Source organism: Pseudoalteromonas sp. APC 3250 (assembly GCF_030407915.1).
In the GTDB taxonomy this organism is placed as follows: Bacteria; Pseudomonadota; Gammaproteobacteria; order Enterobacterales; family Alteromonadaceae; genus Pseudoalteromonas; species Pseudoalteromonas tetraodonis.
Genome location: NZ_JASDCM010000024.1, coordinates 1 through 43,820, shown reverse-complemented (window position 1 = coordinate 43,820; position 43,820 = coordinate 1). Strand labels below are relative to the sequence as shown.

At 39.3% G+C, this 43,820-nt stretch carries 38 protein-coding genes and 3 pseudogenes; 30 read left to right on the top strand and 11 right to left on the bottom strand.

Features of this window, described 5'->3' with window-relative positions; genetic code table 11:
* The first annotated feature begins 252 nt into the window (after window positions 1-252).
* Entirely contained in the window at window positions 253-2,019 is a 1,767-nt protein-coding gene (locus QL986_RS17590) for an ATP-binding protein (protein ID WP_013464224.1), read from the top strand.
* 73 nt (window positions 2,020-2,092) lie between these two features.
* A complete protein-coding gene (rdgC, locus tag QL986_RS17585) occupies window positions 2,093-3,004 on the top strand; it encodes a recombination-associated protein RdgC (protein WP_008111993.1) in 912 nt (303 codons plus the stop codon).
* A gap of 232 nt (window positions 3,005-3,236) precedes the next feature.
* On the opposite strand, the gene QL986_RS17580 is transcribed toward rdgC, so the two are convergent.
* Window positions 3,237-4,076 (bottom strand): HDOD domain-containing protein, encoded by an 840-nt coding sequence (locus QL986_RS17580; protein WP_013464223.1) that lies wholly within the window; start codon window positions 4,074-4,076, stop codon window positions 3,237-3,239.
* Between the two features lie 282 nt (window positions 4,077-4,358).
* On the opposite strand from QL986_RS17580, the gene QL986_RS17575 reads away from it, so the two are divergent.
* Window positions 4,359-6,059 (top strand): Zn-dependent hydrolase, encoded by a 1,701-nt coding sequence (locus tag QL986_RS17575; protein ID WP_290191764.1) that lies wholly within the window; start codon window positions 4,359-4,361, stop codon window positions 6,057-6,059.
* A 70-nt stretch (window positions 6,060-6,129) separates the two neighbouring features.
* On the opposite strand, the gene QL986_RS17570 is transcribed toward QL986_RS17575, so the two are convergent.
* Window positions 6,130-6,660, bottom strand: coding sequence for a hypothetical protein (locus tag QL986_RS17570; protein WP_215521986.1), 531 nt, complete (start codon window positions 6,658-6,660; stop codon window positions 6,130-6,132).
* A gap of 31 nt (window positions 6,661-6,691) precedes the next feature.
* On the bottom strand, window positions 6,692-7,090 hold the full coding sequence (locus tag QL986_RS17565; RefSeq protein WP_064664261.1) for an HIT family protein: 399 nt from the start codon (window positions 7,088-7,090) through the stop codon (window positions 6,692-6,694).
* A gap of 107 nt (window positions 7,091-7,197) precedes the next feature.
* Here QL986_RS17565 and QL986_RS17560 point away from each other — a divergent pair, with 107 nt between their 5' ends.
* On the top strand, window positions 7,198-9,423 hold the full coding sequence (locus tag QL986_RS17560) for a DPP IV N-terminal domain-containing protein (protein ID WP_290191763.1): 2,226 nt from the start codon (window positions 7,198-7,200) through the stop codon (window positions 9,421-9,423).
* A gap of 273 nt (window positions 9,424-9,696) precedes the next feature.
* Window positions 9,697-11,334 (top strand): methyl-accepting chemotaxis protein, encoded by a 1,638-nt coding sequence (locus tag QL986_RS17555; protein ID WP_138686740.1) that lies wholly within the window; start codon window positions 9,697-9,699, stop codon window positions 11,332-11,334.
* Between the two features lie 80 nt (window positions 11,335-11,414).
* On the opposite strand, the gene QL986_RS17550 is transcribed toward QL986_RS17555, so the two are convergent.
* From QL986_RS17550 to QL986_RS17540, 3 genes and pseudogenes are all read right to left on the bottom strand, one after another.
* Window positions 11,415-12,950, bottom strand: a complete 1,536-nt coding sequence (locus QL986_RS17550; protein ID WP_024601549.1) for a leucyl aminopeptidase family protein — start codon at window positions 12,948-12,950, stop codon at window positions 11,415-11,417.
* Between the two features lie 110 nt (window positions 12,951-13,060).
* Window positions 13,061-14,092: pseudogene (gene dinB / locus QL986_RS17545) on the bottom strand (DNA polymerase IV).
* Window positions 14,093-14,773: 681 nt separating this feature from the next.
* A complete protein-coding gene (locus QL986_RS17540; protein ID WP_028834937.1) occupies window positions 14,774-15,127 on the bottom strand; it encodes a DUF3147 family protein in 354 nt (117 codons plus the stop codon).
* Window positions 15,128-15,211: 84 nt separating this feature from the next.
* On the opposite strand from QL986_RS17540, the gene QL986_RS17535 reads away from it, so the two are divergent.
* The 8 genes from QL986_RS17535 to QL986_RS17500 are packed head-to-tail and all read left to right on the top strand — an operon-like array spanning window position 15,212 to window position 23,956.
* Window positions 15,212-15,595, top strand: coding sequence for a BlaI/MecI/CopY family transcriptional regulator (locus QL986_RS17535; RefSeq protein ID WP_028834938.1), 384 nt, complete (start codon window positions 15,212-15,214; stop codon window positions 15,593-15,595).
* Between the two features lie 17 nt (window positions 15,596-15,612).
* Complete coding sequence (locus tag QL986_RS17530) at window positions 15,613-16,587, top strand: M56 family metallopeptidase (RefSeq protein ID WP_231485805.1); 975 nt, start codon at window positions 15,613-15,615, stop codon at window positions 16,585-16,587.
* Window positions 16,588-16,600: 13 nt separating this feature from the next.
* Window positions 16,601-17,926, top strand: coding sequence for a TolC family protein (locus tag QL986_RS17525; protein WP_028834940.1), 1,326 nt, complete (start codon window positions 16,601-16,603; stop codon window positions 17,924-17,926).
* A 16-nt stretch (window positions 17,927-17,942) separates the two neighbouring features.
* Window positions 17,943-19,175, top strand: coding sequence for an HlyD family efflux transporter periplasmic adaptor subunit (locus QL986_RS17520; protein WP_028834941.1), 1,233 nt, complete (start codon window positions 17,943-17,945; stop codon window positions 19,173-19,175).
* A 10-nt stretch (window positions 19,176-19,185) separates the two neighbouring features.
* Window positions 19,186-22,329: a CusA/CzcA family heavy metal efflux RND transporter gene (locus QL986_RS17515; protein ID WP_028834942.1), complete on the top strand. Its 3,144-nt coding sequence runs from the start codon at window positions 19,186-19,188 to the stop codon at window positions 22,327-22,329.
* Window positions 22,319-23,014: a HupE/UreJ family protein gene (locus QL986_RS17510; protein WP_028834943.1), complete on the top strand. Its 696-nt coding sequence runs from the start codon at window positions 22,319-22,321 to the stop codon at window positions 23,012-23,014. The genes QL986_RS17515 and QL986_RS17510 overlap by 11 nt, the downstream gene beginning before the upstream one ends.
* Window positions 23,015-23,057: 43 nt before the next feature.
* Window positions 23,058-23,582 carry a hypothetical protein gene (locus QL986_RS17505; protein ID WP_028834944.1) on the top strand — a complete coding sequence of 175 codons (525 nt, stop codon included), beginning with the start codon at window positions 23,058-23,060 and terminating at the stop codon, window positions 23,580-23,582.
* Between the two features lie 41 nt (window positions 23,583-23,623).
* On the top strand, window positions 23,624-23,956 hold the full coding sequence (locus QL986_RS17500; RefSeq protein WP_028834945.1) for a DUF6488 family protein: 333 nt from the start codon (window positions 23,624-23,626) through the stop codon (window positions 23,954-23,956).
* A 381-nt stretch (window positions 23,957-24,337) separates the two neighbouring features.
* Here QL986_RS17500 and QL986_RS17495 read toward each other — a convergent pair whose 3' ends face one another.
* Entirely contained in the window at window positions 24,338-25,735 is a 1,398-nt protein-coding gene (locus tag QL986_RS17495) for a heavy metal sensor histidine kinase (protein ID WP_024601570.1), read from the bottom strand.
* Window positions 25,725-26,411, bottom strand: coding sequence for a heavy metal response regulator transcription factor (locus QL986_RS17490; protein WP_004588805.1), 687 nt, complete (start codon window positions 26,409-26,411; stop codon window positions 25,725-25,727). The genes QL986_RS17495 and QL986_RS17490 overlap by 11 nt, the downstream gene beginning before the upstream one ends.
* A gap of 166 nt (window positions 26,412-26,577) precedes the next feature.
* Between QL986_RS17490 and QL986_RS17485 the strand changes: the two genes are divergently transcribed.
* The 14 genes and pseudogenes from QL986_RS17485 (at window position 26,578) to QL986_RS17420 (ending at window position 38,434) form a co-directional block, all read left to right on the top strand.
* Window positions 26,578-28,401: a copper resistance system multicopper oxidase gene (locus tag QL986_RS17485; RefSeq protein ID WP_024601571.1), complete on the top strand. Its 1,824-nt coding sequence runs from the start codon at window positions 26,578-26,580 to the stop codon at window positions 28,399-28,401.
* The gene (locus QL986_RS17480; protein ID WP_008109922.1) at window positions 28,398-29,261 is read left to right on the top strand and encodes a copper resistance protein B; all 864 of its coding nucleotides are present in this window, start codon (window positions 28,398-28,400) and stop codon (window positions 29,259-29,261) included. The genes QL986_RS17485 and QL986_RS17480 overlap by 4 nt, the downstream gene beginning before the upstream one ends.
* Before the next feature lie 22 nt (window positions 29,262-29,283).
* Entirely contained in the window at window positions 29,284-29,691 is a 408-nt protein-coding gene (locus QL986_RS17475) for a copper resistance CopC family protein (protein ID WP_008109924.1), read from the top strand.
* 11 nt (window positions 29,692-29,702) lie between these two features.
* Entirely contained in the window at window positions 29,703-30,611 is a 909-nt protein-coding gene (locus QL986_RS17470; protein WP_008109926.1) for a CopD family protein, read from the top strand.
* A 23-nt stretch (window positions 30,612-30,634) separates the two neighbouring features.
* On the top strand, window positions 30,635-31,123 hold the full coding sequence (locus QL986_RS17465; RefSeq protein ID WP_008109928.1) for a nuclear transport factor 2 family protein: 489 nt from the start codon (window positions 30,635-30,637) through the stop codon (window positions 31,121-31,123).
* 10 nt (window positions 31,124-31,133) lie between these two features.
* Complete coding sequence (locus tag QL986_RS17460) at window positions 31,134-31,652, top strand: DUF411 domain-containing protein (RefSeq protein ID WP_024032684.1); 519 nt, start codon at window positions 31,134-31,136, stop codon at window positions 31,650-31,652.
* Window positions 31,653-31,792: 140 nt separating this feature from the next.
* Window positions 31,793-32,302, top strand: coding sequence for a DUF305 domain-containing protein (locus QL986_RS17455; protein WP_024032683.1), 510 nt, complete (start codon window positions 31,793-31,795; stop codon window positions 32,300-32,302).
* 33 nt (window positions 32,303-32,335) lie between these two features.
* The gene (locus QL986_RS17450) at window positions 32,336-33,067 is read left to right on the top strand and encodes a glutaredoxin (RefSeq protein WP_024032682.1); all 732 of its coding nucleotides are present in this window, start codon (window positions 32,336-32,338) and stop codon (window positions 33,065-33,067) included.
* A gap of 500 nt (window positions 33,068-33,567) precedes the next feature.
* Complete coding sequence (locus QL986_RS17445) at window positions 33,568-34,305, top strand: glycosyltransferase family 2 protein (protein WP_024603948.1); 738 nt, start codon at window positions 33,568-33,570, stop codon at window positions 34,303-34,305.
* The gene (locus QL986_RS17440; protein WP_033011230.1) at window positions 34,271-34,954 is read left to right on the top strand and encodes a VTT domain-containing protein; all 684 of its coding nucleotides are present in this window, start codon (window positions 34,271-34,273) and stop codon (window positions 34,952-34,954) included. Before QL986_RS17445 ends, QL986_RS17440 begins: the two co-directional genes overlap by 35 nt.
* Window positions 34,955-34,966: 12 nt before the next feature.
* Window positions 34,967-36,688, top strand: coding sequence for a glycosyltransferase family 39 protein (locus QL986_RS17435; protein ID WP_024603946.1), 1,722 nt, complete (start codon window positions 34,967-34,969; stop codon window positions 36,686-36,688).
* Window positions 36,688-36,846: pseudogene (locus QL986_RS17430) on the top strand (UDP-glucose 6-dehydrogenase); the annotation flags it as partial. The gene QL986_RS17435 and the pseudogene QL986_RS17430, both read left to right, overlap by 1 nt.
* Window positions 36,847-36,861: 15 nt before the next feature.
* Window positions 36,862-37,059: pseudogene (locus tag QL986_RS17425) on the top strand (protein CapI); the annotation flags it as partial.
* A gap of 358 nt (window positions 37,060-37,417) precedes the next feature.
* Complete coding sequence (locus QL986_RS17420; RefSeq protein ID WP_138764487.1) at window positions 37,418-38,434, top strand: hypothetical protein; 1,017 nt, start codon at window positions 37,418-37,420, stop codon at window positions 38,432-38,434.
* 513 nt (window positions 38,435-38,947) lie between these two features.
* Here the strand turns inward: QL986_RS17420 and QL986_RS17415 are convergent.
* Both QL986_RS17415 and QL986_RS17410 read right to left on the bottom strand, forming a co-directional pair.
* A complete protein-coding gene (locus QL986_RS17415) occupies window positions 38,948-39,448 on the bottom strand; it encodes a type I restriction-modification system subunit M N-terminal domain-containing protein (RefSeq protein ID WP_231485777.1) in 501 nt (166 codons plus the stop codon).
* A 182-nt stretch (window positions 39,449-39,630) separates the two neighbouring features.
* On the bottom strand, window positions 39,631-39,867 hold the full coding sequence (locus QL986_RS17410; RefSeq protein ID WP_028834328.1) for a helix-turn-helix transcriptional regulator: 237 nt from the start codon (window positions 39,865-39,867) through the stop codon (window positions 39,631-39,633).
* Window positions 39,868-39,967: 100 nt separating this feature from the next.
* On the opposite strand from QL986_RS17410, the gene QL986_RS17405 reads away from it, so the two are divergent.
* The 3 genes from QL986_RS17405 (at window position 39,968) to dinB (QL986_RS17395) (ending at window position 43,047) form a co-directional block, all read left to right on the top strand.
* Window positions 39,968-40,492, top strand: a complete 525-nt coding sequence (locus tag QL986_RS17405) for a hypothetical protein (protein ID WP_028834329.1) — start codon at window positions 39,968-39,970, stop codon at window positions 40,490-40,492.
* Window positions 40,489-41,922 carry a DEAD/DEAH box helicase family protein gene (locus QL986_RS17400; protein ID WP_028834330.1) on the top strand — a complete coding sequence of 478 codons (1,434 nt, stop codon included), beginning with the start codon at window positions 40,489-40,491 and terminating at the stop codon, window positions 41,920-41,922. The genes QL986_RS17405 and QL986_RS17400 overlap by 4 nt, the downstream gene beginning before the upstream one ends.
* A 66-nt stretch (window positions 41,923-41,988) precedes the next feature.
* Window positions 41,989-43,047, top strand: coding sequence for a DNA polymerase IV (gene dinB / locus QL986_RS17395; protein WP_028834331.1), 1,059 nt, complete (start codon window positions 41,989-41,991; stop codon window positions 43,045-43,047).
* Window positions 43,048-43,373: 326 nt separating this feature from the next.
* On the opposite strand, the gene QL986_RS17390 is transcribed toward dinB (QL986_RS17395), so the two are convergent.
* Window positions 43,374-43,553 (bottom strand): hypothetical protein, encoded by a 180-nt coding sequence (locus QL986_RS17390; RefSeq protein ID WP_290191762.1) that lies wholly within the window; start codon window positions 43,551-43,553, stop codon window positions 43,374-43,376.
* Window positions 43,554-43,820 lie beyond the last annotated feature (267 nt).

The following is a 43,820-nucleotide window of genomic DNA, read 5'->3' as shown; positions in this document are numbered from 1 at the left end:
TATTCATGCTGTTGTGTGGTAACAAGCCTAATTGCACGTTCACGAAATTCTGATGTATAGCGATTTGATTTTTTCATAGTTCCAGTTTCTCAAGTTATTGAGTCTCTGGCAAACACGGGGCGATTCATATTGCTTATTTAACAACGCTAAATAGCAATATTATAAAATATATGTTTATTTTTAATCATTTATTAACTAATGTTTATAAGCGTACATTAACAGTTGAATAATTTAAGGAAATATAAGCCTCCCATGCCGCAAAAAAGTCTTTCAACAAAGTTACTCACTCGGGTTTTATCAGTTTATTTTATACTGACCTTTGTGGTGACCTGCGGGCAAATTTTCGCAGAGTACGTCAATACTAAAGATTACATACGCGATGAACTTGGCACATTACAAAAGACCTTTGGTAGAAGTTTAACCAGAGCAATTTGGGAGCTAAATATAAAGCAAACCACCACAACCGCAGAGGGGTTACTCGATATACCTATGGTTGAGGGGGTTATTATTCGTGACGATAATGGCGCTATTATTTCTCAATTAGGCCGCGCACTAAATATTCACAATCTTTACAGTCAGCAACTTGTGCAAGAAGATGTCATGGTAGAGGACACCAAAGCCGGTTTATTTGGCTATACATTTCCACTTATTTTTGAGTTTTCAGGACGAGCAACGCAAGTAGGCGATGTTACTTTATTTTCTAGTCGCGATGTAATTTTTAGTCGCATTATGCTCTCTATCTACTTTTTGATTGGTAATGCCATGATTAAAACAACTTTTTTAATCATCTTATTTTTAATTGCATTTAGAAAGTTACTCACCGAGCCCCTTACTCAATTAACCGAGCAAATTGAATACCTTGAGTTAGAAGAGCTTGATGGTCAACAGGTTAAAATAGTCACCGATGAAAATAACGAGCTTAAAGTAATGGAACGCTCTTTTAACAATCTGATTTCGAAGGTTGTTGAGTATAAAAAAGAGTTAAAACAAACTCAGCATGACCTAATTGAAAGCAATCAAAAGCTGGATCAACAAAACTTACAACTTGAACAGGATGTTGCGCGTAAAACATCAAATTTAAGCCAAGCAATGATCGATCTACAGCAACAAAAATATGAACTAGAGCGACAAAAAGCAGTTTTAACAGAGGAAGTCGATTTACGAAAGCAAACCGAACAAGAACTGTTAAGCAAACAAACTCAGCTGCAAAGCTCGCTCGATGAATTAAGCTTTGCGCAAGAGCAACTGGTTGGCTCAGAAAAAATGGCGGTATTAGGCGGCTTAGTGGCGGGGATCACTCATGAAATTAATACCCCTATTGGTATTGGCGTTACTGCCACCTCTTTTTTACAAGAGCGATTAACCGAAATAGAAACTGCGTATAAAAATAAATCATTATCGTCTGCGGCGTTAGAAGGCTTTATTAATGATGCAGCGCAAAGCGCTCAACTACTCTCTCACAACTTAGAACGTGCCTCAGATTTAATAACCAGCTTTAAACAAATTGCGGTAGATCAGGCCAGTGAAGCTCTAAGAACAATTAACTTTAAAGACTACATCAACGAAGTTATACGCTCTTTGCACCCACAAATTAAAAAAACATCTCACAGCATTCGTCTACATTGCCCAGATGATTTAATTATTAACTTACCTGCGGGAGTCATTAGCCAAATATTTACGAACCTAATTATGAACTCATTAGTGCATGGTTTTGAAAATATAAACAGCGGCCAAATCACCATAGATGTAAATACTGATGAAAACGACCTCATCATTAATTATCAAGATAACGGTTTAGGTTTAAAACCGGCTCAACTAAAGCGTTTATTTGACCCATTTTTTACCACCAAGCGTGATGAGGGTGGCAGCGGCTTAGGTGCCCATATTATTTTTAATTTAGTAAAACAAACGCTCAATGGTAAAATTGAAGTAAGTAGTGAGCCTGGGCAAGGATTACACTACCGTATTTCGTTCCCTAAAAACATGTCATCTCCCCTGCCACTTTTTAAACTCGATTAAGCTAAATCAGCCGTTTCTAGAAGCGGCTTTTATTGCTATGATTGCACAAATTTTTTAAATGGATCATTCCCCTATGTGGTTTAGTAACCTTATATGCTATCGCTTTAAACAAGACGTTTCATACACACAAGAAGACTTTGATAAGGCATTAGAGCAAGATCTATTTCGTCCTTGTACTGGCCAAGAGTTGGCAACATTTGGTTGGACAAAAGCATTTGGTAAACATGGTGAAACTCTTTCTCATTTCTCACAAAAAAGTATTTTAGTGTGCGCTAAACGTGAAGAAAAAGTATTACCAGCCTCGGTAATAAATGAGCTGGTAGCAGAAAAAGTTGATCAGATTGAAGCCGAAGAAAATCGCCCAGTAAAGAAAAAAGAAAAAGATGAACTAAAAGAAAACATCTTACACACCTTATTGCCACAAGCATTTAAAAAATCGAGCTTGCAGTTTGCTTTTATAGACCAAGAAAATGGGTGGGTGGTAGTTAATAGTGCAAGCTTTAATAAAGCAGAGGAACTACTTGCTCTATTACGTAAATCATTAGGGACATTACCCGTTGTTCCTGCGTTTGCTAATTATGATTTAGACGTATTTTTAACTGACTGGCTTACTAACTTTAGTACTCCAGAGGGCTTTGCAATTGGATCAGACGCTGAACTTGAAGAAGCTGATGACAGTGGTGCTCAGGTAAAACTCAAAGGCCATGACCTATCGTGTGACGAAGTGAAGTCGCACCTTGAAAGTGGTAAGCGCGTTACTAAGCTTGCCCTTGATTGGCAAGAGCGCGTTAAATTTATGCTACAAAACGATGGCTCAATTAAACGTTTAAGCTATTCAGAAACACTTAAAGAAGAAAATGCCGATATTCCTAAAGAAGATATGGCGGTTAAACTAGATGCTGATTTTATTCTTGCATCTGAAGAAATTAAGCAATTGCTAGAAGAGCTTACACAGGGCTTAGGTGATGCTGACGATTTAGCGTAAAAACTTTATTAAATAGTATTAAAAATAAAAGCACGATATTAATCGTGCTTTTTATTGTTCAAAAACAAGTTATACCAATTGCATTAAATTAGTGATCTATTATAGCGACAAAGAAATAAGTCGATAACAAGGCAAAAATTATGATACATAGTTGTTCTATATAAATAATTTTTAACGCAGGTAGCGGATTATTTAATACGCTAGAATAATCATGTTTTTAATAAAATTGGTATTAACTAAACATTTCTTTTACGTCTTCAACCATATGCAAATACTCTTCACTCTCTAACATTTCTAATGAAGGAAATATGCCTTTATCAATATACGTTTGCAGCGCTGCTGACTTATCAGATACTTGTAAGGTTCCCTCAAGGATTGCACCAACACGAATAAAGTCGATATAACTCACCTCAGCAGTACGATGATTCACATCTGCCCAGTGCTGCGCGACCTCAACAAACACATCAGGAAATTCCCATGCTTTCATGATTGAACCACCAATTTTACCACTTAAACGTTGAATCGCATGGGCTAAAAAGCTGGGGCTTGCAAACACTTCAGGGTGACGCTCTGCTTCAGTTAAAATGGGTAACACCCCAATATTATAAACTAATGAAGCTAATGTAATGGCATCGCGATTTAGCGATGTATGGGTATTTCTTTTTAAGTAAAACTCCATTAATGAAATAGAGTGCGAGGCCACATGCAGCGTTTTATGCCACGCCTTTCCCATGTAGCCTTTTATTAACTCGTTGTTAGATACAAATAACTGCTCCATCGCCATGGCTGTGGCAATATTTTTTATTTGCCTAAGCCCAATACGTGTTACGGCTTGGTGCAAGTTAGACACCTTTACAGCTCGGCCCATAATTGCACTATTTGCGACTTTGATCATCCGCGCCGACAATGCAGGATCATGTGCTATCACATCTGACATTTGCATCAAATTAACATCGGGGTTATCTGCGGCTTGGCGAACCTTAATCGCTACCTCTGGTAACGTAGGTAACACCAGTGTGTCGTTGTTAATTCTGTCAACCAAAATTGTGAGTAAGGCATTCTCTGTAGACATAAAATATCCCTTTGCTTAATGACCTACACTTTACAGCAAGTCTTATATTATTAATTATTTCAAAGCTTAGCAGTACTAAACATATACCCAAAGTAGAAAAAATTGTAGATAATTATTGATTATTTACTAGTGCCTCACTGATTTATGCGCACTAACGCCTAATACTTGCTATTTGCTAGTGTGTTTTGCTTTAATGCAAACATGCTAAGGCACATTAACACGCTTTCAGTACCTTAACTTACAGTATACAAGTTATAAAATAGACTTTTTAAAGGCAATATAATGATCTTAAATAAAATTAGCCAAGCAATACTGCTCTCTGGCATCGTTTTTCTTAGTGCCTGTTCTGAGCAAGCACCGTCTTCAAACAATACGCCGCAAAGCTCAGCGCCAACGGCTTCTCAAGCGCCTTCAGGGCCAACACTCGTTAATATTGACCGTCAACGCTTAGACATATACACAGACTTCAGCTTACAAAGCGATTTGTCACACTTATCTGAGAACCAAAAAGCCATGGTTGCCAAGCTTATTGATGCTTCAAAAATTATGGACGATTTATTTTGGAAACAAGCATTTGGTAAAGATAAGCAAGACTTTTTAGCACAACTAGATGATGAAAAAGTACGTCAGTTTGCTGATATCAACTATGGCCCATGGGATCGCTTAAACGGCGATGAAGTATTCTTATCAGGCTATAAAGAAAAGCCGCTTGGGGCCGGTTTTTACCCAGCCGACATCACCAAAGAAGAGCTTAATAACGCTGATGTAAAAGATAAAACAGGGCTTTACTCACTTATTAAACGCGATGAACTAGGTAATTTATACAGCACGCCTTATTCAGAAGAATATGCAGTAGAGCTTGCCCAAGCAGCTAAGTTACTTAGAGACGCTAGCAAATTAGCTGACGACAAAGAATTTGCCAACTACCTAAACTTACGAGCTGACGCAATACAAAGCGATGATTTCCAAGCCTCTGACTTTGCTTGGATGGATATGAAAAATAATCCTATCGATGTTGTTATTGGCCCAATTGAAAACTACGAAGACCAATTATTTGGTTATCGTGCTGCCTATGAATCGTATGTACTAATTAAAGATTTAAAATGGAGCGAACGCCTGGCTAAATTTGCTGCCTTTTTACCTGAGCTGCAAAAAGGCTTACCTGTTGATAGCAAGTACAAGCAAGAAGTACCAGGCTCAGATGCTGACTTAAATGCCTACGATGTTGTTTATTATGCTGGGCACTCAAATGCCGGCAGTAAAACCATTGCAATTAACTTACCAAATGATGAGCAAGTACAGCTAGAAAAAGGCACACGTCGCTTACAGCTTAAAAATGCAATGCGAGCGAAGTTTGATAAAATTTTAGTCCCTATCGCAGAGCAGTTAATTGTGCCAGAGCAACGTAAACACATTACCTTTGATGCATTTTTTGCTAACACTATGTTCCATGAAGTAGCTCACGGTTTAGGTATTAAAAATACTATTACCGGCAAAGGTACCGTTCGCCAATCTCTACAAGAGCATGCTAGCGCCTTGGAAGAAGGTAAAGCCGATATTCTTGGTTTATACATGGTTGAACAGTTACTTAAAAAAGGTGAAATCACCGAAGGTACATTAGAAGATTACTACACCACTTTTATGGCGGGTATTTTCCGCTCAGTGCGCTTTGGTGCTTCAAGTGCACATGGTAAAGCAAATATGATCCGCTTTAACTTTTTTGCTCAAGAAGGTGCCTTCTCTAAAAATGAAGACGGCTTGTATAGCATCAACATGGATAAAATGGGCGACGCTATGGCTAAATTATCGCGCCTTATTTTAACCCTGCAAGGTGACGGTGATTACGAAAAAGTTGATCAACTGATTGCAACTCATGGCGATATTAAAGCGGAACTAGCTAAAGATTTAGAAAAGTTAAGCAAAGCAAACATCCCTGTAGATGTGACCTTCAAACAAGGCAAAGATGTGCTTGGCCTTAATTAATATGCGCTAAATTAGCTCACATAAAAAAAAGCGTTACACTGTAACGCTTTTTTATTACTTATTAGTCTAATTATTTATCACTCATCACTTTACGAACAACCGGCTCAAGGCTTGCCATTCCCCACTGCTTTCCGGTTTCAATCGCAGACTCTATATCTGCACCTTGTTGATGAGCTGAAATAGCCATTAGCGCACCAACACGATTACTGCTCGCACAATGAACAACCACTGACTCACCTTTAAGTTCTTCTAAAAGGCTAGCTAATCGTTTTGCATTGTCGATGTTTACATCTTGTGCACCTGCAATCTCAATTGCGTGGTAATTCATTCCTAAAGAATTGACTAACGCGCCTTCATCCCAGTCTTGCTCATCTGCTGCACGTAAATTAATAACATGCTTAACATTAGCTTGTGACAGTTGCTTAAACTGCTCATCAGTCGGTTGCGCTGCTGAAAAAACTAAGTTGTTATGTGCTGCAAAGTTTTTAATATTAGCGTTATTTACCACATCTATAGCTACTGGCTGCTCGCCCGCTATCACTGCTGACACTGCAATGGCTGCAATAAATACACTTGTACAGAGTTGTTTGATTAATTTCATACTATCCCCTCAAAGTAACTCATTTTGATTTTTAAAAATGCGCTTTTAATTGCTCTATCTGCTCATGAGTATAAGGCACACTCGGAAACTTGCCCCATACCGGCGCAGGCCACGCAATATCTGTTTTAAAACGCGCGATATGATGAATATGTAGTTGTGGCACCATATTACCCAATGCGGCTACATTTAACTTATCAGGATTAAACACCTCCATTAACAAATGACTGAGTTTCGCTGACTCGTGTAAATAAGTAATTTGTTGCTGCTCGGTTAAATCAATAATCTCTTTTAAGCCCGCTATTCTGGGGACCAATACAAACCAAGGATATTGGCTGTCGTTTAATAGTAACACCTTACAAAGTGGCCAATCAGCCAGTTCAATACAATCTCTTTTCAGTTCAGGTGCTAAGGTAAATGATGTTTTGCTCATGTTAAAGTCCTTAGATTATTTTACCGCACACTTTATAGCATTTAGTTGCAGTTGCACACGCTTGTGCTTTACCATCGAGATAATTTTATGTAAGTAAAGGCAATCCTGTGTTAAAAAAACTAAAACACCTCTCACTGGCAATTCCCCTACTCGCGGGCGCATTAAGCGCAGAAGCTGAGCCGCTAACGCTTGATCGTATATTTGATGATCCGAGCTTAGCAGGCAAATCTCCGGTACAACTCAAGTTTTCGCCTGATGGTAGCCGGGTTACCTACTTACAAGGTAAAACCGATGACTATAACCGCTACGATTTATGGGAATATAATTTAAAAGATAATACCAACCGGTTGTTAGTTGATTCGGCGCAGTTATTTTCAGGCCCAGAAAATCTCTCCGATGAAGAAAAAGCACGCCGCGAACGCCAACGTATTTTTGGAAAAGGTATCCTTGAATATAAATGGTCAAAAGATGGGAAAGCACTGTTATTCCCTCTTAATGGCGATCTTTATTACTATGACTTAGATGCTAAAAATAGTAAAAAGCTGACTAACACAGACGCATTTGAAACCGATGCGCGTTTTTCTCCAAAAGGAAATTTCGTATCCTTTATCCGAGAGCAAAACCTATATGCACTAGAGCTGGCTTCAGGTAAAGAAATTCAGTTAAGTAAAGATGGCGGTGGCGTAATTAAAAACGGCATGGCCGAATTTGTGGCGCAAGAAGAAATGAGCCGTATGACCGGTTATTGGTGGGCAAATGATGAATCTAAAATCGCCTTTACTCGCGTTGATGAAAGCCCTGTTCAAGAAGCGATTCGTAACGAAATTTATGCTGATGAAGTAAAACTATTTAACCAGCGTTATCCATTTACTGGCACCAATAATGTTGACATTCAACTTGGGGTGGTAAATCTTAATGATCAAGCAGTTGACTGGATTGACTTAGGCGACGATAAAGATATTTATATTGCCCGCGCTAAGTGGCTAAACGACAGCAATACGCTCTCTTATCAATGGCAAAACCGCTCGCAACATAACTTAGAACTACGTTTTTACAACACTAAAACAAAACAACAAACCGTTGCTTTAACTGAAAAAAGTGATACCTGGATCAACTTGCATTTTGACCTTGAATTTTTAAAAGATAAAAAGCATTTTGTATGGGCCTCAGAGCGCGATGGATTTAAGCACCTTTATTTATATCGTAATAACGGCCAACTTATCCGCCAGATTACCGCAGGTGATTGGGTCGTAGATAGCCTAAAAGGGATAGATGAAAAAAATGGCGTTGTTTACTTTGCTGCACGTAAAGATACCCCGCTAGAGAGCCATTTATACAGTGCGTCTTTATTTAAAAAAGGGGGTATGAAGCGCATTACTGAAAAAGGCCAATACCATAATGTCGTTCTAGCTAAAGATAATAAAACTTTCATTGATAATAGCTCATCGGTTAATAAGCCAAATTCAGCTGCACTGCGCAAAATTAATGGTGAGTTTATTACGTGGCTTGAAGAGAATAAGCTTGATGACTCTCACCCACTTACCCCGTATCTAACTGATTTAGCCCAGCCCGAATACGGAACAATTACCGCTGAAGACGGCCAAATTATGCATTACCGTTTATTTAAACCAGCAAATATGGCAAAGGGTAAAAAGCATCCGGTTATTGTCAACGTTTACGGTGGTCCTCATGCTCAGCGAGTAACGAATAGCTGGCGCAGTAAAAATTTATATTTTCAATACATGGCGCAACAAGGTTATGTAATTTTTCAACTTGATAACCGAGGCTCTTACAATCGCGGTAAAAAGTTTGAAGATGCAATTTATAAGCACTTAGGCGTTGTAGAAGTGGCGGATCAAATCAAAGGCGTTGAGTTTTTACGTACTCTTGATTACGTAGACCCTGCTCGCATAGGTATATACGGCCACAGCTACGGTGGTTATATGGCGCTAATGACCATGTTTAAAGCAGGCGATTACTTCAGCGCGGGTGTATCTGGTGCTCCGGTTACCGACTGGGCTCTATACGACACCCATTATACTGAGCGCTATTTGGGTCACCCTGATACTAATGCCCAAGGCTATATCGACAGTGCGGTGTTCCCATACGCTGAAGGCTTAAAAGGCCCATTAATGATTTACCATGGTATGGCCGATGACAACGTATTATTTACCCATGCCACTAAATTGTTTAAACAGCTGCAAGATAACAATCAACAGTTTGAAATGATGACTTACCCGGGCTCAAAACATAGCCTTCGCGGTAAACAAGTTCAAACTCATTTACATCAAACTATTACAAACTTCTTTAACCGTAATTTTAATACAAAGTAACTAAAACTGGGTTAATTATTCGACTAAAGGCTGATATAAGTATCAGCCTTTTTTTATGCAAATAAGCTATATTGAAACGTCAACAAACAATAATTAAATTCATTATAAGCTCCCGTTAAGTAAAAGTTCGGCCTATCCTTTTTATTGTATTTACGCAAACTAGTTAACAAAGAGAGTATTAAAAATACAATATAAGGAAAATAAAACCGTATTAGCCTATATTTTAACTATGCTTATTTAAGAGAAATAATGCTCTAATACGGGAACATGCATATGCCAAACCTCCGTCGTTTTTCTATATTTCAACGTTTAGCCATTTTAGTAGGGATTGTAATTTTTGGTTTAATTGTATTGAGTATTTCGAGTTTAAGTAATCAATATAAATCGCTTAAAAATGAGCAATATCTAAAAACTAAAAATGTGGTGGAAACTGCTTATAGCATCATTACACACTACGCAGCGCTTGAACAAAGTCAAACACTCACTCGTGCACAAGCACAATCTCAAGCGATGGCCTCAATACGCTCATTGCGTTACGATGATACTAACTATTTTTGGATCAACAATTATCAGCCAGCCATGGTAATGCACCCAATTAAACCAGCCCTTGAAGGGAAAGATTTAACGAATAATAAAGACCCTGATGGCACCCCTTTGTTTGTTGAAATGGTTGATGTTGTTAAAAAATCCGGCGAAGGCTATGTGCCTTACAAGTGGCCAAAACCCGGCAGCGACAAACCCGTAGATAAAATTGCGTATGTAAAAGGCTTTAATCAATGGCAATGGATCATCGGCTCGGGCGTTTACCTTGATACCATAGACAACACCTTTTCGCAGCAACGTACTATTATCGTTATCAATGTAATGATTATGATCGTCGTTGTCGTACTTTTTAGCTACTTTATTGGTCGCAGTATTTTAACGCCGACTCGTTTAGCAGCAGAAATGATGAAAGATATATCTCAAGGTGAGGGGGATTTAACCCGTACTCTCAACGAAAATGGCAATGATGAAATATCTCAGCTTTCGAGATCATTTAATTTGTTTGTATCCAAAATTAGGGAGTCTTTGGTGCTGGTTGCCAAAAGCGCAAACGATGTAAACGAGCATGCCCATGCTGTAGATGATTCTAGCAAAACCAGCCAGTCGTTTATTGAGCTTCAAAACGACAGTAGCACCCAAGTAGTCGCGGCAATGGAGCAAATGACTCATCAAATTCATGATGTTAGCCGTAATGCCGAAGCTGCTGAGCAAGCCGCAAATGATGCTGCTAGTAATGCATCAACGGGTAAAAATGTAGTGTCGAAAACCATTACCGCCATTGAAACCCTCTCTAGTAATATAGAAACCGTGAGCAAAGTGACCGCCGACCTTGCTCAAGAGAGTAATAATATTGGCTCGGTACTTGATGTTATTAGAAGCATTGCTGAACAAACCAATCTGTTAGCGCTAAACGCAGCTATTGAAGCAGCAAGAGCAGGTGAACATGGAAGAGGCTTTGCAGTTGTAGCCGACGAAGTAAGAACACTTGCCAGCCGGACAGGTAAAAGCACTGATGAGATTCAAGCTATGATAGCTAAGCTGCAAGAAGGGGCTAAAGCTGCAGTTGAAGCGGTAAAATCTAGCCAAGAGATTTCTATTTCTACGGTTGAACAAGCCTCTTCAGCTAATGAATCACTTGATGAAATAGACAGGCTGGTATCGGTGATCACCGATATGAACGGCCAAATTGCTCGCGCCACAGAGCAGCAAACATCAGCCGCAGACGAGGTGAATTTAAGAATTAACGATTTATCACAATCTACTGAGCAATCATTGGGTAACACCAAAGATTTAACTCGCGCTAGCGACAAACTCAAACAAAGCAGTGTTGAGTTATCAAGCGTGGTATCGCGCTTTAAGCTTAGTTAACCTTAACTCCGGGTAATAAATATCTTCCACCAATTAAAAAGCCCTGATTTTCAGGGCTTTTTAGGATTATTTATAGAAAATTATAAACAATAGCGGGCAAATAAACTGCTAACTGCCGCTGCAGTTGGTTTACCATGTTGCCAGTCGCCGCCTTCAACGCCACTACCAGCAATATCCATATGTACATAAGGAAGTGGTAAAGTAGATTCACTGCCATGCTTATCTAATCCACCTACCACAGCTAAAAATGCCATAGGGAATTGATGGCCGCGCGCTGTGACAGCAGAAGCCACATTATTACTAGAAAGCACATCGTCAGCTAAAGTGCGTGGTTTTATAAAATCATAATCTTCACGGCGTGAACGCGACACTTCAGCACCGTCAGCCCATAAATCACCACAATCGGCTAATTGGCGTGAAATATTAGCACTACGCGCGGGCCCATTCTCAACATATGCGCCATAAGGCCCCATCGCGCGCGCAGCGTGCCCTGTTAAGGTTGCCACTGTAAACAACGTTGGATTTATTTCATTTTTAGCTAAATCTTTCATTTCACTAAGTAAATCCCCCATAGCTAAACGCCCTTCGGCATCGGTATTACCAATACGTACTCGCACACCTTCACGGCTAGTAATTATTTCATCAGGGACAAAACAATCTGAACCAATGGAGTTACGTACAACCGCTAAAAAGGCAATCACTTTAACCCCTTTAGGCTGATAATCGGCTACTGCTTTCATAAATCCAGCAACCGAGGCCGCACCGCCTTTATCGCGGCTCATGCCCGCCATAAAACCACCGACTTTTAAATCTGCACCGCCCGTGTCATAGACTAAACCTTTACCAACAAACATCAGTGTTCGGGTTACTTCGCCCTCAGGCACGTATTCAAGTTTAACAACGCGTGGATGATGGCGCTCTACCGCATACGATGCGCGAGCAACGGTACTTAGCATGGGGTAATGCTTATCAATGGCAGCTAAATCATCAATCACATCAACGCTCACCGCACTGTTTTCAAATAACTCAGTACAATAATCAGCAAAACGTGGGGGGGCCATGCGTTCAGGCTCGGTGCCACATAAATCACGTGCGGCATATTGCCCCGCAGCTAACGCATTGACTGCTTTGATTGTTTGCTCATTGGCATCAATTAAGCCTATTTGAGTAATAGGTTCAATACCTTGACCATGAAACTCACGCGCTTCTAGGGGTTGCCATAATGCTTGGCATGCGCCTAAGTAAGCCACTTCAAGAGCATGTTGATAACGGCTATCCGTATTTAAAGCGGGTAAATAAATAGCAGGGTTAACACTACCTGATGCTTTTGCCTCATTAATGGCTAATTTGGCTGCATCAAAATAACGACGAACGTCGTCATAATCTCTGTTTAAAGGGCCTGTTGGCGCTAACACGACACGTTTACCGGCAATCACTAACAAGGTGACTTGATTGCCTATGCGAGAGTCTACTTGGGCTTGGTCTAAAATTGCATCACGCAGTGGCGTATTTGGTAAATGAGAAAAGTCGTTGCTGATAATAATAAGTGCATCATGCGATGTACAATCTAGGCTTGCACTTACCGGCTTAGCCAGTACTGCTTTTGGATATGCCATAAAAAAGGATCCTGTTAGAAAACGTAGTCCCTATTATTATTTATTTAGCAATTTATAACCAGTGAACTGCGATAACCTGCATATTTACTGGCAACTTGGAGTTACACGTTTTACACATTTAAAATACTGAGCTGTAAATTATGCTCTGGTTGATTTTTAATACCCACGCCAATTCCTAATAAGCGCACCGGTTGTTGTAATCCACGTTGATAGGCTTTGGCGAGTAACTCTTTAAAAATAGCCGTGTTTAATTGATGCGCAGCTTGATCTGCTGAGGTCACTACAAAATTAGCAAATTTAACTTTAACACTTAATTTATTAATTTTATGTTGTAGTTGCTGTTTATTTAATCGAACCACGAGTTCATCTAACAGTTGCGGTAATTGTTCAAGGCATTCATCTAGGCTGTTTTTGTTGTATTCATAAGTATGTTCCACACTCAATGACTTACGTACCCGCTCGGTGGAAACGCGCCCTATATGCTCACCCATGCACTTTTGATATAACGACACACCAAAATTACCCACATGCTGTTGCATCCAATTAGCCCCTTTTTCGCGCACATCTTGCCCCGTGTATAACCCTTTTAAATTAAGCTTTTCTAGAGTTACTTTACCCACCCCTGGAATTTTACCTAATGGCAATTGGGCTAAAAACGAGTCAACCTGCTCAGGCAATACTACAAATTGGCCATTGGGCTTATTTTCATCACTAGCAATTTTGGCTATAAATTTAATTGGGGCAATCCCTGCAGATGCAGTCAGTCCTGTGGTATTAAAAATATCGGTACGAATTTGCTCAGCAATTAACGTTGCACTACCTTTAAAAGCAGTACTATGGCTCACATCTAAATATGCTTCATCAAGCGAAAGAGGTTCTACAAGGTCAGTATAGCGGTTAAAAATGGCGCGGATCTGTGTCGATACTTGTTTATAAACAGCCATTCTGCCAGGCACAATAACTAAGTCAGGGCAAAGCTGTTTGGCATGATAGTTAGACATAGCAGAGCGCACCCCATACTCTCTAGCAATATAGTTAGCGGTAGAGATCACTCCACGGCGACTATTTCCGCCAATTGCCAGCGGTACGCTTGCAAGCTTAGGATTGTCGCGCATTTCTACGGCCGCATGGTAAAACTACAGGGTAAAAAGTGTAAGTTTATGGAACTTAAAAACTCAAGCTATTGAATTTAAAATATTTTTAAATTTAAATAAGCTTACAGTATTCACTTACATTAATTTCAGATAAAAACTTACAATTATATCGTAGTTTAGCGTCTAAATTAATTGAAAAGGAATATGTACTAAGTAAGCCATCAATAAGACTTAGTAGTATCTTTATGCAAAATACAGTCATATGTCTCTTGCTGTAAGTAGCTACTCAATCCCTGATCCTATTAAATATTTAGTAATATTGAAACTTAGCGCTATGTGTTGCACAAGACCAGTATAGTTATATGACTGTTCTTACAGCATAAAGAAATGCCTAGAGTTATTAGCTTTGGGGGAACTTAGATACGACTAACTGGACTTCCCCTACTTTAGTGCGAAAACATCCTCATTTTATCAATAGCATCTAGTATAACTTATTGCCAACTATAAATATTGGACTTACTAAAGCTTGTTTAAACATGTGTAAATAGGAAAATTTTCTCTTACTAATAGTTAGCTTATTACAGCTAACCATGACTTATCGTTCACAGCCTAACTTCGCAAAAGTGTCAATTTCAGTCATTCAGGTATAACTCGCTTCTGCCCCATTACGCGTTAACGTAAATACTCTAATGGCAGCTGTGGGGCGAACAACGGACCTTGCTGTTAACCTCAAGGAAGCAAATCTATTCCAAACTGCTTCAGCAATAAAGAAAACAGCCAAAAGCAAATTACAGTTATTAATGAGCTGATGAGTAACGATAGCCAAAAACTGTAGCGCTGCATCAGCATGGGGAAAAGTAAAAACATGGGCAATGTGGGAAGTACATACCAAAAGGTGTACCAAGCGTGATTGGCTATTTTCTCTGACGGCTGCTTTTCAACATATAACCAAATCATGGCTAAAATTGTGACTGTCGGTAAGGCCACTATTAGTGCGCCTAGTTTATCATTTCGTTTTGCTAGCTCTGATGCCGCGACAATGACCGTAGCGGTGATCAAATACTTAGTTATTAGCCAACCCATATAATGTCCTTAAATGAAAAAACCGATTGCCTATCGGTTTTTGTTGTGACAATATAGCCAACGAATTAAATAGAGTAAAGTGTTATGCAGTTAGGTGAACTAGAAAAGTTAGTGCTTCAACATTTCTGGAATGTGAAAGAAGCGGATGCAAAGCAAGTACATAAAGTACTGGGGTTAGCTCGTGGTAATTCGTTAAATACTATCCAAAGTACGCTTGATAGGTTATTTAAAAAAGAATTACTTAAACGCACTAAACAAGGCCATGCGTATTGTTATTCAGCCAGAGTAGATCGTGAAGGCTTAATTGCTCAACTTATTTCAAATGTAACCAGTGACTTTGTTGATGATGGTGAAAATAGCTTAATTGCTGCGTTCAGTTCTGCTTCGGCACAGCTTAATGACGAACAACTCGATACATTAGAAAAAATGATCGAGAAACAACGCCAGCTTAGAAAGGAGCGGGCTTAATTATGTTAGTTGGAGATATGGCAATCGTTCTAAATTTGCTCAGTGTTTCAGTGCTTGCATTTGTGATAGGTATTGCAACTGTTGCTGTCGTATCTCGTTTTGTGTTGTTCAGACTCGAACAAGTCAGTTTTAATAGTCAAAAGTTTATATTGTGGTCACTAGTGAGTGCACCTTGGTGGATAGCCTTTTCTTGTATTAGTTACTTTATGCCTTACTCGTTAGGGTTTGATAAAGTTTTTAACATAAGCTGGTTCGAAGATTTTGCCCATTGGCACCATATCGATATTTTTAGCTTTTCAAGTTGGCACGCGTTAACCTTACTTTTAGCACTAATCTATTTAGCTTGGCGCGTAACTAAGACTACCTTTGCTAGAACCAAACAGTCCATCGCATTATCGAGTTTACTAAGCTTTACTGATGCACAAGATGCTAGGACGACTAATGGCAATCAATATTTATTGATGCCTGTTAAAGTGCCTGTTGCCTTTACTACAGGTTTTATATCTCCCAAGATATATGTATCAACCGGACTACAAACCCAAGTTAGCGATGAACAACTTAATATCATCGTTAATCATGAACTGGCTCATGTAACGGCAAGAGACCCGTTATTTAAAGTGCTTTTCACGGCACTTGCCAGCTTCTATCCGTCACGTATAAAACAAACCCTAATCGAGCAATATGTCTTAATGACGGAAAAGATGGCCGACAATGAGGTCACAAAAGAATACGACCACCTTGATATCGCACAGACATTAATTGATGTCGCTAGACTTCAAAAAGCACTTCCTACGGATTGCGATCAGGCGTCTGTTAGCTACTTCGGACATGATTACACGAGTCTTCGTGTTGAAGGTTTATTAAATCCAATTAATAAACCGTCACTTACTACTTTCATCATTACTCTAGCATTATTGGCAACTATGCCAGTACTAGCGGCATCCACTGTCGATAGTTTTCATCACTTTATCGAAACTTTTTTCATCCATTAATTAAGGATATGGAATGAGATTTAATCTTTATAAAAGCAACAGAAAAAAACCGACTGGCAATCGGTTTTTGGCTGTTGGTCTATTTTTAACAACGGGGGCTGGTTTAGTAACATCAACTCCCTTTTTGGCTAATGCGCAAATCCAGCAGCAATCACAGTCATCACATCAGGTTATAAATTTAAGCAAGGCTGTGACCATGACTCTACAAAGTCATCCTGAATTAAAAGCCTTGATAGCTCAAGAAGCCTTGTGGCAAGGTAATATCGAGCAAGCTGGAATTGGAGAGCGTCCTCAAATAGGTTTAATGATTGAAGATGCGTTAGGGACTGGTGAGCATAGTGCATTAAAAAGTATGCAATCAACGCTCACCTACTCTTGGTTGCTTCAACAAGATCAAATTGATGGCAGAGTTAATGCGGCAAAAAGCCAAGCAAGTGCAGTAATAGTCGAGCAAAAAATAAAAGCCCTCGATTTATCTGCGATTGTTGCTAAGCAGTTTGTTGAAATCTTGATAAAACAAGAGCGCCTGAAACTCAATAAATTAGCGGTATCTCAGGCACAGGAAGTGGTTGACGCTATTGCCAAAAGAGTAAAAGCAGGCAAAAGTTCTAATGTCGAAATGCGCTTGGCTCAAGCTGAGTTGGTTCGAAGAAATCTCGCTGTCGAAGATTTAGAGCACGAATTAAAAGCCAGCCATTATCAACTGTCATCCTTATGGGGTAAGCCTCAGGCAGAGCTTAAGTTAACGGGGAATTTAGTGCTTAAGCCGGAAATTCCATCTGTAGAAAGCCAGCTAAACAAGCTTAAGCAAATCCCGCAAATACAGCAGTTTGCTGATGAACAACGTATCGCCCAGTCTCAAATGGAACTCGCACGTATTGAAGCCAAACCTCAGTGGCAATTCACTGCTGGACTAAGACGATATGAAACGACCGATGATTTTGGTTTAGTGGCGGGTGTCTCTATTCCTTGGGGAAGTGAAAATAGAAATGCAGGAACAATAGCTGCCTTACTCGCAAAACAAGATGTTCTGGCAAGTCAGCAACAAGCGTTAATGCAGAAACTTGATGCACAGCTTTATGTGCTATTGCAAGAAATGGCGCATTCCCACCATGTCATTGAAACGATTCAAGCTGAAATTATTCCTGTACTAGAAACCGCATTGACTGAAGCAAGTCAGGCATTTGATATCGGCAAACTTAGCTACAACCAGTGGAGTGATATCCGTAGAGAGCTACTCAGCGCCCAAAATCAGTTACTTGATTCTTATCAATCTTTGCACTTACAACATATTGAAATTCAACGCCTAACTGGCGTGTCCGTTAGTGATAGCGAGTAGAACCGTGAGCAAACTTATGAAAAATAAAAATATCCTGTCGTCATTGAGTTTGGCGATACTTATCTCATTAACAGGCGTCGTCGCACCTAATGCTATTGCGGCATCATCACCTGCGGCTGAGCAAGCTGAACCAGAGAAAGGTCCACACCGTGGGCGCATGTTACGAGAAGGTGATTTTGCAATTGAACTCTCTATTTTTGAAACAGGCGTGCCGCCAGAATTTCGTGTTTGGGCAACAAATGAAGGGCAACCTATTGACCCAGCGAAAGTTAGTTTAAACGTAAAGTTAATCCGTCTAGGCGATGGCACTGATGATATTAACTTCAATGCCCAAGGTGACTTTCTTCGCGGTGATATGGTGATTTATGAGCCTCACTCTTTTGTCGTTGCCATTGAAGCAACTTATCAGGGTAAAAAGTACAATTGGCGATATGACAACTTCGAGGGTCGCACCACAATTGAACAGGCAGTTGCCGATGCAATGGAAATCAACACTGAAATTGCAGGCCCTGCGACAATTCATCAAACCATTCCTGCTTATGGAAAATTAAGTTTACCTGTGGGCGCTAAGCGAAACATTGCAGCGCGTTTTGATGGTGAAATCACCAAATTACACGTCAATTTCGGTGAAATCGTTAAAAAAGGGCAAACGCTATTCACAGTAGAAAGTAATGAAAGTCTTAAGCCCTACGTTATTAAAGCGCCCATTAATGGTGTTATTACCCAGTTATTCGCAAACGCGGGTGAGCAAACCAATGGTAAAACCTTACTCACCATTACCAATTTTAATCGCCATATTGCCAAATTAGCGGTTTATCCTTCGGATTATTCCAAGGTTAAACTGGAAACGCCAGTTACGTTAAACATTGAAGGTCATAAGAACCCCCTTGTAGGTGAGGTGTCATTTATTGAGCCAAGCGTGAGAGATGATCAAGCAAGAATGGTTTGGGTTGAATTAGCAGATGCTGAACTTGCAGAAGGAAACTTCGTTAAAGCAAATATTGAAGTAGCAACAATCGATGTGCCGCTTGCTGTTAAGCGTGTTGGTTTGCAAAGTTTTAGAGATTTCACCGTTGTCTATGCCAAAGTCGGTAAACAATACGAAGTCCGTATGCTTGAGCTTGGAAGAGCCGGAGGTGAATGGATTGAAGTTCTAGGTGGATTAAAAGCAGGTACAGAATACGTGGCTGATAATAGCTACATCTTAAAAGCCGACATTGAAAAGTCTGGCGCATCACATGATCATTAGGAGCGTATAAATGTTGGAATCAATTTTACGCTTTTCAATAAAGCGCAAATTCCTTGTGATGGTGATGGTACTTGCTGTTTCAGGGCTTGGTATCTGGAACTTTACCAAACTACCCATTGATGCTGTACCAGATATCACCAATGTTCAAGTAATGATCAATACTGAGGCGGCTGGTTTTACACCTTTGGAAGTTGAGCAAAGAGTAACCTTTCCGTTAGAAACTGCGTTATCAGGTTTACCGGGCTTAACCTATACGCGTTCGGTTTCTCGCTACGGTTTATCGCAAGTGGTAGCGATATTTAGCGATGATACGGATATCTATTTTGCCCGTCAGCTAGTCAATGAACGTTTGTCTGCGGCACGAGCTGAGTTGCCTCAAAGCTTAGAGCCTCAACTTGGGCCAATAGCTACAGGTCTTGGTGAAATCTTTATGTTCACGGTTGATGCTGAGCCTGATGCAACACATGCTGATGGCACGCCTATTACACCAATGGATTTACGAACCGTACATGACTGGACCATAAGACCACAGTTAATGCGTGTACCCGGTGTTGTAGAGGTGAACCCTATAGGCGGATTTGAACGGGAGGTTTTAGTCGCCTTTAAACCTGAAAAGCTACTTGCTTTTGGACTATCACAAGCCGATGTGGTTAATGCCATCGCACAAAACAATCAAAATCAAGGCGCAGGCTTTATAGAGCAAAATGGCGCACAGTGGTTATTAAGGCTGCCCGGTCAGGTTACTGATATGACTGCCATTGGTAATATTCCGCTTAAGTCGCTTGATGGTTCATCAATTTATATAAAAGACGTAGCCGATATTGAAAACGGTAAAGGGCTAAGAACTGGTGCTGCTACACAAAATGGTCGTGAAGTGGTGATGAGTACGGTGTTCATGCTTATTGGCGAAAACAGCCGCACCGTTGCCCATGCCGTGGGAGAAAAGCTCAAAGAAATTAACGCCACTTTACCAGAAGGGATTGTCGCAACCGCTGTTTATGACCGCACTAAATTAGTTGATAAAACCTTAAAAACCGTACAGCTCAACCTAATTGAAGGGGCCATTTTGGTTATTGTTGTGCTCTTTGTACTACTAGGCAATTTCAGGGCTGCATTTTTAACCGCATTAGTGATCCCATTTGCCATGTTGATGACAGTAACAGGTATGGTGCATACAAGGGTGAGTGCAAACTTGATGAGTTTGGGGGCGTTAGATTTTGGTTTGTTAGTCGATGGTGCCATTATTATCGTAGAAAATTGTCTCCGCAGGCTAAGTCAGGCTGGAAATAACCCGTTATCGCTAAAAGAACGCTTAGAGTTAGTGTTCGAAGCAACAAGAGAAGTGATACGTCCCGCATTATTTGGTGTATTTATTATCACCGTAGTTTATCTGCCTATCTTCGCTCTTGAAGGCGTAGAAGGTAAGATGTTCCATCCAATGGCGATCACTGTAGTTATTGCATTACTGAGTGCTATGTTGCTTTCGGTAACCTTCGTACCAGCAATGGTTGCCTTACTATTTAAAAAGCCAGTAAAAGAAAAGCACAGTCCACTTATTCGTGGCGCTGCGGTCCTTTATAAACCTGCTTTGAAATGGGTATTGAAAGCACGTTGGTTAGTGATAATTGCGGCATCACTTTTAGTTATATTTTCTGGCTATCAAGCGACTAAGTTAGGTAGTGAATTTGCGCCTAATCTGGATGAAGGTGATATTGCCATGCACGCCTTACGTATTCCCGGTACGTCACTATCTCAGGCTGTAGCACTTCAGGAATCGTTAGAAGATAAAATTAAGCAAATGCCAGAAGTTGAACGTGTCTTTGCTAAGATAGGCACGGCAGATGTGGCAACCGATGCGGTTCCACCAAGTGTTGCAGATAACTTTATTATCTTAAAGCCTCGTGAATTATGGCCTAATCCAGACAAAACTAAAGCACAAATCGTAGAAGAATTGGCCGCACTTGTTGAGCCGATTCCGGGCAACCGCTATGAGTTCTTACAGCCCATTCAAATGCGTTTTAATGAGCTATTAGCTGGGGTTAGAGCCGAGCTTGCCATTAAAGTATTTGGTGATGATTTTGAAACTTTAACCGCATTAGGTGATGAGATAGAAGGTGCTATTTCGCAAGTTGATAACATTGCAGACATTCAAGTCGAGCAAACAACGGGATTACCACTGCTTAACTTAGTACCAAAGCGTGAAAAATTGATGCAGTTTGGTATTAGTATTAGCCAAGTGCAATCTCAAGTGGCAACTGCGATGGGTGGTACTGTCGCAGGTAAGTTTTATCAAGGCGATGTGCGCTCTGATATTGTAGTACGCCTAGCAGAATCAAAACGAAATAATATTGATGAACTTCCTTATTTACCGATTATGTTGGCTGACGGTCATTCAGTGCCACTGCAAGAACTTGTTGAAATTGAGCTTGTATCTGGTGCTAACCAAATTAACCGCGAAAATGGTAAGCGTAGGGTTGTGGTTACTGCCAATGTTCGCGGAAGAGATTTAGGAAGTTTTGTTGCGGATATCCAAACTGCAATTAATGAAAGTGTTGAAATTCCGGCTGGTTACTGGGTGGAATATGGCGGCACCTACCAAAAACTGCAATCCGCTTCTGAGCGACTGAGTATTGTTGTACCAGTCACCTTAATTATGATTGTCGGATTGTTGATACTAGCGCTTAGCTCATTTAAAGATGCAATGATCATCTTCACAGGTGTTCCATTAGCATTAACAGGTGGTATAGCTGCTCTATTGTTACGTGATATTCCGTTCTCAATTTCGGCAGCCGTTGGTTTTATTGCCTTATCGGGCATAGCAATTCTAAATGGACTGGTTATGGTGTCGTTCATTAGAGAGTTACGTAAAAATGGATTGGCACTTGATAAAGCAATATTTGACGGTGCACTTACTCGACTTCGCCCTGTATTAACAACCGCCTTGGTCGCATCATTAGGTTTTATTCCGATGGCTTTAAATACAGGGATTGGCTCAGAGGTTCAGCGACCTCTCGCAACAGTAGTCATTGGTGGCATTATTTCGTCAACGATTTTGACTCTGTTTGTCATTCCTGCCTTATACAGAATTTTACACAAAGAAAAGGAGTCTATTTTGACTGATGTTGAAGTATTGGAGTCTCAAGATGCCAAATAATATGATTAAAGCGTTAACCTATTTGGCAGTTGCGTTGCTGGCACTTGTTAGCATTGAAGCCTTTGCTCACGGTGTTGATGATAAAACCAGAGCGTTTTTGGAACAGAATACAGGTGTTCAGTTTATTCCATTCCTATACATAGGCGCTAAACATATGATAACGGGATATGACCACTTATTGTTTTTAGTGGGTGTTATCTTCTTTTTATATCGTAGCCGTGACGTACTGTTGTACGTCACCATGTTTACTATTGGACATAGTACAACTCTGTTATTTGGTGTGTTAAGTGACATACAGGTCAACGCTTATTTAATTGATGCCATTATCGGTTTTTCCGTAATTTACAAGGGCTTCGATAATCTAGGTGGCTTTAAGCGTTGTTTTAATTGGCAGCCTAATACCCAATGGGCGGTGCTGATTTTTGGTCTATTTCATGGCTTTGGTTTAGCTACCAAATTACAAGAATTTAGCCTAGCTGATGAAGGTCTTATTACCAACCTGATTGCCTTTAACTTAGGTGTTGAACTTGGTCAATTTGCTGCGCTCGCACTTATTTTGATCATGATAAATGCATGGAGAAAACTGCCGTCATTTCAACGTTTTTCGACAGTCACGAATACTGCACTAATGAGTGCTGGTGTGATGTTGATGGGCTTACAACTTACTGGTTACTTTACTATTTAATCGATTTTTAACTTATAGAAATACAGAAATAAAAGAGAATTTTATGCAACATACAGTTAGTACCAAAACACTCGTTAAAGCGAGTATTTCAGCAGTCGTTGTCGCGGCTATTGCACTGGTTACCTTTATCTTACCAGCAGAGTACAACATCGATCCGACAGGTATTGGCAACAAGTTAGGTTTAACAGCACTTGCACAAGCGGCTGAAATGGAAACAACGTCATTAGAGACAACTAAAGGCACGGATGAGTTTCAAACAATAGAAGTGACAGTCCCTGCGGGACGCGGCATCGAATATAAATTTTATATGAAGCAGCATGAAAAAATGACTTATGAATGGTTAACCGATGGTGCTCCATTGTACTTCGATTTACATGGTGAGCCTGAAGGTGACACAACGGGATATTTTGAAAGCTATGCTATTGCTACAACTAATGAAATGAAAGGCAGTTATACCACCCCATTTGCAGGCTCTCATGGTTGGTACTGGCAAAACAAATCAGATAAACCAGTGTCAGTACAGCTACTGGTTAAAGGGCAATACGAAGTTATTGGCCTTAAACAATAACGAATTTAACTTTACGAATTTCATACCAAATGGAGACTAAAATGAACAAACTAATATCAATCGTTGCGCTTTGTGGTGCCTTGCTAACTAGTAATGTACAGGCACATGGAGATCATGGTGTCATCAGCGGTCAGAAAGCTGTTATCATCGCTGCAACACATATTCAAAAAATGACGTTTAAAGACGCTGGTTTTGAAGTCGGTAAGTTAGATGAGTCATGGAAAAATATTGATAAGTCGCAACTTTCGATTGCTAGCGTTGAAGACAATTTCTATGTAGTTAGTGCATCTAATGCTAGCAACGAAGATAAGCTTTACTTCCAAATTGCAAAAAACGGTCAAGTTATATCGGTTAAAGATAAAAACGACTTTTAACAAAATAAGAAGGCACCTTTTGATAGAAGCAAGAGGTGCCTTTGTTTTGTACCAAGTCCGCTTTTGGCATAGAACCACTGGTCGGCTTTAACTCATTTCTGTCCAAAAACGAGTTTACCCGACCCTCCGCTTTTCGCTCAAATAAGACCCCGAAAAATGGCTCATATAGCTATCTAGGCCAACGCTTTCAAAAACAGAAGTATATTTCCGATAACTACCTTTGAATTCCTATAAACGGAAGTTTGCTTCCGAAATATAGCAATATTGGGTTAGAAACCGGAAGTTTACTTCCGTTTTGTACTTTAAGTTTATAAACCGGTGTTTAATGAAAGCTGGGAAGTCTAGAGGTACAAGCAAACATTGGGTTATTAAATTTAATAATTAGCTTTTAGCTAAATTTAGAAAAACTTTAAAGCTGGTAGTTTGATTATTTGAACTGACCTCTATATTTCCACCGTTTGCTTGCGCTAGAGCTTTAACTATTGCAAGCCCTAAACCAGCTCCATCGCTGTGTCGTTGGCGCGATTTATCGGGTCGATAAAAGCGGTCAAATAAATAAGGTAAATGCTCAGAAGGTATTCTCTCCCCAGTATTAATCACTGAAATACATATTTTATCAGCGGTAAATATTTCACTATTTACTGTGATTGATGAGCCTTTTGGGGCATACCTTATTGCATTGGATAGGAGGTTTGATAATAATTGGCGAAAGTGTAATTTGTCACAATAAAAACAAAGGTTTTGACCTTTTTTCTTAAATGTAATCAATGAGTCTTCAGCCAAAGCATCAAAGTACTCAAATAATGCTTCAATTTCATCATGGCTTTTTAGAGTATTTTGAACGGGTTTAACCAGTCCATTCTGAGTTTTTGCAAGCCAAAGCATATCACTAACCATCTTAGTTAGTCGTTCCAGCTCTTCTAGATTAGAAAACAATAATTCTTGATACTCTAACAACTGTCTTTTTTTAGATAAACCAACCTGTGTTTGAGTGATTATATTTGTTAGTGGAGTACGTAACTCATGCGCAATATCACTAGAGAAATTTGATAAACGAATAAATTCACCTTGGAGCCTGTCGAGCATCGAGTTAAACGACTGCACCATATTAACAAGCTCAATAGGCACTTTATTTTCATCAAGCCTTACATCCATCTTATTAGTTTGGATGTCATGCATTTTCTGACTCAAACCTCGTAAAGGGTTCAATCCTTGATGTATAGCAAACCAAGCCACCAATAAAATGAGTACCGCAGAGCCAAACATAATAGCCCAAAGACTTTGTTGAAATTGATTGAGAAAGTGTAAATGAAAGCTCATGTCTATCGCTGTAGTAATTTTGTATTGCTGTTGCCCAGTACTTAAATTACTCACCAGAGCTCGGTAGGTGTGGGTATCATTTTGCCATGAGGTAATGTTGTTACGGTTAAAGCCAGCTGAAGCATTAGCACTCATTACAAAATCACTAAAATCTCGTTCAGAACTTTGAAAAATGAGCTCTCCTTTTGCGGTATTTACCTGATAGTAAACACCGTGATGACCCGCTACAGCGTTAGATAATTCATTTTTAAGTTTCAGGTTTGATTTATACTGTTGTCTTAAAACTAATTCAATAGATTGATTAATAACATGCAGTTCACTACTATCTTGCTGGAAAAAATGATGTTTTATCGAACTATTTATTAAGGTGGCAACTAAAGTTAAGCACGCAATAACGGTTACAGCGACAAACAACACAACACGCATCGTAAGTGATAAAGGCCGTGACTTAATAGCCATCAGTTTCAACCTCTAATTTATAGCCCATACCACGAACCGTATGAATTAATTTAACAGTAAAGTCATCATCAACTTTTGCTCTTAGCCTACGAATGGCAACATCAATCACATTGGTGTCGCTATCAAAATTCATATCCCATACTTGAGAAGCAATTAACGAACGTGGCAGTACTTCACCTTCGCGCCGTAACAATAGTTCAAGTAAGCTAAACTCTTTATTACTCAATAAAATACGCTTGCCTGCACGTTGTATTTTTCGCTTTGGAATATCCATTTCTAAATCAGCAACTATCAGTATATCGTCAACTGTTTGTACTACACCACGGCGAATAAGAGTGCGTACTCTTGCTAAAACTTCAGCAAAAGCAAAAGGCTTTATTAAATAGTCATCAGCACCAAGTTCGAGCCCCTTTACTCTATCGTCTATACTATCGCGAGCAGATAAAAATAGTACTGGGGTTTTGTTATCTGCTTCACGTAGCGACTGTAAAATTTTCCAACCGGATACGTCAGGTAACATGACATCAAGTATTATTACATCAAATAAGTCGGTCATTGCTAGGTGATGACCGTCAAGTCCATTGCGCGCCAAAGAAACCTGAAAACCAGCTTCACTTAGCCCCTGTTTTAAATAATCTCCTGTCTTTGATTCATCTTCAACAACTAATAAGCGCATACAATTCCTTCATTAAAGTCCTAACAACTACCTCTGCAAATATTATGCAGTATCTGTCACTACAGCAACATGACACCAACATTACAACTTTGTAATGTTCGCGTCATGTTTAAGACAGGTCTATTTTCTATACTCAATACATATTCTGGTATGAAGGAGTAAGGAAATGGGGTTTAAAAAGTCATCACAACAGGTTAGCACACCACGAAGACGATTTGTTCAAGGCTTAATTGCAGGAGGTGTACTTGCTGCTTTTCCGAGTGTATTACATGCTGCATCATCTTTAGTAACAGGAACAATAACAGGCACTGTGCCCGAACTTAGCGGCAAAGTAATTGATCTGGTTATAGATGAATCGCCGGTTAACTTTACTGGCGTAGTACGTATGGCGACAACTATCAATGGCTCTATACCCGCCCCTACCTTGCGCCTCAAAGAAGGCGATGACGTTACTATTAGAGTAACAAATAAGTTATCAGTACCGAGTTCAATTCATTGGCATGGCATTATTTTACCGTACCAAATGGATGGCGTACCTGGTATCAGTTTTAAAGGCATTATGCCTGGCGAAACCTTTGTTTATAAATTTAAATTACAACAAAGCGGTACATATTGGTATCACTCACATAGTGGCTTTCAAGAAATGACTGGCATGTACGGTGCATTAATTATTGAACCGCGAGAAAAAGATATTATTAGTGCAGATAACGAGCATGTTATTCAATTATCTGATTGGACTGATGATGACCCAATGGCGCTGTTCCGCAAATTAAAAATACAGAGTGATGTATTTAACTTCAATCAGCCCACTGTTCCAGAATTTTTTGATGACGTTTCAAATAGCGGTGTTTCGAATGCTTTGCAACGCCGCAAAATGTGGAATCAAATGAGAATGAATCCTACAGATTTAGCTGACTTATCTGCATCAGCAATGACCTTTTTAATGAACGGTAGTACGCCAATGTCAAATTGGCGAGGAATGTTTAAAGTTGGAGAAAAAGTAAGACTTAGGTTTATTAATGGCTCAAGCAATACTTTTTTTGACGTTCGTATTCCAGAACTAAAACTAACAGTTGTACAAGCTGATGGGCAAAACGTTGAACCAGTGACAGTTGATGAATTTAGATTCGGCCCTGGTGAGACCTACGACGTAATTGTTGAGCCTAAAAATGATGCCTATACGATTTTTGCTCAAAGTATGGATCGCTCTGGTTACGCAAAAGGAACTTTATCAAGCTCGCCTAATATTGATGCGCCAGTACCTGCACTTGACCCTGTTGAATGGTTAACGATGACCGATATGATGGGCAATATGACCCACGGCGGTGAGCATTCTGCAATGGCAGGTATGGCTGGCATGTCAGGTATGAACTCTAAAGAAATGGATCATAGCGCTATGGATCACGGTCCAATGGCGATGGATCATAGCAAACATGGTATGTCTGAAAACCCATTAGCGGTTGCCAGCTCTAAAGTGCGTCATGCAAAAACGGAGTATGGAGCTTCAGTTGATATGCGCGTTGATATGCCGAGAACAAATCTTGATGATCCTGGTATTGGTTTACGTAAAAATGGTCGTCGTGTTTTAACACTTGCAGATTTACACTCACTTGAAGGGATCACTAACCAGCAAGAGCCAGAAGCTGAAATTGAGCTGCATTTAACCGGAAATATGGAACGTTATAGCTGGTCATTTGATGGCTTAGAATTTGGTAAAAGCACGCCAGTGCATATGAAGCATAACCAACGTTTAAGAGTTATTTTACAAAACGATACCATGATGACGCACCCTATGCATTTGCATGGTATGTGGAGTGATTTAGAAAACGAGCAAGGTGATGTGCAAGTGCGACGTCATACGATACCTGTTCAACCCGCACAAAGAATCAGCTTTTTAACCACCCCTCACGATGTAGGTCGCTGGGCTTGGCATTGCCATTTATTATTCCATATGGATGCCGGTATGTTTAGAGAGGTAGTCGTATCATGAAACAATTAAAACTATCTAAATCATTAGGTTTATTAATGTTAACAGGGGCTTCATTAATTAGTTTCCCTTTATTAGCGCAAAGTGAAATGGCACAAATGAATAGCGCTAAGATGCAACCACAAGGAGGAAGTGCACCTAAAGATGCAAGAGACCCCCATGCTTACTCTGCGGGAACAACTTTAACAGAAGGCCCATATGCGCTTGAGGGCAATGAGCGATTAACACTCGCTGATGAGCATCCATTTTACGCATTACTAGGCGATCGTCTTGAATATAACGAGCAAGCAAACGCAGGTGTATTTGACTTACAAGCATGGTACGGCACTACCTTTGATCGATTGGTAATTAAAACCGAGGGTGATTTCAGCGAAGGAAGTATTGAAGAAAACCAAACCGATATTTTATGGGGTCACGCCGTATCAGCATATTGGGATACTCAAGCAGGTGTTCGTCTTGATTACAATAAAGAAGGTGAAAATCGGCAATGGTTAGCTTTTGGCTTACAAGGTTTAGCCCCTTATTGGTTTGAACTTGATATGACAGCATACGTAGGTGAGCGAGGCAATACCGCATTTACGTTAGAGGCAGAGTACGAACTATTACTCACGCAAAAGCTAATTATACAACCGCGAGCCGAAATTACACTTTATGGCAAAAACGATAAACAAAACGAACTTGGAAGTGGCCTATCAAGCAGCGCGATTGGCTTTAGGGTTCGTTATGAATTTACACGCCAGTTTGCGCCCTATATTGGCGTTGAATGGAGCAATAAATTTGGCAATACCGCCGACTATGCCACATCAAGTGGACAAAGTAACAACAACACCGCATTTGTTGCGGGTATTAAATTTTGGTTTTAATCATTTTAAATAAGAGGTAATTATGAAGTTTTTTAATTCTGCAGTAGCCATTTTAGGTTTAGTGCTTACATTTTCCGCATCAGCGCATATATCACTCAAGCAATCAACACCTGCGCAAGAAGCCATGTTAATGAAAAGCCCAGAGCAACTTTCGTTAACTTTTGGTGGTGAAGTAAGGCTAGCAAAAGTCATCATCAAAGATGAAAAAAATAAATCAATAAACTTTGATTTCAAACCCAGCGCCACCCCAAGCACAGACTTTAATTGGTCATTACCGAGCCTAGCCCAAGGCACTTACACGGTTAAATGGACAGCACTGGGTGGTGATGGACATAAAATGACCGACACGTTTAGATTTATGGTACACAAAAGTGAATCGCATAAGATGATGCAAGAACAATCTAATACCCACAGCAAACATAATCATTAAGTAGCAACATAATGCAATTAAGTGAATGGTCAGTACTCTTATTATTATTAAAACTAGCAAGCTATATAGCAATTGCAGGGCTTGCGGGCACTTTATTAATGCGCTTTATGTGTGGCAACAGCAATGTTGCAGGGCATCAGGTAATTAGCTTTTATCAGTTCTTAAAACGTTGGCAAATTACGTGTGTAGTTACAGGTAGTATTGCTGCACTTTTACAAGTACCAATAGAAGCTGGAGCAATGGCTGAATCAGGCTTTATGGGAATGTTTGACCCCTTTATGCTTGAAATTGTTTGGCAATCAGTCATAGGTGACCAAGCAACGTTTAGAATACCAGCGCTTATTATTGCTCTAATTAGCGCATGTATGTGGAGTGTGGAATCAGATGATAACGTAGCAGGTTATAAAAACGGTGCCGTTATACTAATCATGCTTGGGTTTATCGCTTATAGCTTCACTTTTACTGGGCACAGTGCAAATGAAAATGGGTTAGTGAAAAGTATTTTAACCTTTCACCTTATTGCCATTGCGAGCTGGTTAGGGTCATTGTGGCCGCTTTACAAAAGCTGCACTTTACTACCTACCAGTGAAGTAAAGCGGTTAATGCATTACTTTGGTCAACTCGCTATTGTTATTGTATTTGTACTACTTATTTCGGGCTTAACTCTGCTCCTGCAGTACCTAGAGTCATTTTCTGCGTTGTTTACATCAAATTATGGGCAACTAATTTTATTAAAGCTGTTACTCGTCAGCGCGATGCTGTTACTAGGTGCATGGCATAAGCTTTTTTTAGTCCCGCAAATCACTCAACAACACCATATAAGTATATTAAAACGCTCGATCACTGTTGAAATATTAATTGCCCTATTTGTACTTATTACAACAAGTGTATTTACAACACTTGTTGGTCCGCCTATTTAACGATTAATAAAAAAGGAAAATGTATGTTAATTAAATCCTTTAATTTAAAAATTTTATTGCTACTAATTTTTAGCACTGTTAGTTCTTTTACTGTTAGTGCACATGACGATGAAAAATATTCAAAAAAAGGCAAGGCCTTTGTCAATGTTGATAGCGAGGCTGCAAAAACAGTCAGCCTATTTCATGCATCTCTAAAACAAGGCAATCGCGAAGCTGCACGTAAATTACTGGCCGACGATGTCATCATTTTTGAAGGCGGAAGTGTTGAGCGTTCTGCAGATGAATACGCGAAACATCATATGATAGCGGATATGAAATTCTTAAGTGCTGTTAATAGTGAACTACTAGAGCATCAAGTTTACACAAATGGAGACATAGCTTACTCAATTTCAAGAAGTAAAACTCAAGGAAAGTACAAAGGAAAAGATATTAAGTCTATGGGAATGGAATCAATCACATTAAAAAACACCGATACAGGTTGGAAAATCACTCATATTCATTGGTCAAATTAAGGAGTTAACAATGCGAGTAATCTACATTACCTCAGCGTTATTTTTATCATTAACTATGTCATTTTCGGCGATAAGTATCGAAAAACAACATAAAGCATTAATAACTTATGAGAATTCAGAAAAACCTAAAATTGAGCTTACCGTTTATAAAAGTAAAAATTGTGGATGTTGTAATAAGTGGATTGCTCATTTGAGCGAAAACAATATTCAAACAAAAGCAATTAACGTCAATGACATGGGGACGATTAAATCTCAGTATCAAATAAAATCAAATATGCGGTCATGCCATACAGCCGTTTCAGCCGATGGATTTGTATTTGAAGGTCATGTTCCCGCCAAACATATAAAACAGTTTTTAGCTGAACAACATCCTGAAAAGACGATAGGGCTCTCTGTTCCCGCTATGCCTGCTGGTACGCCAGGTATGGAAATGGGCGATCGCTTTTATAAATATAATATTGAAATGCTTACGCACGATTTACAGCAAAATACTTATAAGCATATTAGCAAATACGCTGAGCAGTTTTAACACTTATGGCACAACTCTTGATGTAATATTAAACATTGATTCAATGATTAAATATATAGTGGGTTTACGCCTAATAACCTGTAAGAATTACCCATTGGTATAAATGATATACAAAGTAAATGATAGAAAGGAGCCATCTAATGTCGCAGTATTTAAAGTTTTTCTTAATGATAGCCACATCAACATTAGTCATGTTTGTACTGATGTATTTGAATACTTATCAGCTAAGTCATGTTTTTTTTAGTGAAACTCGCACTTATATGGCGCTTTATATGGGAGCCATGATGGCAGTGATAATGCTACTTTTCATGCTCAATATGTATAAAGATAAAAAGAAAAATATAACAGTACTCATTGCTAGTGTTACCGTATTTGCGGGAAGTTTATTTTTAGTTCGATCACAAGCGACTGTTGATGATAGCTCATGGATGTCGGCGATGATCCCACATCATTCAATTGCAATACTCACCAGTGAAAGGGCAAAAATCAAAGATAAGCGAGTCCAAGAGCTTGCAACAAATATTATTGAGGCACAGCGTCGTGAGATTAAAGAAATGCAGTGGTTACTAAAGGATATAGAGAAAAATGGCCTAGCAGAAACTCAGGAGCAAGCACAATCTAGGACCGTACCGGATTTTAATGCTAAGTAAAATTTTATACCAATACATAAAAGGGAGCTAAACATGAGTAAATCAGCCCAACTTTTTAGAATGGCCACAGATGAGCATATTTGTCCGTTTGGTTTAAAATCAAAAGACCTACTAGAGCGAGAGGGATATACAGTTGATGATCAGCTATTAACTTCTCGAGAGCAAACAGATGAATTTAAAAAACAACACAGTGTAGAAACTACACCTCAAACATTTATTGATAATAAACGTATAGGTGGCTATGACGACTTACTCGATTACTTTGATAAGCCAAAAGCTGGGCAAGAAGGTACAACTTACACGCCCGTGATTGCGATTTTTTCGGTTAGTTTTTTGCTTAGTGTGGCATTTAGTTTTGCAGCGAATAATAGCTTATTATCAATGCAAACCGCTGAACTGTTTGTAGCCCTAACAATGGCAGTGTTAGCAATACAAAAGCTTCAAGACTTATTTAGCTTTACTAATTCATTTATAACCTATGACTTAGTCGCTATGAAAGTAGTCAGGTACGCCTATGTTTACCCATTTTTAGAAGCATTTGTTGGCATTGGAATGATAGCCGGATTACCAGCCTATATTATTGCCCCTATTTCATTGTTCATAGGTGGGGTTGGTGCTGTTTCAGTGATAAAAGCAGTCTATATAGATAAACGAGAGTTAAAATGTGCGTGTGTAGGCGGTGACAGTAACGTACCACTAGGGTTTATCTCCCTAACAGAAAACCTGTTTATGATCGCTGCCGGTATTTGGATGTTTGTTAAGTAAACAACAGCTTTAATTTAAAAACATGATGATGTACTAGTGTGATTACCAAGGGATTATGTCGCTCTAATTACCGAGCGACTTTGTCGTAAATAGCATATCAGCTGTACTAGCTCATATCAGATCTCACAGTTTAAGTGAATAAGTTTAGACTTCATCAGGCAGACTGCTATGAGCGAGTTACGGACATTGAACATATGCTGGTGAACGTGGATATTCTAATATTTTACAGTTAAAAAAAAATGTCTCAACAAAACTAATGGACTTGTAGCCATTAAAGTATGATGAAATCTACCCGAGAAAAGAGTCCTAATATTCAGAGTAATATTGCGTGTAGTGCTGTAAATCATTTTTTCAGTTTTTCTTAAGTAAATCTTAAGGTTTGCCTGATATTTTATTAAGACACTTTTTATTTAGCCGATAGGTTTCTTTAATTGCTTGACTTATCGGTGATTAATTTGCAAATTTATTATCGCTAATAACTAAAAAACAGGGATTTATATATGTTATCAGTTGTACTTCCTGCCAAAGACGAAGCCGAAAATATTGGCCATCTTATTGAAGAAATTCATACCAGCCTTGCTGATTTATACCCGTTTGAGATTATCGTTGTCGATGATGGCTGTAGTGATAGTACCTTTGAAACCGCCCTCGAAACTGGAAGAACATTAGGCTGTGATGTAAAAGCTATCAAACATGCCTACAGTGTCGGACAAAGCACAGCGATTGTGTCGGGTGTGTTACAGGCGAAATACACCTTGATGGCGACCCTTGATGCCGACGGACAAAACGATCCGGCTGATTTGCCTAAATTAGTTGAGCGCGCTCAACAAATAGAAGCCGCTAATTTTTGCGTAATTGGCTACCGTAAAAACCGAAAAGACACGCCTTGGAAACGTTTTCAGTCGCGTTTTGCTAATAAATTCCGCGATGCTATTTTACATGATGGTGTGCCAGATACCGGCTGTGGTTTGAAAGTAGTGCCCACAGCCACATACCTAAGGCTACCACACTTTAACCATATGCACCGTTATATTCCTGCTTTGGTCAAACGTATGGGAGGCGAAGTGCAAGTGCAAGAAGTGAACCACCGCGATCGTGAACATGGTCTATCAAAATACACGGCTTGGAATCGAGCTTGGGTCGGTATTGTTGATGTATTAGGCATGATGTGGCTTATTCGTCGTGGCAAAGTGCCAATGGTTAATGAAATTCAAACGAGTAACACTAGTGACGATTAACAGGCTCGCTAAATTTATTGTTAGTTTGTCGTTATTTATTGCGATAGCGTTTGCAGTTCAACAAGGTTTTTTTGAACATATCGCTGACAGTAACTGGGTCGCTAAGTTTGTTAAAGAACAAGGCAAACAAGCCGTTGTTGTATTGATGGCGATGGGGGCTGCCTATGCCGCTCTTGGTGCGCCACGCCAATTGTTAGCGTTTGCGTTTGGTTTTGCTTTTGGGGCTGTTGAAGGGGCACTTTTAGCGTTAGTAGCAACAGAGCTCGGTTGTATTTTGTCATTTTACGCCGCCAAATGGTTGTTTCGCTCAAGCTTGCAACGCAAATTTAATAAAAGTTTAATGAAATTTGAACGCTTGGTTAAAGACAATACCACCTTAAAGGTATTGATGATTCGGTTGTTACCTATCGGCAGTAACTTGTTTACTAATGTCGCAGCTGGAGCAACTACAGTACCGGCTCAGGGGTTTTTTCTTGGTAGCTTTATTGGCTACATTCCACAAACCTTAATTTTTGCCTACGCTGGCGCTGGAATTGGTTTATCAGAGCACGAAAAAATACTCATCAGTATTGCGCTGTTTATTGTTTCATCGGTAATTGGCTCACTGCTTTATCGCAGTCAATTTCGTCGTAAAGTACAAGAACTATAAAGAAGTTAGGTTATGAAAAATATAATAAAAACCTTCGAACAAGATGATTATTACGCCGTCTTAAAAATCTTACTGGCCTTTGCCGCTGTTATTATTTTATTAGGTATTGGTATTCGTTCACCGTGGCCTGCTGATGAACCTCGATTTGTTGAAGTAGCCAGAGAAATGGTTGCCACTGGCAATTGGCTATTTCCAATGCGTGGCGGTGAATTTTATCCTGATAAACCACCAGTTTTTATGTGGTCAATCGCTCTTTTTTATTCACTTATTGGCAACCTAAAACTGGCATTTTTACTGCCAAACGCCATCTGTGGCTTGATCACTTTATTTTTGGTGTATGATCTTGGGGCAAAACTCCATAGTGTTCGCGTGGGTCGCAATGCCGCTTTACTTTTATTAATTACACCACAATTTTTGATCCAAGCTAAAGCTGCCCAAATTGATGCGATGGTGATGTGTTGGATAACGATTGGTTGTTATGGCTTTATCCGTCATTTCATTTTAGGGCCCAATTGGCGCTGGTATTTTATTTCGTGGGCATTTATGGCGCTCGGCATTATTACTAAAGGGGTAGGTTTTTTACCTGTACTCATGTTTATTCCCATCATTGCTTATCGCTTGGCGAATAAAGACTATTTTAAAGGCAGGCTCACCTTCGCTTGTTGGTTAGGTTTTGTGCCCTTTTTCTTGGTGTTGGCGGCTTGGTTTGTACCGATGATGATTACGGTGGCAGAGCAAGCGACCCCTGAATTAATTCAGTACAAAAACAATATTCTGTTCAAGCAAACGGGCGAACGGTACGCCAATGCCTGGCATCACCTTGAGCCTTGGTATTATTTTATTGTTAGTGTAATTCCCGTGATGTGGTTTCCATTACCAATTTTATTGTTGAGCTCGCTAAAGCATGTTTATCACAAATTAAAAACAGATCCAGTATTGATGATATTGTTTGCTTGGGTTGTGCTTGTGGTGTGTTTTTTCAGTATTAGTCCGGGCAAGCGCGGGGTTTATGTGTTACCTGCATTGCCGATGTTGTCGCTGTTTACCACCATTGCTTACCATGAAGTTAAACTACCGTTATGGTTTAACCGCATCAGCAAAAGCATTTTATGGTTAATTGCTATTGTGCTTGTTGTCGCTTGCATTGGTTTATTAACGGGTCATAAAAAATTAGTGAAACCATTAACCGCATACCCTGAAATGATCCCGTGGGCGGCAGGTTTAGCGTTTATTTTAGCAGCGATATGGTTAGTTAGTTTATGGCGATTACGGTCGAAAAACGCCTTTTTTAATTTAGGAATGGTAATTGTCGCTTCTTGGTTAATAGTGAGTACCTTAGGATATTGGCTAGCCGAGCCCCTGCGCACACCCAAACATGTTATTGAAGAAGTGGAAAACACCTTAGGTCAGCATGGTGAGCGCGGTGAACTTGGGTTAGTGAAATTTAAAGAGCAATTTTTATTGTTTTCACAATTACCAATAACGCATTTTAGTTACCTAGCAACGGATGAAGAAGAAGAGCGTAACGCATGGCTATGGATGGGCGAGAAGGCGGGTCGATTTATTTTAGTGCCAGATGATGCCAACTTAACGTGTTTCGATGTGTCTAACGGGCAAGATATGGGCTACGCTCACAGGCAGCACTGGTTATTATTAAGTGCTAAGCAAATGGCAGAAAACTGCCAAGCGCCAAAAGTTATTAAGCGTTTTAGTGTTCCTAGAGAAGCGTATTAATGAAAATAGCTGTAGTAGGAGCAGGTTTTGTTGGTTTGTCTAATGCCATTTTACTTGCTCAGCATAATAAGGTGGTTATCTACGATATCGTTCCAGCGAAAGTAGATTTAATTAATAGTCGTAAATCTCCCTTTGTCGATAAAGAAATAGAAGCTTTTTTATTTAAAGATGATCTCGATTTTGTTCAGTCACTTGAAAGCGCGTTAGGAATTAAAGCCAAGAAAAATTTTATGCCGATGCAAGCGGGCGATGTTTACCAAACCTTTGCAGATATTGATGACTTATTTAATGTTACTGGCTATAAGCCTAAAATGAGTGTTGAACAGGGCGTTAATAACTTTGTTGACTGGTATCGTGAATTTTATGGTTAAGTGATTTATCTATCCATTTTTGCATAATAGTGACATCTAGAGATGTCCGCCTATATTTCTAATATCAGTAATTATCTGCTGTAATCAAACAGGACACTTTGATAATGGAATATTATCCAATACTATTCATCAAGGTCCGTTCATGGCACAAAACCGACCTCAGTCTCTAACTCATTTTTGTCCATTGGCGAGTTAACCTCTTACTCGCCATTGCCCCGAAACAATTTACAAACTTGAATGTTGACGGGCAGCATTGAGCGAATAGCGAACAACAAATCTAATGGAAATACTACACTTTTAATAGGATTATGTATCGTGCGGCGGCATAATATTATTAACGTTGGCAATAGGAGGTTGCATGAACTTAATTGAATCAAAAGAAACTTATTTAAATGAGTTAATAGACATAAATGAACTGCACAAAAGGGCGCTTAGCCTTGCCATCGATTGTGTAATTGACAACGAATCTGAAGGTCAGGATCTGCCGATCGTTTTAACTAGCTATGATGATATTTGCAAGGATCAAATTTCTCACCTCTTGACGAGCTTTTGCGAGAAAATTTATCCAAATTCTGGTATTTCTTTCAAGGCTCATAACCTCTTTCTCTTCGGCACTGATTTTGAAAGTACATGTGATTCATTGATAAGAAATATGCGTAGATATGAGCAAAGCTATATTTATTTAGCTGATAGCCCTACTTCGTTTGAAAACTTACCATCAGGCTTATTTCATATTGTAGACATTGAATACAAGAACGTTACGCGATACAAGAATACTAGAAAAGGGGATGTTCCACAGAAAAAGTACGTGGATGAATATGGCGCTGACGACTACCTTTCAGGGTTATTTGACCTAGTCGCATTTGGTGAAAAGATTAAGGTATCAGATGCGACTGAAGCTTCTAATTTACTATTTGATGAATGTAATGCATGCATAATCCGTCCTATTCCCGCCCCAAAAGGGGCTGAGTATAGTTCAAAAATAACGATTTCATCGCCGGAGTGGGAGAAGCTAGCGTGCGTCGCGCTTAGAAGATACCAACACAGGGAATGCGGAGATGGTATGAATTGGGATATTTCTGATGAAGGGTGGAAAAACGTTGAGGCTTATCCTTTTACTGAAAAGTTACTAGTGCCGGGCACAAGCGAAAAAAGAGATTGTTTAATAGGTTTAGTAACAATGAATATAAATGAAGGATGCTTACCTCTTTTATCAACAGTGTGGCTCCACCCCCTTTTTCGACGCAAAGGTAAGCTCAAAAATTTATGGTCAGACTTAAAATATACGTATGGCAATTTTGATGTGGAGCAACCCAACGCCAATATGAAAGCCTTTATGAAGGCCATGAGTGACTCAAAGAAATCCGAGTTGTAATTTCACCTTATTAATGTTTTTAACGTCCGCTTTTGGCACAGAGCCGTCCTTCGGCTCTAACTCATTTATGTCCAAAAACGCGCTAGAGTGGCCGTCTGCTCATAGCTGCATATCAGGTGGCTTCTATACTTATTAAGCTACTTCAAATTATGATTGTTATTAACTTTGATCCCATGATTGATGTCAAAGAGCAGCTTCACTATGCTTATATTTAGCTTACCCAAAGACAACCCTCATAGAAGCACGTAATTATCGCTGGTATGTGTAAACTCAAATCGCCCCGATTTATCTGATATGTCATAAGTAGATTTAGTATCATTATCATGGTGATATAAAAAATCACTTTGATGAGTATGATTCAACACTTTGCATTTGGATCTTACTAATAATATGGCAACTATAGTGCACGTTAAACTCTGTATTAATCTTTCGTTGGATTTAAAAAGTAGATAACACTTTGGTTGCTAAATTTAGGTGGCATTCGTATAGAAAACTTGAAGATAACATTATTTATTATTCACTCTCGTTACGGCCAGCGTTACCCATGCTTTGAATTTTTACTTCGTACAGGTGGGAAAGCTCATGCTTTTCTTCTTGCGAACGAAAGCGCAGTTCGTCTACTTTTTCGAGCGCATCACGCAGTGAATAACCGCTTTGAATTTTGTTTTTGATCTCGCTAAAAATCTCACCGATTTTGTATTCAATGGTATCTGGGCGCTCCGCACGAAGCTTAAAGCCTTTAAGGTATGGAAATAACTCACCATCAACAAAATCCATTAAGTCGCTGCCGGTTAAGGCGTTATCGTGATCAAACTCACCATTAGCAGTTTTAGGCGCAGCCCAAGAACTCCAGCGGTATTTCTCATCGATAATGTATTGGTAGTCTTCTGCGATCAATTCGGCTTCTTGCGACTTTGTAAACTCTAAGTCATCAAGGTATTTTAAAAATAGCATCCACGACGATTGCTCGGTGTAGTCTAGTTCGCTAGAACAGCCAGCATTTTTATGGAAAATGTCGTCGATATTTTAAAGGTTTGATCGAACATGTAAATTAAGTCCTTGTTAGCCAATGAGTTTGAGATGATTTTTTTGCTTAAAGCAACTCACTCGCTTATTTATATTTCTGAGGTAATAGTGATTAATATACCCTAATTAATTAAAAAATTAATAATATATTAGTATCAAGTAGTTTTTGGTTAATCTAGGTCAATTTTATACTTTTTCCTTGCCGGTAGTATCTCTTCAAACTCGCAATTTAATGCGTTTACTAATTTATATAAGGTTTCGAGTTTAATATTAACATTACCTCTTTCCATTTTTCCGTAATTACCGCGCTCTATACCGACATAGGCGGCAAAGCCTTCTTGCGAATAACCTGCTTCTTTTCGTTTTTCTCGTAGTTTTTCACCAAAATTTTTAACTAAATCACTCACCAGATTCCCCTCAAGGCAAAATGATTAGATTTTCATGTTGAGGGCTTAACTACCACGCCCTATAATACCCATTATTATAAGAAGTTTATTAGGATTTACTTTGAAATTTGACCCTCTCGTAGCTCAAATTATTGTTGCACCAAATTTTGATAACTTTACAACAAGTGATGTGCGCTCGGCGTACTTAGCATTAAAAAGTGATTCTTCTTTAGTACCTACCGCAGTTAGGCGAAGTATATACGCAGAACTGCTCAAGCTTGTTAAAAAAGGCTGGCTGAAAAAGGTGGTATCAAATAAAAAAGGATTTACGCGATTCAATAAAACAGAGAGCTTTGATGTTGAGGTAATTACTCACTTAGCTAGTTCAATACCTATTTCAATCACAGAAAAAGAAAATGATAAACATGCGCTGTTACTTAGTAAGTTAAACCATTACAAAGCCGAGTTATTATTGAATATGGGGGAATCAGAGGCGTATAAAGAGCTCTATTTGGAGTCACCCGAACTGGTAGATGAACTACAGCCACAATACAACAAAGCAAGAGACAACAATACCAGAATACTTGGCAAGATTAGAGCGATTGAAGGCTTACTGAAGCAAAACGAAGCATTAGAAAAAATATGAAACTAAGACTATGGCAAGCCGAATGTATTAATTTTGCGCTTACACAATATCAGAACGGCAATAGCCACTTTTTAGCCTTGGCAACTCCTGGGGCGGGTAAAACTTTGATGGCTTCAGAATTAGCTAACCAGTTATTAAAAAGCAATATGGTCGATTTAATCATTTGTTTTTCACCGTCGTCTATTGTTTCCCAAGACTTTAAGGAAAGCTTACAGCTAAAAACGAATGAACGATTTGATGGGTTTATTGGCGCTAAAGGTAGAGCTTTAACCTATCAAAGCTTACAGTATTTAGATGTGCACTTTTGGCAACTATTTGAACGATATCGTGTTTTTGTAATATTTGATGAAATTCATCATTGTGCAGGCTCTAATATTGACAATGCCAATGCATGGGGTGAGCAGATAATACTTAACATTCAAAATAAAGCACAGTACACATTAGCCTTAACAGGCACTCCCTGGCGCTCTGACGCTGCTCCTATTGTTCTTTCATCGTATCAACAGCCTAACAATAAAATAACGTGTGACTACGTTTACGGGCTTTCTGAGGCTATTGGAGATAATGTTTGTCGGGTTCCACAAATAGTAGCTGTTGATAATAGCCGCATTACAGTTGTAGATGACGCTGACACCAAAACATTTAACTGCTTTAAAGCGTTATTAAACGACTCTGGCGTTTCTTATCAAGAAATTATTGAAAATGAAGCGGTAATAAAATACATGATTTCTTCAGCTCAAAAGAAGCTGACTTCAATCAGAGTGAAAACCCCCGATGCAGCGGGGTTAATTGTTGCATCGTCTGTTGAGCATGCCCATCAAATCTCTATGTTAATGCGAACTCAGTTTGACGAGGGTAGCACTGTTGTAACCTATCGAGAAAATGAACCTACAAGTATTATTCAGCAGTTTAGGTATGCACAAACTAAGTGGATTATTTCTGTTGGTATGATTAGCGAAGGTACAAACATCCCTCGTTTGCAGGTTTGCTGCCACCTTACAAACATAAAAACAGAAATGCATTTTAGGCAAATATTGGGCCGTATACTGAGGGTAACAAACTCTAAAAACCAAGAAGCTATTATGTACATGCCCGCCGAACCTAAGCTTTTAGAGTATGCGTATAGAGTTAATCAAGATGTTCCTTTTGAAGCTGATGTAGTTAAGTTTGAAAAGATGAAAGCTACTGCTAAAGAGCCTACAGAAGGTAAAGATTTAAGTAAAATGACTTTTAATAAGAAAAATAAAAAACCTTCCAAAGCTCAGTTTGATTTAGATAACTTTGCTGACTTTTTTGATCAGCCAGTTATGAGCAATAGGCCTGAAGCGACTGAGGAGCATTTTTTAACCGGTGCCTATGAGCGAATAATTAATATATCAGGCCGCTTTCAGCAAGAGGCTATTGCTTTGGGGTTAAGTGAATTGAGATAGACTGTTAATTGATCTCTGCAAAAAAACACTGTATTTTTATACAGGCTTCATTTTTTATTAATAAATATGCGAAAAATAATTCATGTAGATATGGACGCATTTTATGTGTCTGTAGAAATTAGAGACAACCCAAAGCTAGCGAATAAGCCCGTTGCAGTTGGTGGTAGCAGGAGCTCTAGAGGCGTGCTCTCTACTAGTAATTATATAGCGAGGCGATATGGTGTAAGAAGTGCAATGCCGACAAGTGTAGCACTGCGAAAATGCCCTGACTTAATTTTGGTTCCGGGCAGAATGGAAGTATATAAATCGGTAAGCTCTCAAATTAGAGAGATTTTCGAACGATATACAGACATTATTGAGCCCCTAAGCTTAGATGAAGCATACTTGGACGTTACTGATTGTAAGCTCTTTAGCGGTTCAGCCACGCTAATCGCACAAGATATATGTCGCTCTATCCATAAAGAATTAAATCTCACAGCTTCTGCTGGCGTTGCACCAATAAAGTTTTTAGCTAAAGTTGCCTCTGACTTAAATAAACCAAATGGTGTTTATGTCATTCCCCCTAAAGATGTAGATTCTTTTATCGATAATATGGAGTTAAAAAAAATCCCTGGTGTTGGTAAAGTAACTAATGAAAAGCTACTTCTTAATAACCTTAAGTTTGGTAGAGACGTGAAAGCATCTAGCTTAGAGTATTTAACTTCTAAATATGGAAAGCTTGGTCGATTGTTATGGGACCGATGCAGTGGAAGTGACGATAGACCAATTATGGTCAGTAGAGAAAGAAAGTCGGTAGGTGTTGAAAGAACGTTCCCTGAAGATATATTAGATCTATCTATTCTTGATGATATTCTCAAAAATAAATTACTCCCAGAGCTTCAAAAAAGAGCCGAAAAACAATTGTTAGATAGAGGTATCAGCAAGATTGGCGTTAAAGTTAAGTTCTCTGATTTTCATCAAACAACTAAAGAGTTTTCAACAGATAAAATTGACTTGGCCATTTTATCTGAATTATTAGTTGAAGCCTTTGCACGAGGAAATGGAAAAAAAGTACGTCTACTTGGTATCCACATAGGGCTTACACCTAATAAAAGTGAAACAGAGCAAATTTCATTTGAGTGGTAGTACGATTTAAGGGACAGTCTATTGGTAAGCGCCACTTAAATTGAGATTTCACGGCAGCTTGAGAATAGTTTGAATTTCAAGCACGGTGTAGTGTTGGAGTTTATTAGTTAGAGCCTGCTTTAAATTAAAGTAAGGTTAGTTAAGGTTTAGGTTTAGGTTTAGGTAAATATTTTAATGGTCGAAAATTTATTACATTAAGTCTTTAAAAACTTTAGTCTATAGATACGGAATTTATCAACAGGCTATTTCCGGTATGTGCCATTTCCGGACGTTCGTAACGCGTCAAGCAGGGGCGCAGCTTTGTTGCGTCCCTGCTTGATTGTTAGCTACTTTTCGCCTTTTGATCCGCTGTCGGAAGCGCTTGTCTTACCTCCATCAGTGTTGCCCTTAAAGATCACATTTTGTGGACCAATTGGCTTAGGAGCTGCTGAAGGCGTTGGCAAAGGGGCTGCACTGGGAGCCGCTTGCTGTCCTTGGTTGCTGTTACCCGAATCATTATCGGCCATATTTTCTTCCTTTTTTTGGGATATATTATCAATTAAATTTACTTGGTAAACCTTATCTACTGTAGTAACTCGTTCGTAAATATAAAAAGGCGAAGCACAGAATAGAAAGACAAAGGCAACAACCACGAATAAGGTTGCATTGAATCGCCCCGTGTTTGCCAGAGACTCAATAACTTGAGAAACTGGAACTATGAAAAAATCAAATCGCTATACATCAGAATTTCGTGAACGTGCAATTAGGCTTGTTACCACACAACAGCATGAATA

Coding starts and splice junctions, on each gene's coding strand:
- QL986_RS17590 (WP_013464224.1), top strand. CDS start 253: ATGCCGCAAAAAAGTCTTTCAACAAAGTTACTCACTCGGGTTTTATCA.
- rdgC (WP_008111993.1), top strand. CDS start 2,093: ATGTGGTTTAGTAACCTTATATGCTATCGCTTTAAACAAGACGTTTCA.
- QL986_RS17580 (WP_013464223.1), bottom strand. CDS start 4,076: ATGTCTACAGAGAATGCCTTACTCACAATTTTGGTTGACAGAATTAAC.
- QL986_RS17575 (WP_290191764.1), top strand. CDS start 4,359: ATGATCTTAAATAAAATTAGCCAAGCAATACTGCTCTCTGGCATCGTT.
- QL986_RS17570 (WP_215521986.1), bottom strand. CDS start 6,660: ATGAAATTAATCAAACAACTCTGTACAAGTGTATTTATTGCAGCCATT.
- QL986_RS17565 (WP_064664261.1), bottom strand. CDS start 7,090: ATGAGCAAAACATCATTTACCTTAGCACCTGAACTGAAAAGAGATTGT.
- QL986_RS17555 (WP_138686740.1), top strand. CDS start 9,697: ATGCCAAACCTCCGTCGTTTTTCTATATTTCAACGTTTAGCCATTTTA.
- QL986_RS17550 (WP_024601549.1), bottom strand. CDS start 12,950: ATGGCATATCCAAAAGCAGTACTGGCTAAGCCGGTAAGTGCAAGCCTA.
- QL986_RS17540 (WP_028834937.1), bottom strand. CDS start 15,127: ATGGGTTGGCTAATAACTAAGTATTTGATCACCGCTACGGTCATTGTC.
- QL986_RS17535 (WP_028834938.1), top strand. CDS start 15,212: ATGCAGTTAGGTGAACTAGAAAAGTTAGTGCTTCAACATTTCTGGAAT.
- QL986_RS17530 (WP_231485805.1), top strand. CDS start 15,613: ATGGCAATCGTTCTAAATTTGCTCAGTGTTTCAGTGCTTGCATTTGTG.
- QL986_RS17525 (WP_028834940.1), top strand. CDS start 16,601: ATGAGATTTAATCTTTATAAAAGCAACAGAAAAAAACCGACTGGCAAT.
- QL986_RS17520 (WP_028834941.1), top strand. CDS start 17,943: ATGAAAAATAAAAATATCCTGTCGTCATTGAGTTTGGCGATACTTATC.
- QL986_RS17515 (WP_028834942.1), top strand. CDS start 19,186: ATGTTGGAATCAATTTTACGCTTTTCAATAAAGCGCAAATTCCTTGTG.
- QL986_RS17510 (WP_028834943.1), top strand. CDS start 22,319: ATGCCAAATAATATGATTAAAGCGTTAACCTATTTGGCAGTTGCGTTG.
- QL986_RS17505 (WP_028834944.1), top strand. CDS start 23,058: ATGCAACATACAGTTAGTACCAAAACACTCGTTAAAGCGAGTATTTCA.
- QL986_RS17500 (WP_028834945.1), top strand. CDS start 23,624: ATGAACAAACTAATATCAATCGTTGCGCTTTGTGGTGCCTTGCTAACT.
- QL986_RS17495 (WP_024601570.1), bottom strand. CDS start 25,735: ATGGCTATTAAGTCACGGCCTTTATCACTTACGATGCGTGTTGTGTTG.
- QL986_RS17490 (WP_004588805.1), bottom strand. CDS start 26,411: ATGCGCTTATTAGTTGTTGAAGATGAATCAAAGACAGGAGATTATTTA.
- QL986_RS17485 (WP_024601571.1), top strand. CDS start 26,578: ATGGGGTTTAAAAAGTCATCACAACAGGTTAGCACACCACGAAGACGA.
- QL986_RS17480 (WP_008109922.1), top strand. CDS start 28,398: ATGAAACAATTAAAACTATCTAAATCATTAGGTTTATTAATGTTAACA.
- QL986_RS17475 (WP_008109924.1), top strand. CDS start 29,284: ATGAAGTTTTTTAATTCTGCAGTAGCCATTTTAGGTTTAGTGCTTACA.
- QL986_RS17470 (WP_008109926.1), top strand. CDS start 29,703: ATGCAATTAAGTGAATGGTCAGTACTCTTATTATTATTAAAACTAGCA.
- QL986_RS17465 (WP_008109928.1), top strand. CDS start 30,635: ATGTTAATTAAATCCTTTAATTTAAAAATTTTATTGCTACTAATTTTT.
- QL986_RS17460 (WP_024032684.1), top strand. CDS start 31,134: ATGCGAGTAATCTACATTACCTCAGCGTTATTTTTATCATTAACTATG.
- QL986_RS17455 (WP_024032683.1), top strand. CDS start 31,793: ATGTCGCAGTATTTAAAGTTTTTCTTAATGATAGCCACATCAACATTA.
- QL986_RS17450 (WP_024032682.1), top strand. CDS start 32,336: ATGAGTAAATCAGCCCAACTTTTTAGAATGGCCACAGATGAGCATATT.
- QL986_RS17445 (WP_024603948.1), top strand. CDS start 33,568: ATGTTATCAGTTGTACTTCCTGCCAAAGACGAAGCCGAAAATATTGGC.
- QL986_RS17440 (WP_033011230.1), top strand. CDS start 34,271: ATGAAATTCAAACGAGTAACACTAGTGACGATTAACAGGCTCGCTAAA.
- QL986_RS17435 (WP_024603946.1), top strand. CDS start 34,967: ATGAAAAATATAATAAAAACCTTCGAACAAGATGATTATTACGCCGTC.
- QL986_RS17420 (WP_138764487.1), top strand. CDS start 37,418: ATGAACTTAATTGAATCAAAAGAAACTTATTTAAATGAGTTAATAGAC.
- QL986_RS17400 (WP_028834330.1), top strand. CDS start 40,489: ATGAAACTAAGACTATGGCAAGCCGAATGTATTAATTTTGCGCTTACA.
- dinB (WP_028834331.1), top strand. CDS start 41,989: ATGCGAAAAATAATTCATGTAGATATGGACGCATTTTATGTGTCTGTA.
- QL986_RS17390 (WP_290191762.1), bottom strand. CDS start 43,553: ATGGCCGATAATGATTCGGGTAACAGCAACCAAGGACAGCAAGCGGCT.